This is a genomic window from Clostridium sp. (assembly GCF_050717545.1).
GTDB lineage: Bacteria > Bacillota > Clostridia > Clostridiales > Clostridiaceae > Clostridium_AD.
Window position 1 is genome coordinate 1 of the sequence record NZ_JBOITN010000046.1, and the last position, 57,671, is coordinate 57,671.

Here is a 57,671-nt window from a genome sequence, read left to right on the forward strand (position 1 = left end):
TTAAAATCACCTTTCTAATTACGCCCACCTCATTTCTTGTCATGAGGTTTTAGTATACTATATTTTTTGAAATTTGGGACATAATCAAATGTGGTATAGTAAGACATTATCATAAATCAATCATATTCTCCAAGTATAATGTTTTTTTCTTGTTGACTAAAATTAAAATACTCATATAAATAATCTTCATCTCTACCTATAACTTCGGTGATAGGTGGGATACATAATTTCATTAAATTATTTGGATAATACTCATAAGCGTCTTCTCCTAGTTTTTTTGCAAAAGTTTTAAAATAAAATTCATAGATTTTACTATTTAATATATAAAGTAAAAAATCGTATGTAAAAAAACTATCTTCCTTTAATATTAATGCATACACATCTGCGCTAAAATAACTTCCTATGTCAAGAGCAAATCTATTACTACTCGCCTTAAAAGGGAAAACTATCTTTTGTCCTTCAAATATGTTTTGCTTTCTGCCCCATTGAAGTTCATACCATTTCCTAATACCCTTTTGACATTCCCTCCTTTTTAATAATTTTTCCTTGTTATGTTCAATATAAGCCATTGCCCCTGGATACTCCTTTGAATCACAAATTAAATCTGAATATATTATGTAACTATCTTGCCTTAAAACTGAATTTTTTAATATGTAACTACTTTTTATCCATGGTTTAACTATATCTTTTTCAATCTTTTCACTTAAAAAGGTACTATTATTCACTACAAATGCTTTATCGCACCCAGTTATTACTCCCTGGTAACTGTTACATATACTACTTAGATTAGTAAACTTCTTCCGCTCTATTTTATTTATTATATTTCGTTTTTGATCATCTATTAAAATCCAACCTTTATCATCTAATATGCTTTTATCAATAAGAAAACTATTGAATTCATCCCCGATTTTTAAGAATACACTATCATAGAACCCTTTTTTATTTTTCCCGTTTATTGTAAATGGTTTTATAATTTCAATTTCACTGTTCTTAATATTATGATTTCTTATAAACATAATTACGGGATCTATCCCTACATTTTTAAATGGTCTTATGCCATAAAAATCAATTATTTTTTTTATGCAACATTTTTCTCTTAAAACCCTTCTCAAATCTTCTCCACTAGGTGACTCTAGAAAATATCTTGAAGTAATGAACGTCAGCATTCCTCCTTGTTCTAAATCTTCTAACGCTTTTTTAAAAAAGCAATATGATAAATCTCCTTTGTCCCTATAAACTTCTTTATATCTAATTTTTAAAAAAGCTGCATATTCATTATCTATAGATTTTTTACCCACATAAGGTGGATTACCTATAAAAACATCATATTTAAACTCATTTTCGTATAATAAAAAATCTTTATTTAAAATGTTATTATTTATACTACACTTACTTAAGTCATATAAATCTATAACAAGGATTTTTAGTGCTACAACATCAATATCAAACCCATATAAATTATGATTTATTATATGTTCATCAATGTTTTGACCAGTTAAATTTAATCCATTTATCTCATTTATTTTGCTTAAATTATTAATATACAAATTTCTAAGATACTTATAACAGCAAATCAATATATTACCAGTTCCACAAGCAGGATCTACAATTTTTATATACGGATTTTCTATTATGTGGTTTGTATTTATAGTATTCTTTATCATATAAGAGGTTATAACCTCTGGAGTATATACCGTGCCTTTTTCTTTATTATTTTTAATGTATTCATAGTAGACTTGACCAAAATTCCCTCCATGTGAGATTTGTACTTCATTTTTTAAATTTTCTAAAGCGATTGTTTTAAATATATCATCTATTGGACTTACTATAATATTATGCAAGTCACATATTCTTTGTTTTAACGAATTAACCATTTATTGTCTCCCACCTATGTTATTAAAATAACTCTTATTAACTTTATATTTTTAGTTTTAATTTTAATTTTTATAATAATAAGCCACTCTAAAAATAAAACTAGAGTAGCTTATTATTATAAGACCTATAAACATCCATTAACAATAAACAGTATTTTATCTCGCTTAATTCGTCCTTCCTTAATCAAACCCTCACATCGCAACTCAATCTTTTCTTTATAAGTTTTATCTTTAACACTAGAGAGATTTATTTTCACATTTAATATTGCGCTTTCAATTGATGCTTGAAGCATTAAAACTGATACGCCAGCATCAGAAATTACATTTTTGTTACCTAATTTAGCCGCTATATCAATACACTCATATATTTTATATGATTCTTCTGCAACAATTAAAGGGACCTCCAATGCTCTCCGATATCCTTCTTGAATTTTTTCATTTCTTATTTCTTTCTCATAACTACTCTCCTTAGGAAGTTTAAACGAGGACATTAAAAATAAAAAAGCCTCTTTATCTTTATTCATTAGTTCTAAAAAAATTTCTTGATTTTTAAGACATAATTCTAAGTTATTTTTAACAATTGTTTTTTCTTCATCGCCATATTCATTATATGCCTTCTTACCTACCGTTAAATTGAACACCATAGACCCCAATGCACTAGCTAAAGCTGCCCCCAATGCTGATACGCTTCCACCTCCAGGTACAGGTGAATTAGACCCTAGCTCATCTATAAAATGCCTAACAGTTTTTTTATCTAACATAATCTTATTCCCCTTTTTTATCTCTAATATTTGTTACTCTCTTGTTAATATGATTACTGATAGCAGTATGAGTATACTTCCAATTATAATCCTAACTGAAATAGGCTCCCCTAGAATCAATGTTCCTAGTATCAATACAACTATAGGCTCAATAGTACTAAAAATTGATGCCTTAGATGGTCCTATTATTCTAACCCCTTCTAAAAATGCCTTTAAAGCCACTACTGTGGATATAAATGCTAATAATAGTATTGACACAAGAGCATAAAATGAAATGTGGATGTTAAAATCACCAGTAACATTAGCTGTTACAAACATAACAACAGCAGATGCACATGAAATATAAAATGTTAATACATAACTGTTAATATTTCTAAATTCCTTATGAGACGCTCCTAACACATATAATGAATATAACAGCGTTGCTGCAGCTGCCAGTATTATTCCTTTTAAATTAAAACTCACACTTCCCGTATCAATTAAGATATAAATACCTATTAAAGAAATAAGTAACGAAATAATTTTTCTCTTATATATCTTTTCTTTATAAAACATAAACGCAAGCAAAGTAACAATAGACGGATATGTATAAAAAATCATGCTTGCCATCCCTATACTTATATAATTATAGGACATGAATAGACTAGATGTTGTAAGTGTAAACCCAAATACACCTATAATTAATACTAAAATAAATTGTTTTCTAGTTACCTTCATAGATATACCCTTAGATTTCAAATAATACAAGAGCATAATAGCTGCAAAGAAAAACCTAAGGAACAATGTGGTATATGTATTTGCGCCTCCTATATATGATAATTTTGCTAGAATTGGCATAATACCAAAAGCACAAGCAGATAAAATAATATATAAAATTCCTTTTGTTTTGTCCATATTCTCCTCCATGTTTTAATTTAAGGGGTTAAAAATAAATAAAGTTTTATTAGCTATTAAAATTGTACCATCTTTACGATAATTTTTCATCATTTAAATACAAATTTTATAAATATTTATACTATTATGGTTCATAACATACTATAAAAATAAAATACCACATTTACCTTTTTATCTCTAAATCAAAAGAAAAGGCCTATACCAGCAATCCGTTGGCATAGAACCTTCTAAAGTTATTTAAAATACAATTTATTTTATATTACCAGAATAAGCATTATCCCAAGTGTTAGAAAAAACAAACTCTTTTACATTTTTTTTATCGTAATGATCTTTACTTTCTGCGATTTCTCCAATTGGAGTTATGGCAACTACCTTATAATTTTGTGGAATTGATAACGTTTTTTTAATAATATTTTCATCAATTGCAGCAATCCAACAAGTTCCATATCCCTCGTTAGTAGCAGCTAGAACAAAATGCTCCATAGCTATTCCACTATCAACTAAATAATATTCTTTGTTTTCTACTTCTCCAGAGGCGTTTGGGTCTGCTACTATAACTGCTGTCATTGGTGAGTCTATTATTGACTGAGCTGCAGCATTATCCTTATTCATTATTGATTTAGAAATCTGTTCTAACTCATTTTTTTCATCAACTAGAATAAATTTATAACAAGTGTTATTCTTCCAAGATGGTGACATCATAGCTGCATTAATCATCCTAGCTAATTTTTCTGCATTTATTGGTGTATTCTTAAACTTTTTAATACTTTTCCTACCCTCGACCACATCATAAAATTCCATATTACACACTCCTTTTTTTTTAGTATGCCTAATTGTCATATCAATAATGCAGAATTTTTTTTAATTTAGATTTTATTAGTGTAAGGAGATATAAATTTATTTAATTTTTAATATTTGTGAATATATTTTAAAATACCCTTCCCAAAAATTTTCTATAGTAAATTTATCGGTAACAATATCATATAAATTTTCACCTTTATGTCCTATATCATCTTTATCTAAATATGCTTTTTTCATAGCTTCATAGATGCTTTCATTATTTTTACCATTTATTTTATAGCCACTATTATAATCCAATATATGTTCTAAGTCTCCAACCTCTGTATAAATTAAGGCTTTCTTTACAACCCCTGATTCTAAGACAGTAAGAGGAGGTGCTCCTCCCTCACTTAGAGAAGCTAAAATACTAACACTTGAAGCATTTATATAGTCTATTGGGTTACGTACATTTCCTGTCATAGTAACATTGTTTTCTATTTTTAATTCCCTTATTAATTTCTCTAGTTCAGGCCTACTCTCCCCCTCACCAACCAATAATAATTTTATATCATTAAATTCAAGCATTAGTTTGCTAAAAGCTACTATAACTTCCCTATGATTTTTTATAGGATGCAACCTTGCTACCATAACATATATAAATTCTTGATCTATAAATTTTAGTTTTTCTAGTATTTCATCTTTAGATGTAATAATACTTACTTTTTTTATATCTATACCATTATTTACAACAGACTTATTCCCTTTAATTTTCTGTCTATCTAATAAGTTTTTTAAATTATTTGATACACAAATGTAGTTATTAAAACTTTTTAGACCTTTAATACTCAGTTGAGTAAAAAAAATATACTTAAATTTATTATTAAGAAAATCATATCTAAAATCGCTATGAACTATTGCAATTGTAGGTACTTGAATCTTGTTCTTCAAAAATAAATGAATTAAAAATGGTTTTGCTCCGTGAAAATTCACTATATTTATGGAGTTGTTATTTATAAAATCAACAAGTTCCATATTATTAACCTTGTTACTAAACAGTTTAAAGTTAACATTCATATCCATAGCATTTAGGTATAGTGGTCCTTCTCCTAAACATCCAATTATATTTTCAAATTTTTTATTTAAGTTACTACATATGTTTAATACATGTTTTCCGCCACCCCCATTATCGTTGCCAGATATAATATGCAAAACTTTAATATTAATCTCCTCCTTATCATAACTAAACATTACTTACGTTTGTACTTGTCCTTTATTACCATTAAAATGAACTTAGGTATGGATGATAATCTTTTAATCCTAAATGGTTCCTTTGAAACCCTATATAACCATTCCAGCCCTATATTTATCATCCATTTAGGTGCCCTTTTTACATTACCAGCTATAATATCAAAACTTCCTCCCACACCCATAAATATTTTACAAGAAAGCCTATCCATATACTTTGAAATAAATATCTCTTGCCTTGGACATCCCATTGCAACAAATAAGACTTGTGGATTAGTTTTTTCTATATCTTTTAATATTTCTTCACAACTATCTAAATCAAAATACCCATCATGACTTCCTAATATATCCAATTTATGATATTTAGTTCGCAAGTTAATATTACACATGTCTACTGTTTCTTTTGTTGACCCTAACAAATATATTCCCTGATTTTCTTTTTCACATCTTTTTATTATCCTATCCATAACTTCTATACCAGCAATTTTTTGTCTCACCGGTTGTCTTACAATCTTAGAACATATAACCGTTCCAACTCCATCTGGAATAATAATAGAATTCTCACTTGTAAAATTATCAAGCAACATGTCATTTTTTAGTCCATTAAGGAGTACTTCTGGGTTTCCTGAAATAATATGTACTTTTTCAGACTTGTTTATTAGTTTGAATAATCCTTCTATAGTGTCATTAAAAATTTTATACTTGAAAATTTTTGTCATAATAAATTCCCTCCAAATAATTCACTTTTATAGCAAATTATATACTGCCAATTATTGATTATTTTATTGAAATTTTCAGCGTAATCATTATTTAACAATGCCTCTACAGTTGCTAGTTAAAGCCAAAAACACTTGTAACTTTAGGCATAAAAAATAAAAAAAGCCAGCATCAACCAGCTTTTTTCATTAAGGACCCTTGCCTTATAATTTTCGAAAAACTTATTTTATTTATTTTTCTTTGTTGTCACACTTTTTGTAAATTTCTCTAAACTTATCGTTGTCCTTAATTGTTAAAAGATATTTCATAAAGGCTTCTTTTAGATCATCTCTTTTAAGTGCAAATTCTACATTCGCCTCTAAGAATCCTTCTTTATCACCTACATCATATCTTCTACCTTTAAAATCATATGCGTACATATCTTCCTCTGATATCAAAGTTTTTAAAGCATCTGTAAGTTGAATTTCTCCACCATTACCAGGTTTTGTATTTTGCAAAATATCAAATATTTTAGGTGTTATAATATATCTTCCTAGTATTGCTATGTTTGATGGTGCTTCGGATGTCTTAGGTTTTTCAACAACATCTTTAACCTTGTAAACCCTATCACCCATTGATGTTGCATCAACTATACCATATTTAGAAACTTCACTTAATGGAACCTTTTGAACTCCTAAAATTGAAGTTTTATGTTCATCATAACAGTCTATAAGTTGTTTTAGACAAGGAACCTCACTATCTACAACATCATCACCTAGCATTACGGCAAAAGGTTCATTCCCAACAAAAGTTTTTGCGCAACTAATTGCATGGCCTAGGCCTTTAGGTTCTTTCTGCCTTATATAGTAAATGTTAGCTAAATTAGATATATCCCTAACCATTTCTAAGACATCATCCTTACCGTTTTGCTCAAGTTGATGTTCAAGTTCAATGGATTTATCAAAATGATCCTCAATCGCTCTTTTATTTCTTCCAGTTATAATTAATATTTCTTCAATTCCTGACGCAACAGCTTCCTCGATAATGTATTGTATTGTTGGTTTGTCAACAATAGGCAACATCTCTTTTGGTTGCGCCTTTGTAGCTGGTAAAAACCTAGTTCCAAGTCCTGCTGCTGGTATTATAGCTTTTTTTACTCTCATAATTCCTCTCCCATCAAATAATATGTATTTGTGTTAATCACTATCCAAAAATTTATTTAAAAATATTAAAGAAAAAATTTTTCCCTTTCTTTCTTTTAAGTTGTAAAATTTCCATAATGGGTTCATTATTAATAATATTAGTTTGATTTTCAGTAATCCAAATAAATGCCTCTTTATTTGAATGTTCAACAATTTGGAAAGCATCTTTTATCTTGGTTTTTCTACTTGTAATATTATGTGCATCACTACCCAAAATATGTATCATATTCATTTTTACAAATTCTAATGCTGTTTTCTTAACTTCTTTACCATAATCTCCTAGTAGGCTCCCAGCATTTATTTGCATAAGCACCCCTTGATTAATTAAATTAACAATTAAATCATGATCTTTCATAATTTTAAGATTTCTTTCTGGATGAGCTAAAATAGGTTTAACCCCCAGTAACATTAATTCATAAAATACATCTTCCGTATACATAGGGAATTGCCCCATTGGAAGCTCAATAAGTAAATACTCTGAGCCATTAATTCCCCAAATTCGTTTTTCTTTATATAGTTTTGGTAAATTAGGATGCATATAAATCTCAAGTCCAGATAAAATTTTAATATTGATATTTTCTTCTTTGGACGCTAAAACTAATTTGTCCAGTTTTTCAAAATATTTATCGCGGCTTATTTCAAATTCCTCAGTTATAAAATGAGGTGTAGCGCAAATGTATTCTGTGCCTTCGTTTTCTGCAATTCTAAGCATTTTAAGAGACATATTTATGCTTTTTGATCCATCATCAACACCATAAATTATATGGCTGTGAAAATCTATCATAATTTAACACCTTCTAAAATTCTAGTTTTCATTCCCATAATATCCCTTGTAATACTTGCCATGATATCCACTTACTGCTTCAGGTACTTTATTAAATACTATTCCAAGTATCTTTCCACCAACTTTTTCAATTAGGTTTTTCGCATCTACTAACGCATTTTTTTGAGCTTCCCCATAAGATGCAACAAATATTACACCATCCACAATAGTTGATAGAATTTGTGCATCTGTAACTGCAAGCACTGGTGGTGCATCAATAAGAATTAAATCATATTCCTTCTTTAAGTCTTCAATAAAATCTCTCATTTTTTTGCTTCCAAGTAACTCTGCTGGGTTTGGTGGAACTGGGCCACTAGTAAGCACAGAAAGATTATTAATATCTGTCTTAACCAAACAATCATCTTTGCTTACACCTTGAACCAATACATTTGTAAGTCCAGTAGAATTTGTAATTCCCATTTTTTTATGTACTGACGGCTTTCTTAAATCACAGTCTACAAGAATAACTTTCATGCCACTTTCTGCCATTGTTATAGCTAAATTTGACATAACCGTGCTTTTCCCTTCTCCAGAACCAGAGGACGTAACGGCTATTGATTTAACTACTTTATCTAGGGAGGAGAATTGAATATTAGTTCTTAATGTTCTAAAAGCTTCTGCTGTTCTAGATTTCGGATTTTTAAGCGTTATTAATTTTTTTAACATGATCTCACCTTCCTATTGTTTATCGTCAGTAAAGGGAATAATGCCTATAACTGGTATTCCAGTTAACTTTTCTATATCCTCTTGACTTTTTATAGTGTTATCTAAATACTCAAGTAAAAATGCTATTCCAAGTGAAACCATAAGTCCAATGAAAAATGCAATTGCCATATTTAACTTTGGATTAGGATTAGCTGGCGATATAGGTTCTAATGCCTCATCTAAAAGTTGTACATTATCTACTTTTTTAACATCATTACTTACGAATTTTAACGACTTAGCTACTTGATTTGCTATATCCATAGCCTCTTTAGGCTCTTTAGAAGTAACTGTTATTGTCAAAAATTCTGTGTCTCCTTTAGGTGCTACTGTTAGCATTTCTTGTAACTGGGCAGGATCTATATCAAGTTTAAGTGCCTTAATAACATGTTCAGAAACTTTTCTTGATTTAGCAAACTCTGTATAAGTTTTAACTAATTTTTGATACATAATCACATCATTATAATTGTCTTGTGATGCAGTAGAGTCGCTTTCTATTTTTCCAATTATTACTGATATATCTGATTTATAAGTAGGCGTAATAACAAAATAGCTTAAAACTCCACTAAGCACCGTTGCTCCTACGGTAATTAAAATTACTAATAACATTCTTTTTTTTATTATATTAAAATATTCAATTATTTCCATTATTTACCCTCCGCAAATTGATTTTCTAACTCTATTACAATTTCGTCATTTGGATCTATTTTTTTAGCCATATCTAAATGTATCCTCGCTTGCTCAATGTTATTAACATTTAAATAACACATAACGAGATTTGTACATATCTCTATGGATTTTGTAACTTCAAACGCCTTCCTAAAGTACTGAATAGCTACCTCATAATTTTCAAGGCAGGCATAATTAATGCCAAATTCATTTACCACTTCAATAAGATCCTTATCAATTGCTGCTGCTTCGTTTAAATAATATATAGCCTTCTCGTGGTTTTGTAATATCCTATAAGCTATAGCACTTTGGTAGTATATATCTGGGTTATCTCCTAATTGGTCCATTAAAGGCACTAGCAATTCAAGTGCTCCTTTTGGATTATTAGGTAATAGTTCTTTTGCCTTTTGAAAACTTGTTATAGTTTCCAAACTACTTTTAAGATCAATAACATCAGTTGTTTGCTCTCCACCCTTTGCTATATAATTTCTTATAGCCATTAATGCTAAATCATGTTTACCTTCATTATCGAAAATCAGTGCTTCATATAAATATGGACTACTATAATTCGTGATTTCCTTAGCCTTTTCTATAAGTCTTAACTCTTCATCCTTAAACATAATATTAGTAATTCGTAATTTATCAATTATAAGAAAGATTTTATCATAATTATCTATATTTTCTTCTATAATCAACAATCCTTTTAAAATAATAAATGCTTCTTCATAATTCTTTTTTTCGATTTCTTTAAATATCACACTTTTTATGAATCCTATTGAATTTGGAACAGTATTTATAATCTTTTTATACACATCATTATATTTGAAATCTTTATCCGCTCCTAAAACATATACCATTCCTTCTACAAATAAATTGACTGGTATATTATCGAAATCTTCTTTTTTCTTTACTTTCTGAATTAACTCATTTGTTCTAACTGGAAAATATACGTCCTCTAAAATTACAAAATCATTGATTTTGCTATTCTTTTTTATTTCTAAAAAAAGCAGAGCTGCTAATTTTTCAGAAAAATATGTTTTAATATCCATGTTTACTCTCCCTTGCTACATTTAAATATTTATGGTGTAATCTCTCTTATTAATAATAATATATTGAGTATAATTTGTAAACATATAAAATAATAGTAAAATTTTTATATCTAACTAATAACTTATGATTTTAATCTATTCGTGCCACATCTATTATTGACATAACATTTTCTTTAAGTTCAATTATTTTTTTCGATGCATTTCCCAAGCTATTCCCTTTAACAGACAAATATATTTTCATTTTTGGTTCTGTACCAGATGGTCTAACTACAAACCAAGAACCATCTTCTAATATAAACTTTAATACATTTGATTTTGGTAATTTAATTATTTTCTCATTTTTATTGATTAAATCCATCTCTAACCCAGATCTATAATCCATTTTTTTCACTATTTTGCTGTCTCCTATTGAGGCATTTACGCAGACCCTCAAATGTTCTAATATGTTACCTATTTTCTCTGCACCATCCTTGCCTGTAAGTTCTATAGAAACTAAATTTTCTAAGTAGTACCCATGTTCTTTATAAAGGTCCATCAATGCATCATACAAACTCATGCCTTTGTTTTTATAATATAGTGTCATTTCACAAATTAACATTGCTGCTATTACTGCGTCCTTATCACGAACAAAATCACCTGCTAAATAACCAAAACTTTCTTCAAATCCGAATATAAACTCTTTTTCACGCGAATTTTCAAACTCTTTTACTTTTTCGCCAATATATTTAAAACCTGTAAGCACGTCAATTACGTCAGTTTTATATTTTAACCCAATACTCTCTACCATATCAGTGGTAACAATTGTTTTTATTACTACACCATTTTCAGGCAACTTATTAGTAGCGCTTAATGATTTTAGTATATAATCACTTAATAATATTCCTGTCTGATTGCCCGACAAGACTTTATATTCTCCTTGTTGATCTTTAACTACTACTCCAATTCGATCACAGTCTGGATCCGTACCAAAAATAATATCTGGATTAATTTCTTTAGCCATTTCAAGTGCTAATTCAAAAACCTTTGGATCCTCTGGATTTGGATATGCTGCTGTTGGAAAATTGCCGTCTGGTTTTTCCTGCTTAGCTACTACAAAAACTTTTTCGTACCCTAGTTCCTTTAAAACTCTTCTCACTGGTTTGTTTCCAGATCCATGTATAGGAGTATAAATTATTTTTAAATTATTGGCATATTTATTTATAAGTTCTTTTCTCATGGTTAGGTTCTTAACCTTGTCCATATATGATTTATAAATATTTTCCCCTATAATTTTAAGCATTCCATTTGTTTTAGCACTATTAATATCCATAGTTTTAACCTTAGAAAAATCTTCTACATTATTTGCGCAAGTTATAATATCTTTTGCAACTTCATCAGTAACTTGTCCACCATCATCTCCATAAACCTTATATCCGTTGTACTGTTTAGGATTATGAGATGCAGTAATAACAATCCCTGACTTACTTTTTAATTGACGAACAGCATAAGATAAAATTGGTGTCGGTGTTAATTCTTCAAAAAGATTAACGTTAATACCATTTCCACAAAGAGTTTCTGCTGTAGCCCTGGCAAATTCAAATGACATATTTCTTGAATCATACGCTATAGTAACTGATATATTTTCCTTATATTTTGAGTTAAGGTAATCAGCAAGCCCTTGTGATGCTTTACCTATGGTATGTATATTCATCCTGTTTGTTCCTGCCCCAATTTCACCTCTTAGTCCGCCTGTACCAAATTGTAAGTCTTTATAAAATCTATCTTCAATTTCTTTTTCATCCACTAACTGCTCAAGTTCTTTCTTCAATTCTTTATTTATTGAATTCGAGTTAACCCAAGTTTTATACTTCTCTTTATACGTCATATACTCTCCCCCTTTTTGCTTTTCCTAAGTAGATAACAAATATTATCCACGTTGCTATTCCCCCTAATTTCTTTTTAGTCTATCATATTATACTATCAATTCATTACAAATAAAAGGCATTTTTGACAAATAGTCTGTTTTTACATAATTCCAATTGTTTTATTTTCTTCTAAAAAACCAATTACCTCGCTTATGCCAGCTTTATTTTGTATTGTTTTAAATATATAAATGATTACAATTGCATTTATTTATCTAATACTTTATAATTATAAATTGGTTGAATTAATATATTCTAAATAATAATTTAAGAAGATTAATATAAATTCTTTTGAAAGGAGTGTATAAATTGTATAGATTAAATCAAAATGAAACTCCATTATTTGATGCTCTCATGGAATATGTGGACAGAGAAACTATACCTTTTCACGTACCAGGCCATAAAAAAGGGTTAGGTGCCGATGAACAGTTCAGAAAATTCATGGGGGAAAACCCATTTAAAATTGATGTTACAGTTTTTAAACTTGTTGATAGTTTTCACCATCCAACGGGACCTATTAAAAAGGCACAGGAACTCGCAGCAGATGCTTATGGTGCTGATGCTTCATTTTTCTCAGTTCATGGAACTTCTGGTGCTATTCAAGCTATGATTATGTCTGTAGTTGGATCTGGCGATAAAATAATTGTCCCTAGAAATGTACATAAATCAATAACTGGTGGTATCATTTTATCAGGTGCAGTACCGATTTATATGCAACCAGAGCTAGATAAGAAAATAGGAGTTGCACATGGTGTTTCTCCAGAGACAGTTGAAGAAACATTAAAAAGGAATCCTGATGCAAAAGCTGTACTTATAATTAACCCTACATATTATGGAGTTTCAACTGATATAAAAAGAATTGCAGATATGGTACATGAATACGGTATTCCTTTAATAGTTGATGAAGCTCATGGCCCTCATCTTAAGTTTAATAGCAAACTTCCGATGTCAGCAATGGAAGCTGGTGCTGATATTTGTGCTCAGAGCACACATAAAATTATAGGTTCATTAACTCAAAGCTCTATGTTACATGTTAATTCTAGGTTTGTGAGCCCAGCTAGAGTTAAGCAGCTAATAAACCTAATGCACACAACCTCACCTTCGTATATACTAATGGCATCACTGGATTGTGCAAGAAGACAAATTGCATTAGATGGAACTCAGCTTTTAGAAAAAACTATTAATTTATGTGATTATGTACGAAATGAAGTAAATAAAATCCCTGGGTTTTATTGTTTTGGTGAAGAGATTTTAAACGGACTTGGAGCTTATGCTTTTGATCCAACTAAAATTACAATAACTTGTAGAGATTTAGGTATAACTGGTTATGATTTAGATATGATACTTTCTAATAAATATCATATACAAATGGAGTTATCAGATCTTTATAACATATTAGCAGTTGGTTCCTTTGGAGATACAGATGGTGCTATGGAATCATTACTTAAGGCCTTAGGTGAAATAAGCAATGATTATTATGGTAAAGGCACAAAGAAAACTGATTTCATTGATATGCCTAGTATTCCTGAGCAGGTTCAAATTCCTCGTGAGGCGTTCAACAGTATTAACACAGCTGTAGAAATTAAAAAGAGTGTTGGTATGATAAGCGGTGAATTCCTAATGGCTTACCCACCTGGCATTCCAGTGCTTTGCCCTGGTGAGAGAATAACTCAAGAAATTGTAGATTATGTTGAGAAATTAAAAAATACCGGATTGTATGTTCAAGGAACGGAAGACCCTGAAGTTGAATATATTAAAGTTGTTAGAGAAGAAGATGCTATGCATATAACTGTGGAATAAAAAGTAAAAAGAACTCCAAATTAGGAGTTCTTTTTACTTTTCACTAATATAATACTCTATTATCAATATCTTTTATAGATTTACAGCCAGTAAGTACCATTGCTGATTTTAATTCATTTTTTAAGAAATCAATATAAGATTTGACACCCTCCTTTTCGCCTCCAAATGATGCGCTTACAAATGGTCTCCCAACAAGTACAGCATCTGCACCTAGCGCTAGCATCTTAAGTATATCTGCTCCACTTCGAACTCCACCATCAGCTAAAATAATAATCTTTCCCTTAACTTCATCTGCAATTTTCTTAAGAACATCTGCTACTCCCGGAGTTTGGTCTAGAACTCTTCCTCCGTGATTTGACACTACAATTGCAGCTACCCCTGCTTCTACTGCAAGAACTGCTTCATCTGTTGTCATTATTCCTTTTAAAATAAATGGAAGCTTCGTTGAATTTACAATTTCTTTAATCTCTTCTACTGTTTTAGGCATAACAGGTTTACCAGCAAGGGCTAAAGTAAGAAGACCACAAGCATCTATATCCATCCCTATAGCAAAAACTCCAGCCTTTTCTGCAAGTTTAATTTTTTGTATAACATCTTCATTTTTCCAAGGCTTTATTATTGCAATACCATTTCCATCCTGTTTTTCAAGTTCAGAAAGATTAGTAGTTAAAAAAGAATCTACAGCAGTATCTCCTACCATTGGAAAAATCCCACCTTCTAAACATCCCCCAATAACCCAAGATATATATTCCTGTTCGCTAAATTTGCCACCCATATTTAAGGTAGTCCCAGATACAGGCGCTGCAAATACTGGCATATCCATTTTTCTACCAAACATCTCAAATGACATATCAGGATTTTTTGCATCATGTATAGTTCTCATATTGAGTTTATAAGCTTCTAATGATTTTATATTGATTTTAAATGCATCTCCAGTTCCTTTTCCACCCATTCCAGGTACTTCACCAGCACAAGCAACGCCATTACATATAGGACAAACTCTACAACTTTTATTTAAATTTCCTTTAGCATCTTTTAAAACATCTTTATATTTCATATTCCCCCCCTAAATTATAATTCTAGATCGTCTAAATTTTCTTCTGTAAAAACTCTGATACCACTTTCTAACAATAGCTGCGTTGTAACTCCATTGCCCTTTTTTTTAGTTCCATTAAAAGTACCGTCATAAATTAAAGAAATTCCACAAGAAGGACTTCCAGATTTTAAAATAGCAATTTTCGCTCCAGCAATTTCTGTTATTTTCAAAGTTTCATATGCACCTTTTAAAAAACATGGTGTTACATCGTCATTTTGCCTTGCTGCAAGGACTCTAGCATTGCCATGCAATACATCAAACCCATCACCATTCACTATCTCACTCGGCTCCCTTGGGGTCTCAAGTCCTCCTAGTTGTTCTGGACATACCGCAATAGCTTTCCCTTCTTTTAAAAGTTTGAGCACGCGAGCATCTAAATTATTACCACCATTGTACTTACAGTTTATACCACATAGGCATGCACTTACAATAATCATACCCTAACCATCCTTTTTAGTCTAATCTATTTAAGTTCTACTATTGTAACTCCAGAGCCACCTTCACCATAATTACCTAATCTATAGGTTTTAACATGGCCATGCCTCTTTAACATATCTGTAATAGTTTTTCTTAAGACTCCAGTGCCTTTACCGTGTATAATTGTACTTTCTTTAAGTCCTCCTAAATAAGCTTCATCAAGATATTTATCAACAGTAAACGTTGCTTCCTGCGAATCCATACCTCTTAAATCTACAGAACTTGACACATTTTTCAAATTAAGCTTAAGCTCTCTTCTAATTATCTTTGCCTTTTTCTTGTCCTCATCCGTAATTTTTGATCTGCGTAGATCATCTACTTTAACATTTATCTTCATAATACCTGCTTGAACTTGCACCTCACCTTTTTTATCTGGTTTAGAAATAACAATAACCTTTTGGTTAAGAGATGGTAAATATACCTCTTCACCTTCTTTTACATTCTTTAGCTTTTCTCCTAGTTCATCGCTGCCTTTTTCTACATGTTTTTCTATATCTTCAAGCTTATTTTTAATTTTCATTCTTTCTTCTTCAAGTTTTTGCCTTGCTTCTGACGAATATCCTAGTTTTTCTAGCTCTCGCATATTTTTAAGAATTACATCTGATTCTTCTTTAGCATCTTTTATAAGTCTTTTTGCTTCTCTTTGAGCTTCGTACATTGAATTTTCTCTGATGTTTTGTAGTTTATATAATTTGTCCTGATATTTTTCTTTAAGCGTACTTGCTTCAAGTTTAAGGCCTTCTGCCTCTCTTGCATCCCTCTGCGCCTTTATGCTTTTTTCTTGTAAACTTTGAACTAATTCCTCAAAGTCCAATGTCTCTTTAGAAATATTTTCTTTTGCGTTTTTGATAATATAATCAGGCAGACCTAGCCTCTTTGAAATTTCAAATGCATTTGATTTACCTGGGACTCCGATAATTAGTCTATATGTTGGGCTAAGAGTATCTACATTAAACTCTACCGAGGCATTTTCTACTCCTGTAGTTTTTAAAGCATAACCTTTTAATTCACTATAATGTGTAGTTCCAACTACCTTTGTTCCTCTCGCTCTTAAATTTTCAAGAATTGCAACAGCAAGGGCAGCTCCCTCTGTTGGATCTGTTCCAGCTCCTAATTCATCAAAAAGTGCTAAGGATTTTATATCTGCCTTTTCAATTATATTTACTATATTGGTCATGTGAGAAGAAAAAGTAGATAAGCTTTGCTCAATGCTTTGCTCGTCACCTATATCTGCAAAAACTTCATCAAAAAAGCTTACAATCGAACCCTCTCTAGCTGGAATTAAAAATCCACTCATAGCCATTAACTGAATTAATCCTACAGTTTTGAGTGTTACTGTTTTACCACCAGTATTGGGACCTGTAATTATTAGTGATGTAAATTCTTTTCCTAAATAAATATTACTAGGAACCACTTCCCTAGGATCTATTAAAGGATGCCTTGCCTCAATAATATCTATTATTCCATCTTCATTAACTCTTGGAATAATAGCATTAAGTTCTATTGCATATCCTGCTTTTGCAAAAATAAAATCTAACTCCCATACTATATTTGCATCATTTTGAACAATATTTATATTTTCATATATTTTATAGGATAACTCTGCTAAAATTCTTTCAATTTCAGCTTCTTCCTTAAGCATTATTTCCTTAATTTCATTATTTAAATTAACTAGGCTCATTGGCTCAATGAATAATGTTGCTCCAGATGAACTCTGGTCATGTACAAGCCCTGGAACACTACCTTTATGTTCTACCTTAACAGGAATTACATATCTATCTCCTCTTATGGTATAAAGGCTTTCTTGAAGATATTTAGCATTGGATCTAACGAGTGATATTACTTTTTCTTTTACAGAAGCATTTTTTTCTTTTAATGATTTCCTTAATCCATAAAGTAAACTACTAGCCCTATCAGAAATTTCATCATCACCTATTATTGCTATGAAAATTTCATCCTCTAAATTTTTAATTGGAACAATTCCCATACATATATCTTCTAAAACTCTAGATGCGAATTCATCGCGCGCTTCCCCAACATAATTCTTAAATAATCTAGCACACCTAAGCATTTGAGCTACCCTTAGAAGCCCCGTTGGCATAAGTGAGGCCCCTTTAGACGCCCTATTTATTGCACTTCTAACATCATATATACCTTCAAAAGGAGCACTCCCTTTTTTTGATAAAAGCAGTAATGCCTCATTAGTTTCTTGTAAATGCTGACGTACTTCATAGATATTAGTGTAAGGCTCTAAATTTTCTATAATATCCTTACCAGCAGTTGTTTTTGCATACTCTTTAATTTTATCTTTAATTTTATAATATTCTAAAACTTTTAATGATTTTATGTTCACAATTTCACCGTCTTTCCTTGATTAATAACATTACATGCCAAACTTTATTTATTCGACTCCTCTTTTATAGTGTCCTCTAGTATAGTTTTTAAATTCCCCATCCCATTTCCTTTCTATATAATTACGAAGGACGTGTATTGTTTCTCCATAATTTTCATGAATGAAATCTAATCTAAATAAGGAAATATTATTTTTCTTTATTTCATCTATATTAGGGATTAAATTGAGTGGGACATTATTGTAAATATAACTTCTACAATACTTATCAGTATCAACCTTAAATTCTTCACCTTTTCTATCCTTAAGTGTATAAGCTCCATTAACGCAATTTTCTATGCAGGCCCTATTATCACTTTTGTTACCAAAAACACTTCCAATAGCGCAATATTCACTAACCATAAGTTCATATCTACCATAAACCATAATTTGAAGTGGCAAAGAACTTTTAGATGCAATCTTTTTAATTTCCATTGAGTTAAGCTCTGCACTAATACAGGTTCCTGTTAAGAAATCCTTGTAAAATTCTACTGCATAACTATTAAAAATATTTAACTTATAATCTCCAATTACAGCAATTTTTTTATAGAATCTACTGATTATTCCTAAATTAGCTGTAATTATTCCTTTTATTTTACCTAAGTTATTATCAATAAATCCACAAATACTTTCGAACTCACTCTTAATAATATTCGGAACCTTAATATAAACATTCACATCATATTTTTCAAATTCTATGTTACATAGTCTCATAAAAGGATTTATAACAATATTATTAAACCCCATTTCAATAACTGCCCTCAATTGCTCCTCCCTAGTTACATATATAAGAGTTTCTGGAATAATGTTATCTTTATTCTCATTAGATTTTATATTTTCCTTTGCTACTATCAAACTAAGTCCTTTGTTATAATTAATTTGCTTTTTGTCATTATCTCTTTTAGATTTTCCTATTATATGATTTAAAACCAGGTCAATTAATTCTCTCCTAACTAAATTTAACGAGGCCATAGGAACAAAACCCTCATCAAAATTATCAAAAACCACTTCATTTATTTTAAAAGGAGTATCTCCAGTTTTAGATAAATTTTTGATTATACGCTCTCTTTCAATTGGTTTATTCAATGCTTCTTGAACCACATCTCCTTTAACATTAAAGTTCTTACCCAAATAACTTGTACTTATACTTAATTGCTTACCAATGCTAAATTCAATTGAAATATTTATTCCTATTTTCCTCTTATATTTATCGTTATAACTTTTAGAAAGCTCATCCATGAGCTTTGCATCCGATATCTTATATAAAAGATTCCCTGATTTAAATTTAGCTGGTTTTAATAACACTCTTTCTCCAGCCACTGCATTTTGGACCTCTATACCATCTTTTATAATTTTAGCAATAACAAACCCATCATCTAAAAACATTACCCCATCTTTTATTGATACATTCTCTAAAAGAGTCACTGATAAATCAGCATTTGCAGTGCCTACTAGTAGTCCAGAATTTTTAGGAACATTATACGCCATCATATCCTTGCCCTTATTACCATATAAATATGCCTTTGAAAAACCTTCTCTATTAAATAACTGTTTTAAAACCTTGGTATCCTTATCTAACTTTTGTATTTTATTATTACCATATATATTATCTAACTCTCTTCTATATATTTCGCAAGCGCCTGCAACATATTCTGCTCTTTTCATTCTTCCCTCTATTTTTATTGAAGACGTTCCACTTTGGACTATATCTTTTAAGTTGTCTAAAGTACAAATATCTTTAGGACTTAAGATGTATGCCTTATGTTCTTTTTTAGAAACATTATCTATAAGCGTATAAGGTAATCTACATGGTTGAGCACACCTACCTCTATTCCCACTTCTACCTCCAATTATACTACTCATAAGGCATTGCCCAGAATAACATATACATAAAGCTCCATGGATAAAAACTTCCGTCTCCAATTTTAATGTATTAGATATGTACTCAATTTCATTTAAGCTAAGCTCTCTTGAGAGAACTATCCTAGTAAATCCCATCTTTTTTAAAAACAAGGCAGCCTCGCCATTATGAATTGTCATCTGCGTTGATGCATGAATTTCAAATCCTGGAAAATTATTTCTTATTAAATATATTAATCCCGTATCTTGAAGTAATAACGCATCTACGCATGCGTTATATAAAAATCCTACATACTCCATAATTTCTTTTAATTCATTATCTTTAACTAGTGTGTTTAAAGTTACATATACTTTCACACCATAAATATGGCAATAGTCAACTGCCTTAGTAATATTTTCCTCATCAAAATTAAAAGCATAAGCTCTTGCTGAGAATTTGCTTCCTCCTATATAAACTGCATCTGCTCCCATTTGCACTGCTGCATATACGCTATCCATGCTTCCAGCTGGGGCTAGTAATTCAATCTTCTTCATTTGCATCTCTCCTAATAAGTCTTATAAATCTTATTATACATTAAAAAGTTAAATAAATTAAGAGATTAGAGAATTTTCGTACGTTTTGTACCCATAGACACAATTAAAAGAATGGAATATAATGAAAATTAGACTAGCTAGCTCCTATTTATTTTTATAAGTTGCCTAGTCTAAAAAAATTGCTAATGGAGATATGATTATGATAATAAAAAATAGCATCAGAAATATTGGAATAGTTGCCCACGTAGATGCCGGAAAAACAACTTTAACTGAGCAATTACTTTATCAAAGTGGTTCTAGCAGAATACTAGGTAGCGTAGATAAAGGGACAACTCATACCGATTCTTTAAATATGGAAAAGCAAAGAGGTATCTCAGTAAAAGCTGCTGAAACTGATCTCACTTATAAAGAAACTAATATCCATGTTATAGATACTCCTGGTCATATAGATTTCAGTTCTGAAGTCGAACGAAGCATAGGAGTTTTAGATGGAGCTATTGTAGTATTGTCCAGCGTTGAAGGTGTACAACCACAAACAGAGGTATATTTTAATGCTCTAAAAGAACTAAATACGCCTTCAATATTTTTTATAAATAAACTTGACCGTATTGGGGCATCTCCTTCTAAAACCATTAAAGATATGAAAAATATTCTTACAAGCAGACTTGTGCCATTACAGTTAGTAACTGAAAAAAATAACGAGTTTGTTGTAGATAATATCTTTAATAAGGAAAATTGCTTAAAAAATATAGTAGAAATTAAAGATGATTTACGCAAGCAATTACTTGAGGACATAATAGATGTACTTGGCAATAATAATGAAGAGATTCTAAATCAATTCTTCGATGGTACTTTGACCCTAGCAGTTGTAGAAAATGAAATAGCCCTGCAGGCTACTAGTGGCAAAGTTTACCCAGTTCTTTATGGCATTGCTCTAAAAGGTGAAGGAATTAAGGAGTTACTTGATGGAATAATAGAATACCTCCCTGGCCCTATAGATTTAGATAATTCAGAGCTTTCCGCCCTGGTATATAAAATTTCACATAATAAAACATTAGGTAAAATAGCTCATATAAAGATATTTAGTGGATCAATATCAACAAGAGATGATATTTTAAATGTAACTACTAACAAAAGCGAAAAAATTACTATGATAAAAAAAGTAATTAACCAAAAATCTGTTGATGTTAAATCAGCCAGGAGCAGTGATTTGGTAATGGTGAGCGGATTAAATTGTAGCACATATGACGTCCTTGGAAGCAAATCCCATATTCCTATCCTTAAAACTATTACAACTCCCCTTCTTACTCTAAGAATTTATGCAAAAATTGCTGAAGACTATATTGCTTTGGTTGAAGCTTTGACTATCCTACAAGAAGAAGATCCACTGCTTAATATGCAATGGGTAAAAGAAAAAAAAGAAATACATCTTAGAATTATGGGCAAAATTCAAATTGAATATATTGAAGCTATACTAATCGAAAGATTTAATTTAGAAGTTACCTTTGGAACTCCTTGTGTAATCTACAGAGAAACTCCTATATCAAGTGGATATGGTGAATCACGCTACACGATGCCCAAACCATGCTGGGCTATAGTTGAATTTTTAATTGAGCCCCTATCAAAAGGAAGTGGGCTAATCTATAAATCAAAGGTAAGAACAGAAAAAGTAAAGTTAAAGTACCAAAGAGAAATAGAAGACAATCTTGATACAATTTTAAGTCAAGGAATTTACGGCTGGCCAGTCACCGATTTAAAAATAACCCTTATAAAAGGTGAAGACCACGTTATGCATTCACGCTCAGGCGACTTTGCCACTTCAGCTGCCATGGGCATCATGCGCGGTCTAAACGAAATAGGCACATCTCTACTCGAGCCCATAATTAAGTTTAGAATTACAGTACCTGAAAATGTGGGTGGAAGAGTATTAAATGATATTATAAAAATGCGTGGAAGCTTTGAGACCCCTATTATACACAACGATACTTTTACAATCCAGGGGAAAATGCCAGTATCCACCTCACTTGAATACCCTAGTGACTTAGGTAAAATCGCTTCGGGCAAAGCAATAATGACAACAGGATTTTTGGGTTATGAGCCCTGTCTCTTGGAAATAGGTGCCACAAGAGACAGAATTGGTGTTAGTCCACTAGACAGAGCTAAATTTATACTCTCTGTGAGAAATGCATTGTAATATTTTTTCAGTCTATTTTCTGATATTTTTTTCTTTCTGTTTCATAAAGATTATTACATTTGGAGTCTATTACTACAACAGCTGGGAAGTCTACTACTGTAAGTTTACGAACAGCTTCCGGACCGAGCTCTTCATACGCAATAATTTCGCATTCCTTAATTGTATTGGCAATTAAGGCTCCCGCTCCTCCTATTGCAGCAAAATAGACAGCTCCGTTCTTTTTCATTGAGTCTATAACCGTTTTACTTCTAGCGCCTTTCCCAATCATTCCAGTAAGCCCTAGCTCAAGTAGTGGCACTGTCAAATCATCCATCCGATAACTAGTAGTTGGTCCTGCAGATCCTATGGTTCTCCCAGGTTTAGCTGGAGCAGGACCTACATAGTATATGATGGCATCTTTCACATCGAATGGTAAAATTTCTCCTTTATCAATTGAATCTATTAGCTTCTGATGTGCTGCATCTCTACCTGTATACATAGTTCCTGATATTAAAACACTATCTCCTGCTTTTAAAGCTTTAACCTTCTCATGTGATAATGGAGTGGATATATGTTTGATTTCCATCTTCTTGCCTCCCTATATAATTGTTACCTCATGTCTTGCAACATGACAGTTAATATTTACTGCCACAGGCAATCCAGCAATATGTGTTGCAAAAGCCTCCACATTAACGGCAAGGGCTGTTGTATTTCCTCCTAGTCCTTGAGGTCCTATACCTAGCGCATTAATTTTTTCGAGTAAGGATATTTCAATATCTCTTAAATGATCTTTTTCATTATGGCTACCAATATCTCTTGTTAATGCTTTTTTCGCAAGACACATTGCTTTATCGGATGTTCCTCCTATTCCAACGCCTACAACAATAGGTGGACATGGGTTTGGACCTGCAATAGAAATCGTTTCTACAACAAAATCAAGCACACCGGCTAATCCATCTGATGGCTTAAGCATTTTTAATCTACTCATATTTTCACTACCAAAACCTTTTGGAGCTAAAGTTATTTTGACTTTATTACCTTGTACAATATCATAGTAGATTATAGCTGGTGTATTATCTCCAGTGTTTTTTCGTAGCACAGGGTCATCAACAACAGATTTTCTTAAATACCCATCTTTATATCCCCGCCTAACTCCTTCATTTATAGCGCTAGTAATATTGCCTCCGATTAATTGTACCTCTTGACCTACTTCAACAAATACTACAGCCATACCTGTATCTTGGCAAATTGGCACTTGCTCCTGCGCCGCAATCTCAGCATTTTTTATTAAATTTGCTATAATTCCATTTCCTATAGGCGACGTCTCTTCTTTTTGAAATTTGTTAAAAGCATTTAACACATCTTCTCCAACATATATATTTGTCTTTATACTCATGTTCCTTATAGCATTTTCAATTTCTTTAACATCTACCTTACGCATAAACTCTTGACTCCTTCCATTTCATCAAAATCTATGATTGTAATTCCCAAATATATTCACCTGATTTATTAATATATCCAATTCTTTTCCCTATCTCGACCCTTGCAATTCCATCAATAAATTCATACGCTTCAACATAACTTGGCTCTATAACCATTTCGCCCTTTACATCTATGTAACCCCATTTTTCTCCTACTTGAGCAGCTATTAAGCCTTCACTCATAATATCTACATCATCAAATTTGGTAGGAACTATAATATTACCATTTTTATCGATGCAACCATATTTTTCGTCCTCACTAATTGCAGCTATTCCATTATAAAATCTATCTGCCCATTGAAACTTAGGTTTAATAACAAGTTCGCCATTGCTATTAATATACCCATATTTTTCTCTCACTTCAACTGGTGCTAAGCCCTCATTGAACTCTCCACAAACATTATATCTAAGTGGTATTATTGTTTCTCCCTTATTGTTTATGTATCCGTACTTTCCATTTAAGCAAATAGGTGCAACCCCCTCTTTAAACGGATGTGCATAATCGTAGTTTGCATCTATGATAACTTTTCCATATTTATCTATATAAGCTATTTTACCACCTACTTGTACTGCTGCAAGTCCCTCACTAAAATCACTTGCATCTAAATAATTTGGTTTCACAATCTCTGTACCTGCGTTATCTATGTAGCCCCACATATATCCACTCTTTATGGCTGCTCTGCCTTCTATAAAGAAATTAACCTCTTCATATTTAGGTTCCACTAAAACTTTTCCTGTCAAATCTATAAATCCTTTTTTTCCTTCTAATTTTATGGCTGCAAGACCCTCACTAAACTGCTGAACCTCTTCATATTTAGGCTCAATTACAAACTTTCCAACCTTATTTATAAAACCATACTTTTCATCTATTGAAACTATTGCGAGTTCTCCTTCAAACTCCTCTGCATAATTAAATTTACATTCTATGATTAAATTACCTTTCTTATCTATATATCCATATCTTTTTTTTGATTTTACAGGATATAGATTTATCTTATCGTTCATAGCTAAAACTTCCTTTCATATATATATTTATAAAATAATGCTCACCGGGCAATGATCTGATCCTACAACCTCATTTAAAATATCAGCTTCCTTTACCATGCTTATTAAATCCTCGGTTACAAAGAAATAATCAAGTCTCCACCCTACATTCTTTTCCCTAGCCTTAAATCTGTAACTCCACCAAGAATATTTTATTTCCTCGCCATGGATGTATCTAAATGTATCGACATAACCATAAGATATGAATTTATCCATCCAAGCTCTCTCAATAGGTAAAAATCCTGAATACTTTTCGTTTGCCTTTGGATTTTTAAGATCAATGGGATTATGTGCTGTATTGTAGTCACCACATATAATTAATTTCTTTCCCTTTTTTCTAAATACTTCACAATAAGCTAGTAATTCATCATAAAATTCCATTTTATAATTTAATCTATCTTCATCTTTTTGTCCATTAGGAAAATATATACTAAAAAGAATAAATTCTTCGTATTCAGCAATTAATATCCTACCTTCACTATCAAATTTTTCTATTCCAATGCCATAATTTACTGATAGTGGTTTTTGTTTAGTATATATCGCAACTCCACTATAGCCTTTCTTCTCGGCACATGAAAAGTATGAGTAATAACCTTCTATGTTCTTAAGCTGAGAAACTATTTGATTTTCTTGAATTTTCGTTTCTTGAATACATAAAATCTCTGGCTGCTCTCTAATGACCCATTCAATAAAGCCTTTGTTTTTTATAGCTCTTATTCCATTTACATTCCATGAATAAATTCTCACAAAAACGCCTTCCTTCCATAGTTATATTCTAAAAATAAATTACCTGTATATTAATATTTACTATTTTTCATCAACTATGTAAATCCCTAATAATAATATATCATATTATCGCACATTATAAAATTAATGTGCAATAATTCTTAAAAAAACTGGTAACATAATCTTAAAAATAATTTATTTGGATCATTTTTATATTTAAAACATGATATTACTCACCCTTATACTTAAATCGGAATACTTTATAATGAAAGGAGGCAATGACCATGAATTATAAAGAAAAATATAGTGGAACCAAAGAAGAGTTTTATTTTTTTTTAAAGGATGAAATTGTAAAGTTATTTAAAGATAAACTCAAAATAGAAGGTAACCTTATTACAATTCCAGACAATGAAGAATTACATTTTAAGATTAAAATTGATAGTGATGAGGATTACGGTGATCTTACAATTAAAGTTAAGTGGGGAGAAAACCCCGAGTAATTAGAATAAAACACCAACAGTATATTTAATCGTGAAAAATTGAGTTTTATAAATACTAAAATTCATATACCCTGAGGATATACTATAAAGTTTAGACTTATATTCACAAATATAATTTTATATAATTTTTCTTTTCCTCAATAATCATTAAATTTCCTCAGGGTTTTATATATATCTATAAATTTATTTTATATATATTTTTCACTATTTTAAATTTTTTGAAATCTTTTTCTACACAAATAACCTTGTTGTCTTTTTTACCAAAAAAGTTTATTACTTAGTCTTAAAGCCTGATACTCCTTTCATCAAAAAAATATGAGGTTATTCATAAATTGGTGAAAATTCATTATCTTCTTAAATCAAATGAAAGGCGATATATTGTGATTTCACAATATATCGCCTTTCATTTGATTTACATTTCACAAAAAAATATTTACAATGATAATTCTTCATTACTGCTAGCCTTAATATTCTTCTTTAACTGAACAGCAGGTTCACTTGGCAATTTAAATAAAGGTATAAATCTGTCAAGACCCGTTATCGTAAGTAATAATAATGAAACTACTGCTACCAAGGCCATAAAGTTGTATTTTATTATATCTATAGGTACAAATGTATGAAGAGGATAAACTGCTGACGCTATGCCTACATAAAAAACTACATATACATGCCATGGAATAAGTTGTGATCCAAATACTCCAAGTGCATCTGAGGAAGTTGCATTTCTTAAATGTAATGTATACATATCTTCTTTGCTACCAACTACGTTATCTTCAAGTAAATTTTTAATTATCGGACCAACTGTTACTATTTGTGCCATTTCATCTGCCAATGCAGCATTCCCAAGTATCGACAGTACCCCGTTATAAAACATAAGTTGACGTACATTTTGGGAAACTTTAGAAACCAATTTTGATAATGGTGCAAATGCATCCATTTTAGCCATTATACCTCCAAACGCACCAACCCACATCATCATAACAATAACCCATGATCCTGCATCTGAGAATCCTGTTTGCATTAATTCTAAGAATTCAGTTACCGATCCTATTGTACCTGCTAATAATCCAAGTATTAGGGATGTTATAATTCCAAGCCCTAAACATGCAAGTGTTGGAAATCCTTTAATTGCTACTCCAATTACGACTAACAATGGTATTATCATGTAAACTGGAACCCCTGTTTTAACTTGATTTAATAATTCAACAGCTGATGGTCTAGCTTTTTCTAGTGATGCCCAAACATTTTTTGGAATATTATTTATAGCCTCACCTGCATTACCAGCTATAGTTGGTAATCCCATTCCTGCACTTACAGCGTAGAAAATAATTGCAGTTATTAATAAACACATAAGAGACCATACTCCTTGATGTCTTATTCTATCAATAACTTGAACCTTATGAATACCTGAACTTACAACAGTTGTGTCAGAAATAAGTCCTATATTATCGCCAAAGCAAGCTCCACCAGCGATTGCTGCCGTAGTTAGCACAACGTCTCCTCCCAATATATGGTTTAACCATAGAAAAATTGGAGCGCAGGCTGCAAAGGTTCCCCATGAAGTACCGGTGGCAATCGAAAGCACTGCTGTTACTACTAACCCTGTAACGGCTATTGTTCTAGCTGTCACTCCAAGGGTTAACGAAAAATTAATTATAGCTGCACCAACACCTGTTGCCATGAAAGCCTCAGCCATTGCATAAGCTACCATCAATATAAAAAATACTAGTTGCATTTCTTTTACATTGTCCACAGCAGAAGTCACAATATCATTAAATTTAAATTTGCATACAAGTGCTGCTACCATAGCTGCATAAATAGTTGATATTGGTGCAGCAAGTAATGCATCCATTCCAGATATCATAAGTCCTGCCATTACAAATACTGGTGATACTTTAAATAGTCCAATCATGAATTTTTTTGATAAGTTCATGTATAGTTCCCCCATTCGGATTTTACGTTAACTATCATAAAGTTACATTTTTTTAACTTTATATAAACATTGTTAAGTATATTCAACATTATATCCTATATTTCGCAATGATTCAATAATATTTATTATGGTTTTGTATATAATAACATTATATAAATCACATACATTCTTATGGTATAATTAACTTATACTATTTATGTGATTTATCTAAAAAATAATAATACAAAATATTAAAATTAAGAGGTATAAAATGAACTTTTCAAAATTTACTAAAATTTTCGAATATATGTATATATTACATCGTAGAAATTTTGCTTTGTACTTTAAACGTATCAGTATGCCCTCATCCGAACCTTTAGAGACAAATTCTATCCATTGGGTAGGCCATGCCACTGTAGTTATTAATCTACTTGATAAAGTGATAGTAACTGATCCTGTAACTAGTATACATCTTGGTCAACTAAAAAGATTAGTTAAGCCATCCCTAAATTTGGCCTCTATTAATATTGATTACATCCTGCTATCGCATGGTCATATGGACCATCTGAATTACTCTACTCTATTTAAATTAAATAAAAACACTAAAGTTATTGCACCTAAAAATTTGAATATACCCCTGAAAATCTTAGGATTTAAAAACATAATTCTTTTAAATAATGATGAAACGTATAGTGATAATCACATAAAAATAAAGGCACTAAAGGCAAATCATGATGGTAGACGTTATCCATGGGGGGCTGAAGCTGCCAGTAACTCCTACATAATTGAAAATAGCTTTAAAAAGATATTTTTTGCAGGAGATACTGCTTATACTAATGTTTTTAAAAATTTAACAGCAGACGTGGCTATAATGCCTGTAGGTTGCTATAAACCTGATGAATATCAGGAAATGCATTGTTCACCTGAGCAGAGCTTTAAAATGTTTAAAATGACAAAAGCTAAATTCATGATTCCAATTCATTATAAAACCTATATTTTAGCTCAAGATGAAGATGAAGTTACCACAGACACCTTAAATAGAATAAATGATGGAAGCATAAAAATTATTGATATTGGCCAAACTGTAAAATTAGATGATTGTAAATAAAAAATAAAAAAGTATAGAAACATTTGTTATAAAACAATAACATTAAGCAAATAAATCTTTAATATCATTTCGGCTCATTTGAGATAGCAATAGTTCCGCTCCCGTTTCATCGTTAATAACACTTTGCGAAATTTCCTTTTTCTTTTCTTGGAGTTTAAATATCTTTTCTTCTATAGTTCCTCTTGCTATTAATTTTATAACCTCAACTGTTTTTTTCTGTCCAATTCTATGAGCTCTATCTGTAGCTTGAGCTTCCACAGCTGGGTTCCACCAAGGATCAAAATGTATTACCATATCTGCACCTGTAAGGTTTATACCTGTACCTCCTGCTTTTAATGAAATTAAAAACACCTGAGACTCACCTTCATTGAAAGTTTTCACCATTTCCACTCTTTTTTCAGACTTTGTTGACCCATCTAAATACATATAATTTATATCCTTATCCTCTAGTCTGCTAGAAATATTTTTTAGTACCCGTGTGAATTGAGAAAATATTAATATCCTATGCCCTTGCTGCAAACTATTTTCTAAAATTTCATCTAAAGCTTCCATCTTTCCACTACCTCCATCATAATTCTCGATAAAAGTAGAAGGGTCACAACATATCTGTCTTAACCTTGTTAATATTGATAAAACTTTAAATTTACTTTTATTAAAACCCTTTGATTCAATATCTTCTTCTAGTTCTCCTTTAGCATCCTTTAAGTATGCTAAATATACTTTCTTTTGTTGTTCCGTCATTTCTACTGAAATTCTATGTTCAATTTTAGACGGTAAATCCTTTGCAACCTCGATTTTTGTCCTTCTTAGTATAAATGGTTTTACATGATTATTTAGTTCTACAAGCGCTTTGGCATTCCCATTTTTTACAATTGGTGCTTCGTATTTTTTGGAAAAAACGTTATGATTTAACATGTATCCAGGCATTATAAAATCAAAAATTGACCAAAGCTCCGTAAGGGAATTTTCAATTGGTGTACCAGTAAGTGCAAATTTACATAGAGCATTTATAGTTTTTACAGCAAAAGCACTTTGGGAATTAAAATTTTTGATGAACTGTGCTTCATCTAGGAAGCAGTGTCTAAACTTAATTTTCTCGTAATCCTCAATATCTCGCCTGATAAGTGAATATGATGTAATAACTACATCGAAATCAACAATATTTTGTTTTTGCTCTTCTCTACTATTTTTGCTTCCTGATATTACTATACAATTTAGGGTTGGTGCAAACTTTTCTATTTCGTCCTTCCAATTGTATACAACTGATGTAGGACATACTACGAGAGTTGGTTGTTTGTTATCATTTTCTTCAACTTCTGATTGAATAAATGCTATAGCTTGAATTGTTTTACCAAGTCCCATCTCATCTGCAAGAATTCCACCAAATCCGCATTTTGCAAGAGTTTTTAACCACTTAAATCCAACTTTTTGATAATCTCTCATTATATTATCTAAAGCTTTAGGTACAACCGCTTTAATTTTTTTTGCACTGAATGTTGTATTTACTAAGTCTTTAAATTTTTTATTTGTATTCACAAAATCCATTTGTTCTCGTTTTAATTTTTCCTCTATGTATATGGCATTGTATTTAGAAAGTATAATTTTATCTTTCGAGATATCTTTATTCTTTATATTTAGATAATCTATCATTTGAGATACCTTTAATAGATTATTCGAATCTAATAATACAAAACTTCCATTTTTAAGCCTATGATACTTTCTTTTTTCTCTTAATGAGGTGAATATACTACTAAGTTCAGTATTATCTACCCCCTCAATACTAAAACTGAATTCTAATAAATCATCCTTGTTAAGTGTTATATTTGACTTATATCCTGAGCTGCCATGTACCTCGATTTTTTTAAAATCTTCTGAATAATATACCTCTGCCATTTGCTCGAGCTTTTCTAGTCCAGAAACCAAAAAATCTAGTAGTTTATCTTCATCTTGAATTTCAAAACCTTTATTTGTACTTATAAATCCAAATTCATGAAATTTATTTATTATATTCATTTCCGTGTCCATGTCTCTTATAAGTGCCCTACCTTCTTGTGCTTTATTTTCATTGCTATTAAAAGGATTTATTTCTATATCTCCATACTTAAATGTTATTAACACATCTACATTTTCAGATCTTTTTTCAAAATAAACTACTGCCTTAAGCTCTTTAATATAAAATTCATTCTCAAGGGATACATCTATATCTACTTTATTACTTATCCTACTTAAAGTTGGAATTACAAATGATGCTACATCATCTTTTTCTTCTTCATAGAATTCTATACATCTATTTTTTTCTTGTCTTAGTCTATTATAAAAAGGCAAATATGCATCCTTTTGATCTGTCGGCACCTCATATATTACACCCTCATAAAAAAAGAATTCACCATCACTACTAATAGCTGTAGGCATATGCTGTTTTTGCTTTAGTATAAATTGATTATCTTCTCTATTTATTTGGAATTCTAGTGGCATTGCTTCTTGAACAATATGAACATTAGTAAATATTTTGCCATCGATTGTAACGGTTAGCTCCCTATTATACAGACATCTAAATAATCTTTTAAGCATACTATCCGTAAAATAAGCTCTTTTGCCAGACAAAAACCTTATTGCATTTCCTCTATGTACATCTGCAGCTCCAGCCACAACTTGAAGTTCGCTGGCTTCCTTGAAAAGCTCTATGATGCTTAAATCTTCTTGTCTAAAAGAATGCAAATAGGGATTATATGTAAATTTTTTTCCGAATTCCATAGGTTCAAAACTTTTACTATAGCAATTAAAAAATTCTTTAATATTTTTAACTACATAAAGTTTATCTTCGCCAACTTTAAGACTCACAAAAGATTTCCTGTTATCACTATTAGGTTCATGCTCATATTTTATTTCTATGTTTAAGTATGATTTTGCTCTCGATGCAACAATTGTATTATTAGTTATTAACTTAATTAAATTACTAGTTTTAATCATTTTTTTTGCTTTAATAATTTCTTCTTTCTCATATAGAAACTTTAATAAAGTAGCTACTACATGTTTACACATATTTCTATACCTATAATAACCAAAACCAAACTTGTTACTACAATCGCAACTATAATTCATAAAAAAATCGATATTATCAAAACTCACATCTACTTTATACATAGTAAAATTTGATGATTCTACATTCGCTGTTATCTCTGTTTGAGTATAGTCCTCATGCTCTTTTATTTCTACATCTATATCTTTAACCTTATTATTCGAATAATACTCACTTCCACTTTTATAAGTAGCTTTATTAGTTCTTTCTCGTATAATCTCTTCATTTATATCAATCAAAAATTTCACCCCATCGAGTTTTATCTAGTTGTTATATCTTATAATTATTAACCTTTAATATCATTATATACTAAACTCACCAATTAAATTTTATTCTTTACGCACTCACGATAATATATAAAAAAAACAACCTTAGCATAATAATTTCAGCTAAGGTTGTCTATATTTACTTTAAAAATAATTCAAAAATATTTGGCTAGGATGGCAGGATTCGAACCTGCGAATGCCAGAGTCAGAGTCTAGTGCCTTACCACTTGGCTACACCCCAATAGAACAAATTAATGGTGACTCCTAGGGGAATTGAACCCCTGATTCCACCGTGAGAGGGTGGTGTCTTAACCTCTTGACCAAGGAGCCTTATTAGTGTTAGTCTTTTGCACTACGAGATATAGTATACCTCATAATGTAGTATAAGTCAAACGAATTATTATGATATAATTATTTTAGTGAATTATTTAAGGATAATATATGTAACATAACACCATTCATACATATATTATCCTTAAAGGGGTGTTATATATGAATGATTATAATACAAATAACATTAAATTTGCAGACATTGTTTTTGAAGGTGGTGGAGTTAAAGGTATCGGCCTTGTGGGAGCTTTAAAAGCATTTGAGCAAAACAGATATAGATGGAAAAGCATTTGCGGGAATTCCGCTGGTTCTATTGTAGCTGCACTTGTTGCTGTAGGATACAATGCTGATGAAATAAAAAAATTAATGTTAAAGCTAGACTACACAAAAATCGCTGATAAAAATCGTTGTAATATACCCTTATTATCGAATATTCGTAATTTACTTTTTAAAAAAGGAATTTTTAAAGGTGATTATATAAAAAGCTGGATCGATGAAGCCCTTTCAAACAAACTTAAGAAAACAAACGAAAAAAAAGTAACCTTTGGAGATTTGGTTGATTCTGATGAAAATGGCATCCTTTTAAACAATATAAAATATAAGAGAAAATACAAACTGCATATTATAGCTACAGATGTAAGTCGTGGTCAGATGATAATTCTACCTGAGGACATAGCAGATTACGGAATAAATCCTGATGAACTCGAGGTTAGTTTAGCAATTAGAATGAGCATATCCATTCCGTATTTCTTTCAACCAGTAAAATTAAATAATTTAAATACAAATAAAAAATCTCTAATTGTTGATGGCGGAGTACTAAGCAATTACCCAGTTTGGATTTTTGATGTAAATGCTATTCCTCGTTGGCCTACTATTGGGTTTAAGCTAGGTGGAAGTAAAGAAGTACGAGAACATAAAATCACAAATATATTAAATTTTACCAGTTCAATTATTGAAACAATGCTAGAAGCACAGGATGATATTCATATAAGAGAAATGGATTTTCTGCGAACTGTGAAAATTAATACTCTTGACATTAAAACTACAGATTTTAATATACAAAACAAAAAAATCATGGATTTATATTCCTCTGGCGAAACTTGTGCTATGAAATTCCTAGAAAACTGGGACGAAGTTTTTAAAAAGCAACGACTCCTCAGAGATAGTTTAGGTAATAAAAATAGAAGTTTTGATCCACTACTCAATGATTTTAAGAAAAAACACGTTCTAGGTGAATAATCACCTAGAACGTGTTTTTTTAAAATAGATATTGTTAACCACATATTAAGTTCTTTACATTTCCTTTTTAATACCTCTACTTAAAGTGTTTTCATAATCAATAAATTCATATACATCTTGATTAAATAAATCACTGAAGTTTTTAAGCTCTTCTAAACTTAAATCTTCTATGGCCGTATGTATGCTCTCGCAGTGAATAACAATGTTACCTATAACGCAATGAGCATCCCTAAATGCCATTCCATTTTTCACAAGATAATCCGCAGCTTCAGTAGCATTTAAAAAACCTTTTTTAACTGCGTTATGCATATTATCCTTTTTAACTTTTAAAGTTCCTAACATTTCGTTCATAACCTTTATGCAACTTAAAACTGTGTCAACTGCATCGAAAAAAGGTTCCTTATCTTCTTGCATATCTTTATTGTAAGCAAGTGGTATTCCTTTCATTGTAGTAAGAAGGCCCATTAAGTCTCCGTACACTCTTCCAGTCTTACCTCTTATTAATTCTGCTGCATCGGGATTTCGTTTCTGTGGCATTATGCTACTACCAGTGGAGAACTGATCACTAATTTCAATGAAATCAAATTCTTTTGTACTCCATAAAATAAATTCTTCACTTAGTCTACTAAAATGCATCATTATTATTGAAAATGCAGATAAAAGTTCCAATAAATAATCTCTGTCACTTACTCCATCCATAAAATTATCCACAGGTTTATTAAACCCTAATTCTTTAGTTGTAAAATTTCTATCCGTATCATAAGTTGTTCCGGCAAGTGCACAACATCCAAGAGGATTTTCATCCATAATCTCAATGGCACTAATAAGTCTTTTCTTATCGCGACGAAGCATATTATAATATGACATAATATGTTGCTTAAATGTTACAACCTGGGCTCTTTGCATATGTGTATATCCAGGCATAATGTATGCATTATCATTTCCTAATTTAATTATAGTATTTAAAATGTTATCAATATTATCAATAACCTCGCCAGCTTTATGTTTTGAATATAATCGCATATCTACTGCAACCTGGTCATTTCTACTTCTTGCTGTATGTAGTTTTTTACCTACATCACCTACTAGTTTTGTAAGTTGTATTTCCATAAAGCTATGAATATCTTCATAGTCACCTTCTATTTTAAGTTTACCTTCTTGAATATCAGATAAAATAGAATCTAAGCCATTAACTATAGTTATACTTTCATCATTTGTTATAATGTTGCATTTAGCAATCATTTTAACATGAGCAATGCTACCCATAATATCTTCATAATACAATCTTTTATCAAAGCTCAGAGAACTATTAAAGTCCTCCATAAGCTTACTTTCTTTGTCTTTAAATCTTCCGCCCCAAAGTTTCATATTAACACCTTCTTACCTTTTGTAATTTTTTTATTGAAAATTATTTAATTTTTTATATGCTTTAATTTTGCTTGGAAGTGAAAATAAGTTAATAAATCCTTCAGCATCCTTATGATCATATAATACACTTGCTCCAAAAGAAGAGATACTTTCATCGTATAAAGCATTAGGAGATTCTTTACTTGATACCATAATATTCCCTTTATAAAGTCTCAATGTAACAGATCCAGTTACAGTTTCTTGCGTCTTATCTACAAATGCATCAAGCGCTTCTCTCATAGTTGTAAACCAAAGTCCATCATAAACAAGTTCGCCATATTTTTGTGATATAGAGTATTTAAAGTGAAGAGTATCTTTATCTATTGTTATTTCTTCTAGTTCCTTATGAGCTGCATAAAGAACAGTACCACCTGGAGTTTCGTAAATTCCTCTTGATTTCATTCCCACAAGTCTATTCTCAACTAAATCTACAATTCCTATTCCATTTTCTCCACCAATTTTATTTAATACGGAAACAATATCTATTGGCTCAAGTTCAATACCGTCAACCTTGGTAGCAATTCCCTTTTCAAAATATATTTCTACAAAAGTAGGTTCATCTGGAGCTTTTTCTGGAGGTGTAACCATAAGATACATATCTCGTTTATGATCATTTTTAAAATCTTCAATATCTCCACCTTCATGACTTGCATGCCATAAATTTTGATCAACTGAATATATTTTTTCCTTTGTAACTGTTATTTCTATACCTCTAGCATTAGCATAATCTATAGCGTCTTCTCTTGATTTTATATCCCAAATTCTCCATGGAGCTATAATTTTTATAGACGGATCTATAGCTGCTATTGCAACTTCAAATCTTACTTGATCATTTCCTTTACCTGTGCATCCGTGGCATATATATTTTGCCCCTTCTTTATGTGCAATTTCCACAAGTTTTTTAGATATTAAAGGTCTTGCAAAAGCTGTACCTAATAAATATTTTCCTTCATATTCAGCATTCGCTTTAACACCTTTAAACACGTAATCTTTTATAAATTCAGCTGTTACATTCTCAATATATATTTTAGCTGCTCCTGAGCTTAAAGCCTTTTTCTCAATTGCCTTCATATCATCTTCTTGTCCAACATTAATGCACGCTGCTATAACATCCATATCATAGTTTTCCTTAAGCCAAGCTATTATTATAGACGTATCTAATCCTCCTGAATATGCTAAAACCACTTTTTCTTTCATTTTTATATCCCCTTTCGAATTTGTTTATCATATATTAAAATTATCTCTAAAGTATTTTATTTAAAAATTCTTTAGTTCGCTGCTCTTTTGGATTTGTAAAAAACTCTTTAGGATTTCCCTCTTCTACTATTTTTCCACCATCCATGAAAATTACTCTATCTGCTACGTCACGAGCAAATCCCATTTCATGAGTTACAACCACCATAGTCATACCTTCTTTTGCAAGGTTTTTCATAACTACTAGAACCTCCCCAACAAGCTCTGGATCTAAGGAAGATGTTGGTTCATCAAATAACATTATGTCAGGTCTCATAGCCAGTGACCTTGCTATAGCTACTCTTTGCTTTTGACCTCCTGATAACTTTGACGGGTAGTCATCAACCTTTTCACTTAGACCTACCTTCTCAATAATTATCTTAGCCCTTTTTAATACTTCTTCTCTATTTTCATGCTTAACTGTAATTGGAGCCTCAATAACATTTTGCATTACAGTCATATGATGAAACAGATTAAAATTTTGAAACACCATACCTACTTTTTCTATGGTATTTCTCATATGTTTTTTGTTTTTCGCGTCTAGTTTTTCTCCCTCAATGAAAACTTCTCCCACATTAGGAGCCTCAAGGTGATTTAAACATCTTAAAAATGTACTTTTCCCTGAACCAGAAGGTCCTATTATAACCAGTACTTCGCCTTTTTTAACTGTTACATTTAAACCTTCAAATACCGTTAAGCTTCCAAATCTTTTAGTTAAATTTTTAGTTTCTATCATATTCATCTTGAATCACCTCTGTTAATATACTGACAGTTTTTTCTCATAATATGAAAAAACTGTAGTGAAAATTGTTGTCATAAAAAGATACAAACATGCTGTTATAAAAAAAACTTCAAGCGGCCTAAAAGTTGAAGCATATAAAAGTTGCGCTTTTCTCATAACTTCTTCCATAGCAATAACGGACACTAAGGATGTATCCTTAAGCATTGTTATAAACTCATTACCCACTGATGGAATAATTATTTTGAAAGTTTGAGGTAGTACCACCCTTTTCATAGTATCAAAATAAGTAAACCCTAATGACCTGCAGGCTTCAAACTGACCTTTATCTACTGAAAGTATTCCGCCTCTTATTATTTCCGCCATGTAAGCACCTGAATTCAAACTGAGTCCTATTAATGCTGCCTGAAAAGGTGATAAATTAACACCTACATATGGTAACCCGTAATAAAAAACAAATAATTGAAGAAGCATTGGTGTTCCTCTAAATATCCAGGTATAAAATCCTGCTACACCGGCCATAAATTTATTTTTAGAAAGTTTCAGTAATGCTGTAACTATACCTATTACTGTTCCAAACACTACTGACAATACCGTTAATTCTATAGTCATTAAACTTCCTTCTAATAACACAGGAAAGACGTTCTTTATAACACTTATATCCATTCTTGTTCCTCCTAGCATTCCTCTGGGTGATCTAACAATTCTTAATTGTTTTATTCTTTATATGCGTCGAATCCAAACCATTCTAACGACATCTTAGATAAAGTTCCATCAGCTTTAAGTTCATCAACAGCCTTTTGTACTGCCTCATTTAACTCTTTATCATCCTTTTTAAATCCTATTCCAATTGGTTCCTCACTAATTTTTTCTGTTAACACTTCATATTCACCAGGCTTCTTAGCAACGTAATATCCACCAACTTGAGCATCCATAATTACTGCATCTACTCTTCCAATTGACAATTCCTGAAAAGCCTCTGTAATCTTATCATACCTTTTAACTTCTTTTAACCCTTTCATTGCAGTCGCTGCTTTATCTCCTGTAGACCCTAACTGACATGATACTATTTTGCCTTGTAGATCATCCAAACTTTTCACTTTTACATTTCCTTTTTTTATAGCCGCAACCTGACCACCCATTACATATGAATCAGAAAAATCTATAACCTTTTTTCTTTCATCTGTAATGCTCATAGCTGAGAGTATTATGTTAAATTTTGATGCTGTAAGAGCTAAAACTATTCCATTAAAATCAGTAGATATATATTCTGCTTTCACACCTAATTTTTTTGCTACTTCATTACCTAAATCTATATCAAACCCAACTAGCTCATTTTTTTCATCTCTAAATTCCATTGGAGGATAAGAATCATCTAGTCCTATAGTTAATTTACCAGCCTTTTGAACTGCCTCAAGCGAATTACCATTCTGTTTTTGTCCACACCCTACAAGTAATACCCCCGACATAGTAATAGTTAATATAATTGATATAAATTTTTTCAATTTAACCGCTCCCCCTTAATGATATAATAAGTTTATGAATATTTATACATTTATATGCATATCACATGTTTTTCTTTAATATTTTTCATCATATAATTGTTAGTCTTCATTACTGATTTAACTGGCTTTCTTTAATTTATTATATATTACTTCTTATAATAATGCAATGTTTTTTTATTAATGGGTATTTATTTTATACAATGTTTATGCATGTATCGACCAAATTCATATCAAACTAATTAAATTAACTTATTTATACTAGTTAAAAAATAAAAGGATGTCCCTAGCTCACATTGGGCTAGGGACATCTTCCTAATAGTTTATTGTTTTTTAATTATCATTCTGCAATATTAAATACTTCTAAATTTTCACCGTCAATATTTTTTTTCATAATATCAACTAATGCTTTGGCAGTATCTAGTGATGTTATAATTCCGAGTGAACTCTCAATAGCTGTTCTTCTTATTCTAAAACCATCTGTTTTTGAATCATTTCCTTTTGTAGGAGTATTTATTACTAAATCAACTTTTCTACTCTTTATTACGTCAATGATATTAGGATGACCCTCTGTAATTTTTTTAACATCTATTGCTTCAATACCATTTTCCCGTAATAATTTTGCTGTACCCTCTGTTGCTATAAATTTATAATTAAGTTCACTAAACGATTTAGCTATATATAAAAACTCTTGATAGTCTTGAGAATTAATTGTTGCCAAGATAACGCCTTTTTCTTTTTTAACATTCATTCCTGATGCAATAAATCCTTTATATAAAGCTTCTTCAAAGTTTCTTCCTATTCCTAAAACCTCCCCAGTAGACCTCATTTCAGGTCCAAGGCATACTTCAACCTCAGGAAGTTTTTGTGTTGAAAACACTGGTACCTTAACTGACACTAATTTTGGTTCCTTATAAATTCCAGTTCCATACCCTAAATCTGTTAGTTTTTCTCCTAACATAACTCTAGTTGCAAGTTCTACTATAGGAACATTACTAACTTTACTAATATATGGGACTGTCCTACTAGCTCTTGGATTAACCTCAATTATGTACAATTCGTTTTTATATTCTATAAACTGAATATTAACCATGCCTATTACTTCTAGTCCTAGTGCTATCTTTTTCGTGTATTCTAATATTTTTTCTTTTATAGAACTTGAAATGTTTTGACTTGGATATATTGTAATACTATCTCCTGAGTGAACACCAGCTCTTTCTAGATGCTCCATAATACCTGGTATTAATATTTCCTCACCGTCACAAATAGCATCAACTTCTATTTCTCTTCCTAATAAATATCTATCTATTAAAACAGGATTCTTCTTATCTTTTTTAAATGCATTGTTTAAATAATGTTTTAATTCGTTTTCTTCATAAGTTATTTCCATTCCTTGCCCACCTAATACATAAGATGGTCTAACCAATACAGGATATCCTATATTCTCGGCTTCTTTTAGTCCCTCTTTTAAATCCCATACAGCCTTTCCTTTAGGTCTGTTTATATTTAATTTTTCAAGGAGTGCCTCGAATTTTTCTCTATCTTCTGCTGCATCTATATTCTCAGGTTTAGTTCCATATATAGATATGTTTTTTTCGCTTAAAAATTTAGCAAGTTTAATAGCAGTTTGACCTCCAAATTGAAGTATTACTCCATCTGGTTTTTCTTTTTCAACAATATTAAATACTTCTTCCTCTGTTAGTGGTTCAAAATATAATTTGTCTGAAATATTAAAGTCTGTACTTACAGTTTCAGGATTATTATTAACTATTATAGTTTCAATCCCTAGCTTTTTAAGAGCAATTACACTATGAACAGATGCATAATCAAACTCAATTCCTTGCCCTATCCTTATAGGGCCTGAACCTATTACCATAACCTTTTTCCTATTACTTACCTCAACTTCATCATATTCATCATAAGTTGAGAAGTAGTATGGCGATAAGGCTTCAAATTCTCCTCCACATGTATCTACCATCTTATACACAGGCTTAATGTTAAAAGTATTTCTAAGTTCATAAATTTCATTTGGACTTACCCCTAATAAATCTGCAATTCCTTTATCCGAAAATCCCTTTTTCTTAAGTATTAGTAACCAGTCTTTATTCATATCTGCAAGTGAAGATACTTTAATCTTTTCCTCTTGATATACAATCCACTTGATTTTGTTTACAAAGAAATTATCTATTCCTGTAATTTCCGAAACCATTTCAACCCTATAATCACGTCTTAGCATTTCTGCTAAATAAAATATCCTCTCATCATCAGGTTCCATTACTCTCTTCTTTAATTCTTTCAAACTTTTTTGTGCTAACCCATTATATTGTAATGAGTACTGACCAATTTCTAGTGATCTAATTCCTTTTAAGAGTGCAGCTTCAAAGTTGCTTCCAATTGACATTATTTCTCCTGTAGCCATCATTTTTGTCCCTAAAACCCTATTTGCCCTATCAAACTTATCAAAAGGCCATCTAGGAATTTTAACAACTACATAATCTAGTGAAGGTTCAAAGCAAGCATATGTTTTTTGAGTAACTGCGTTTTTTATTTCATCGAGCGAATATCCTAGTGCTATTTTTGAAGCTACTTTTGCAATTGGGTATCCTGTAGCTTTTGATGCCAGTGCTGATGATCTACTTACTCTTGGATTAATTTCAATAACTGCATACTCAAAGCTTTTAGGATTTAGAGCAAGTTGTACATTACAACCACCCTCTATGCCAACACTGTTTATAATGTCTATTGAGGCACTTCTAAGCATTTGATATTCTTTATCTGAAAGAGTTTGGCTTGGTGCTACAACAATACTGTCTCCTGTATGTATTCCAACAGGATCTACATTTTCCATATTACATATTGTAATGCAATTACCATTACTATCTCTCATAACTTCATATTCTATTTCTTTCCATCCTTTAATTGACTTTTCTAATAGCACCTGCCCTATAGAGCTTAATTGTAACCCAAGTTCTAGAATTTCTATTAATGCCTCCTGCGTCTCCGCAATTCCACCTCCGCTTCCCCCCATAGTATATGCAGGCCTTACAATTACAGGATAGCCTATCTCACTTGCAAAACTTACTCCTCCTGCTATATCAGTTGCAATTGTGCTTTCAACAACTGGTTGTTTAATTTCCAGCATAAGATTTCTAAAAAGTTCTCTATCTTCTCCTTTTTTAATAGCTTCTATAGAAGTTCCTATTACTCTCACATTATATTTATCTAAAATACCATTATCAGATAACTCCACAGCTAAATTAAGTCCCGTTTGCCCACCCATACCGGCAAGTAAACTGTCTGGTTTTTCCTTTTTAATAACCTTTTCCAAAAACTCTATTGTCAATGGTTCTATATAAACTTTGTCAGCAACCTCTTTATCTGTCATTATCGTTGCTGGATTACTATTTACAAGTACTACTTCTACGCCTTCCTCTTTTAATGCTTGACAAGCTTGAGTACCAGAATAATCAAATTCAGCAGCCTGACCTATTATTATTGGACCTGAACCAATTACTAGTACCTTTCTAATGCTATTATCTAATGGCATATGAATACCCCCTGTATAATTTCTTGTTATATTCTATTTGTACATCCTCAGCTCTAAATTATATACATTATTATTATTTGGAACATATAAAAATGAGGATTATTTATTATTTAATTATTCTCTATTTTACTGAAAGAAACTTATCAAAAATCACATCTATATCTTTAGGACCTGGGCAAGCTTCAGGATGAAATTGCACAGTAAATATTGGAAGATTTTTATGTCTCATTCCTTCAATTGTTCCATCATTAACACTAACATGTGTTATTTCCATATCTTTTGGAAGTTTACTTACAAAATATCCGTGATTTTGTGATGTAATATAAACCTTATTTTCTTCTAGATCTTTAACAGGATGGTTGCAACCTCTATGCCCAAATTTAAGTTTTTGAGTTTCACCACCAAGGGCTAATGCTAAAAGTTGATGCCCAAGGCAAATTCCCACAATCGGTTTTTTACCTACAAGCTCTTTAAGTGTCGTTATTACCTCTTGTAAATCATTCGGATCTCCTGGTCCATTTGATAAAAATATCAAATCCGGATTAACATTTAATATTTCTTCTGACTTAGCGTTTGCAGGAAAAACTGTTAATTTGCAATTTCTTATTGAAAACGAACGAATTATATTCTCCTTTATTCCAAAATCCATAATAGCTACATGTTTCCCAGTACCTTCGATAGTATAGCTTTCTTCCGGAGTAACTTTCATAACTGCATCTTTGTTATTAAAGCCCGCTAGCTTTTTCTCTATCTGAGTCTGAGTGAGTTCTTTTGTTGCGATAATTCCTTTCATACTACCATTTTCCCTAAGTATTTTGGTGAGCGCTCTTGTATCTATTCCTTCCAGGCCTATTATTTTATTTTGTTTTAAATATCCTTCAAGGCCCATTTCACATCTAAAGTTATTAGGATAGTCACATTTTTCTCTAACAATAAACCCTTTAACTTTAGGAGACTTTGACTCAACATCCTCTAAGTTAATTCCGTAATTTCCAATAAGTGGGTATGTCATTGTTACTATTTGACCATAATAAGAAGGGTCCGTTAATATTTCTTCATAACCTGTCATACCCGTATTAAATACCACTTCTCCAACACTTTCCTCTAGATACCCAAATAGATTGCCTTCAAATATTATTCCATTCTCTAAAATTAACTTGCCATTCATATTAAATCCTCCTTAGATTAAATCATCTCCTGCGGAGCTGAAACATCTTCATAGAAGATGCATTAACGACTTCAGAAGGGGGTTTATACTCCCCCCTTATAAAAGTGGGAGACTTCCCTTCTGAAATGTCGTTAAACAACCCTGTAAATTCCCCTAATATATTAATAAAGATAACAAAGTGATTATCAAAATAATCAGTCTATTATCCTTGTTAATATGTTCATAACATTTATTAATGCAATAAAAAATATACCTACAGTTTTAATGTCTAAATTAATAACTGTATTACATTTAATAGTATTAAATTCTAAATTGACAAAACAAAAATCACGTACCATAATTATCTCTACTCCTTCCTAGCCTCACAGGACTAACTTAAAAGTGTAATGTTTTTATTTATATTTTTTTTATTTCCTTTATTCTAAGTTAAATTTTTAGATTTGTCAATGTATAATTATACATTGTTATAAACTTTCGTTGCATAAATATACACGATTATAATTTATGCAATATATTCTTATATTTTTCATTCAATATTTTTAATTATAATTGGTCTAAACTAACTTACTAATTATGTTTAATAGTCACCCTAACTTGTTAAATCATCTCCTGCGGAACTCCAATATTAACGACTTTCATTCTGAAATGTCGTTAAGTCGGACTGCGTGTAATATACGATACCCAGTGCTCCAGGACCAACATGAGTTCCAATTACAGGTCCAATTGGAGCTATATCTATTTTTTTACCTATACATTCTTCAACTGTTTTAGCAAAAGCCAGAGCTCCCTCCACATCACTTATGTGATGAACCATCACTTCTCCTAGTCCATGGTTAGTTATATCTTCAACAAATTTATTAGTCATAATTTGCAATGCTCGTTTTTTAGTCCTTACTTTTTTAAACAATGCTGTTTTACCATCTGTCACAGTAAGGATAGGCTTAATTTGCAAAATATTCCCAAGCAAAGCGCTTGCTCCACCTATTCTGCCACCCTTTTTTAGATATTCTAAAGTATTTGGTATAAACAGAAACCTACTTCTTTTTATATTATCTCGCGCTATACCCACCACTTCATCCATTGGCTTACCTTGTTTTGCTGCCCTTGCTGCAGTTATTGCCGCATATCCAAGTTGCATACAATTAGCTCTTGAGTCTATAATTTCAATTAATGCATTAGGAAATTTTTCTAGTATCATATCTTTTGCAAGGCATGCATTTGAATAAGTTCCACTCATATCCGACGAAATAAAAATACCTACCACTTCATTATTATCACGTACATGTTTTTCCATGTTGTTATACATTTCCGCAAGTGGTGGTTGCGATGAAGTGGGAATAGTCAAGCTTTCATCTAATTTTTTGTAGAAACTTTCATTTTCTATGTTAGTTTCTCTATATTCCTCATCTTTAAACGTAACACTTAATGAAACTATAGAAATATCATACTCTTTCCTTAGTTCTTCCCTTATATATGAGGTGCTATCAGTTACTATTTTTACAGACATTATCTATCCCTCACTTATCAATTATTAATAATTAAATATATTATACTACAGTATAGCGCTTAACAATACCCTCTATTCTTTTGAAATACTCTTATTATTATTATTATTAGACTCATTCCGAACGTTAAAATTTATATTTCCAGCATAAAAAACATCGCATAAACTGTAATTAATTTCATATAACATTAAATTACTTTAAATTTCTACAAATAATACTTAAGTACCTCTCCATATGGTATACTCATAGTGTATAAAAGTAGGTGATATAAATATTCAAGTAAACTTTGTCAAGTCAAAAAAATAGCTAGGCACTACATAACCAATATAAACTTAAGGGAGGTGCTGCATAAAATATGGGTCAAGTGCTAATATTCCTGCCTATATTTGAGAGCAGAAAAATATGAATAAAGATAACAAATTAAGTAAAGATGAACTATTAAGTAAAGAAAATAATAAGAATAGTGAACTTATAGATAAATTATACTCAAATAAACAAAAATCAGAAAAAGAAGTCCTTAAAAACAAAAGTAATGAAGTAACTAAGTTAGAAAACAATGAGGAAAGCGAAAAATATACGAAAGAAATGCATGAACTTGCAGACAAAAACGAGTTTAAAAACAATGTAGTTGTTTTAGGCCTTGGACTAGTTGTAGTATCTGTAATTATTTTTTCTATTTTAATGAACACCTCATTTATGAACCCTAAAAAAGCTGTAGTCGTAAGCAAACCAGTTACAAAAACTACTCCAAAAAACGAACCCGCTAAAACTAAAGTTGTTCAGACAATTGTAACTTCAACTAAAATTTTTAAATATTTAGATGTTGAAGCAAATAGAACAACCTTACTAAAAAAAGCAGTTGAATTGAATGGTGGAAGTCAAACTGGTCTTACTGTACATCTTTTATCAGAGATTTTAAGAACTAATGATATTGCTATCGCTACTAATACAACCACTGTTGAAAAATTGATGAACTCATTAACTTCAATGAACTGGAAAAAGAACACCGATGCCACTAAATTACAAAAAGGCGATATATGTTTCACTACAGATATGCCAGGAAAGACTGGTGTACCTTCGCATGCATATGTATTTATGGGTTGGGTAAAAGAAGGCAAAACAGATTATGCCTATATAGTTGATGGACAAGTAGAAGAATTTAATAATATACTTCATAAACGAAATCTAACTATTACAACTACAACAAAAGACAAATTTAGCTTTTTTCTTAAAAATTAAAAATAATACCTCAGGATATGCTGGGGTATTATTTTTTTACAGTTTATATTGCTAACCCTCCTTTTCAAAAATTAATGTTTATGTTTTATAATTCCTATAGCTGTGCCGATAATATATGTATCTTCACTATCTACTACAATTGGCTGATATTTTTCATTTTCTGGCATAAGTAATATTTTATCAGTACCTATAGAAAGCCTTTTTAAAGTAGCATTTCCACCTATGTCAACAGCCACTATATCCTTATTATTTGCCGACTGTTCCTGCCGTATTACTACATAATCTCCATCATTAATGTTGGCTCCAATCATACTTTCACCTTTAACTTTTAAAATAAAAGGTTTTTTTACTCCCTTTAACCAATATCTTGGAATGTAAAACTTACCTTCTATTTCAGAATTAATAAGTATAGGTTCACCTGCCGCTATATCACTGTATACAGGCAATTCTAACAATTCCTCATTTATGTACTCAAGTTCACCATTTTGATCATCTACTATAATATCTGATATTCTACTATAATCTCTCATAAATTCATATTGCCTATTATGTCTTATATCACAATACTTAAAGTTTTCTAATGAATTAATATCTATATTTTCACGTGCAATATCATCATATTTTATTAAATACTTATCCTGTATTATATAATTATTTTTGAAGGTATAAGATTTTGCTTTTTCACCTATTGGTTTAGCATTAACTCTTTTTCCTTTTATCATCCATGAATTTGTTTTGTGATCCCCGTCCATATCCACAAAAAACGTCATACTAGAATACGACTTTTGGTTAAATAAAGAATTAATAAAATCTAACTGAACCTTAGTTAAATCATTTCCTTTATCAATTATAATGTGAGAATATTTGCCTTCTGTTATGGACTCTGCCATATGCAGTGCATATATATTAACATCCTCATTATCAACTAGCCCCTTTTTTATAAGTTGCTTATTATAAATAACCATTAGTTCAAATATTGCTTTTCTTGCTGTAGAATTTTTAAGAATTCTTTGGGGTCCTTTTCCTTTATCGCACTTCCTTCCAGTTCTATTTATTTGTAAATAGAGTTCCTGTTTTAAATAATTACAACTTTTTATCCACTTTATCTCTTCTATAAAAAATTGAATATATTCGGTACATAATATTCTTAACCTTGGATAATTTATTTTAATCTGCAATATACACTCTCTCATGATATTATTTTTAATATCATCATCTATAATTACTAATGTTTTTAATTTATGTGTATTTTTATAACCCAAATAATACCTATATAAAATATTTTCTAATGTAACCACATGAAATTTTCTTTCTTGACTAGAAAACAAGCTCAAATATTCAAGCCTTGTTTCCTCTTTTGCTATATTATATATATTTTTTATATAATTAATATCTTCACCTTCATATGCAAGCATTAATACTTTGTCTTCTTCATATAAGCAGTATTGATTTTTAAGATAAAGACTTCTGTAAATAGCTGCTGTTGTTTTACCTGATCCCTTCATGCCTCTTATTAAACTGTATCGTGATGGCCTATCACAAATCATCTTTTGTTGTTCTAAACTTAATTTCATTTAATTACCTCCACTATGGACATACTAATAGTATACAATAACATCAACCTCAAAGTAAAATTTTTATAAAAATTTATATAAAATTACCAACGTGACAATCTTTAATTTATGAATATCTATATACATTTACTGAGCATACTAAAAATATATCAATTTATAACTTATCTAAATAAAATGTAATAGAGGTGATTAATGTGAAAGGAAAAATATTTAGTATTATTATTTCTTCAACTCTTTTCGTTAGTTGTTTTGCAAATGTTTCTTATGGTAAAGAATTAAAAAGTGTAATTAGTGGCAATGAAACCCATAATAGATTAAGCACTAAAGAATATAATTGGTATTTCCAACCTAGAAACGATAACACTCCACCTGACGGTCCTAAAGAAACCAGTCAACTTATGTCAAAGTATGATTGTTATCATATAGGAGATACATCAAAAAAAGTATTGTATCTAACTTTTGATGAGGGTTACGAGGCCGGATATACTGCACCAATACTCGATGTTTTAAAAAAACATAATGTAAAGGCAGCATTCTTTGTAGTTAAACCCTATATTACTTCAAGCCCTGACCTAATTAAAAGAATGGTAGATGAAGGTCACTTAGTATGTAATCATAGCAATCACCATCCTTCAATGGCTTCTATACAAGATGAAGTAAAATTTAATAAAGAATTGTCTGATGTAGAGGATGCATTTGAAAATGTTACTCATAAAAAGATAGCTAAGTATTTTAGACCTCCAATGGGTAAATATAGTGAATTATCATTAAACTACACCAAGAATTACGGATATAAAACAATATTTTGGAGTTTTGCTTATATGGATTGGATTACAAATAATCAGCCTTCTCATGATGTTGCAATGAAAAAAATTATGCAAAGAACCCATAACGGTGGAATTATGTTGCTGCATGCAGTCTCAAAAACCAATGCAGAAATATTAGATGATGTAATTACACAATGGAAAAGCCAAGGGTACGTGCTAAAAAGTTTAGATGACCTGCCTTCTTTGCATTGATAATTAAAATATTTTTATTTATTCTAAAAGATTCTATCTAAGATTTAATAGAATCTTTTAGATTAAATTTTGTAAATTAGATATAGATATCAAATTACAATATAAAATCAGATATTTTTATATAACATCTCAACATGTGGTATATTATCTTCTAAATACACATCACTAACTTTTACAAACTTAATATTTAAATAAAATTCTAATAAATACTCTTGTGCAGAAATTTTAACCTTTTTTTCATTTAAATTATTTTTAATAAATTCTATTGCGTACCCCATCATTTGTTTTGCCAATCCTTTGCCACGGTGTTCTTTATCAACTAACAACCTTCCAATAGATATTTCATCATAAGAAACACCTTTTTTTAATATCCTTAAATAAAGAATAATTTGCTCATTTTCTTTTGCAAATAAATGATATGAGTTTTTGTCTTTACCATCGCAATCTTCATAAATACATTGTTGCTCTACAACAAAAACTTTACTTCTTAGCATTAAGATTTCATACATTTCTTCGACACTTAGCTCATCAAATTTTTTTATTTCAAAGTTCATACTTTTATTCCCCTTTTATTAATTTATACACATGTATTATTATTTTAAAATATTTTCCATTTTTGGTATTATTCATAAACTAATTTCAAAATCTTTATTAACCCAATTACTAATAAATGTACTGGATAAAACGCATAAAAACCATATCTAAGGTCTTTCCCCTTATTGCCGTTATACTTAAATATAAAAATTAATGAGGATAACGATAGTCCCTGAATAAACCAAGTTAAATCTATTGCAACGTCCTTAAATTCGTACAAATAAACTAAAATTTGTGACGCACTAAATACTATGTATACAATAGTTTGAGATATAACTATTTTAATTTTACTATCTCTAAAAACATAAAATGCTAAAATCATAACAACTCCATAGATTCCGTAATCTGTAAATAAAGATTCAGCGAATAAACCTAAACCCAACACAGCTAATATTTTAAAAGATGTTGACTTTGCCTTATCCCATATACGTATTGCAAGAAGCCCAATTGCTAAGGTGAAAAATACATTTAAATGTGGAATTGGACTCCCCATAAAAAACTTTAGAAAATCAGAAAAACTGTGTACATTGGATTGCTCATTAAACGCTAATGAAAATGGTATTTGTGATATGACTCCAAATATCAACAATCTGTAGAAATATTTTGAAAATGAGTTTGTTTTCGAATATCCCATGGCAATTAAATAAGCAAATATAGGAAATGATACTCTTCCTACCATTCTTAGGATTAAAACTTCTGGAAATAACGCTGCTCCCATATGATCAATTAACATTAATATACATGCAATAATTTTTAACATACTAGTTGTTATGAAAATCACCTCTAATAACTATTATATTCATCTAACTCGATTTTTAAATTATACCATTTGTTTCATATATTTGTGCTATTATGTTTTTCAATTTAATATTAATTCTTATTTTCACCGTTTTCCACGTTTACTTGATTATTTTCAATATTTTCAAGTCAATCAATAATTATACCTGTAAAAAGTTACTCTATAAATATTAATAAGGGTATATATCTGCACGTACAGACATATACCCTTCTAATTAGTATCAATTCTATCTGATACCATTCATTTTCCCTTTTAGCGCCTTAACTCGTCCGTTCACATAATTTGTTAATTCGCGTATGTTACCTTTTATTTCATTTGGAGCACTTGTAACCATTGTAATTATATCTAATTTGTTACCTTTAATTTCTTTCGCAACTTCATAAGCAAGACATTTATTTTTCATTTTCCAGTAGGTAGTGTTAAATTGGTCTGCCTGACGTTTATTATAATATCCTTTTTCAATTCCAAACTGAAATAAATCCGCTGCTGATTCTAATTCCTCTAAATCTTGAACTTCTATTGTTTCGTTAACTAAATCTTGAAATGCTTTCATTATAGCTCTCCTTTTTAACAAGTAATATTTTTATTATATATTGTAATTGCGAATAAAATACCGACTAGTACTTGTTTTATAAATCCACCATTAATCAAATCTTTCTCACAACTTTTATATTTTAACACATATTCAAGAATATTTAAATTATATTTATACACAATTTTATAACTCTATAGTTATTCTGTCAAATTAAGTGGTATATTATAACTAAAAACATAATATTAATATATTTAATTTTCTATTTTAAATATGAAAATGAGGCAAATAATCAAATTATCCACCTCACTTATCATTTTATAAAGTCAATCTTAATATTAAGTATATACTTTAACGACTTACTATTTGTTTGCTTTTTCTACTCTAATAGTTTTACCTTTTATTGTCCCATTTTTAAGGGCTTCTAATACTACCTTGCCCTTTCCATTCATAATATCTACATGTGAAAACTTATCTTGAATATCTATAATTCCTATATCATCACCGATAACGCCCTCAATATTGCAAATAGTTCCTACAATATCCACAGTCCTTATTTTTTTCTTTTTACCTGCACTGATATATATCTTCATTATGTCATTACTAAAATTAGATGCCTTAGTTTTTTTAATTTCAGGCTTAGCATCATGCTTTTTATAAAAAGCCTCCCTGAATGGCTCAGACTCTTCCTTTGTTGGGATTGTCCCTTTAGGTATCTGAGTGCCTATATATTCCTCTATAGCTTGTAGAAATTTATTTTCATGGTGAGTTACAAAAGTTATAGCCATACCTTGTTTTCCTGCTCGTCCTGTCCTGCCTATTCTATGTACGTAATTACCTTTTTCAAGTGGCAAATCATAATTTATAATATGTGTTATATTTTCAACATCTATTCCTCTAGCAGCAACATCTGTTGCCACTAAAAATCTAAACTCGCCCTTTTTAAATCTTTCCATGGCATCCAATCTATCATTTTGAAGCATCCCCCCATGTATCTTAATACATGAATAATGACGATTTTTCATTTGAACAGTTATCGAATCCACATTTTCCTTAGTTCTACAAAATACAATACAAGAATCTGGATTTTCAATATATAAGATTCTCTTAAGCAAACTGATTTTTTTATCTTCTTCTACCTCATAACATACTTGATCAATTTTATCAACAGTTAACTTCTGTGGATTTATTTCTATTTTAACAGGCTCTACCATGTATTGCTTACAAATTGCTTCAATAGATTCAGGAATTGTAGCTGAAAATAACATAGTAACCCTGTTTTTTGGAACGGCCTTTATAACCTCTTCTACTTGTTCTATGAATCCCATACTAAGCATTTCATCTGCTTCATCTAAAATTAAATATTTTACCTTATCTAATTTAATAGAACCTCTTTCGATATGATCTAATGTTCTTCCAGGAGTACCTACTATTACATGTACTCTTTGTTTAAGTTGTTTTTTTTGCATCGCTATAGGTTGTTTACCAAAAACAGCTATCGCTCTAATTTTTTTATATCTACCAATATTTGTTATATCTTGACTAACTTGGAGTGCTAGTTCTCTTGTTGGAGTGAGTACCAATGCTTGTGGCTCTGTTTCCTCTATATTGGCACTCTCACAAAGTGGTATCGCAAATGCAGCTGTTTTTCCACTACCTGTTTGTGATTTAACTATGAGGTCTTTACCACTTAGTGCTATAGGTATTACGCGTGCTTGAACCTCTGACGGGTTTTTATACCCTAAATTATTAATTGCTTTTAATATTTCTTCACTAATATTAAATTCTTCAAATTTGATTTTACTCATTTTAACTTCCCCTCTTTGTTTCATATATAATTTTAAGTATATACTAAATAAATTTTTAATTCATAAGTTTATAGTATACCATGTTTAAACTTATAAATCCCATCATAATTTCCAATATACAATATATTACAATCAGTTTATTTGATTCTTAAAGAAATTTCAGAAAGAAAATCTCCCACTTCACAAACTCTAAGTCATTATTAGACTTCGAGTATTGTTATACATAAAAATGTAAGATCACTTTATAATTTTTTAAATTCTAATGTAATTTTAATGTTTTGATAATAAATCTTTAATTATTCTATTTTATAATAAAAGTATAGAAATTAACTACTAAGCTAATTAATAAAAGATTTATAGTTATTGTTAATTAGCAATTTCTAACTACCATATTATAAAAAGGGAGGAATTACAATGTCAATAAATTTAGAACAAATTGATGAATTAAGAAAAAGAGCTAATGTAAACTACGAGGATGCTAAAAATGCCTTAGAGCAAAGTTCAGGGAACCTTATCGATGCTTTAGTATATCTAGAAAAAGAAAACAAAATTAAGCCAGATCAAAATCCTTGTACTGAAAGTATATTATTTAAAAAGGTGAAGAAAATTATAAAAAAGGGAAACGAAACCAAATTAATAATCAAGAAAGGAGACGTAGTTGTCTTAAATATTTGTGTAACTATGGCAATTGCAATTGCAATAATAGCTCCACCACTTGCAATTGTAGTATTAATATTTGCTTTGGTAACTAAACATAAGTTAAGAATTAAAAAACTCAATGATGAAGATTCAGATGTAAACAAAATTTTCGACAAGATGTCTGATGCTGTTACTAACGTTACAACAAAAATTACTAAAGAAATGAAAACTAATTAGAACTTTTACTATAATAACCTACATTGATAGAATGTAGGTTATTTGTTTTATAATATAAATAATTAAATTATAACAATTTAAAATATGAAGCAAATTACCTGTAATTATATATAAAATAATATATAATAATACTATTACTATTAATTTACACAACAAATGTAAATAATAATAAAACAAGATATTTTATTATTATATATTTTGGAGGTATATTTATCTATGAGTCGACAAAAAATTTTGATAATTGAAGATGAAATAAAAATAGCACGCTTTCTTGAGCTTGAACTAAAGTATGAGGGATATATCGTGCAGCAATGTCATGATGGGCGCACTGGACTAGATGTAGCTACAAATGAACTATTTGATCTCATACTTCTTGATATTATGTTGCCTTCATTAAACGGTCTTGAGGTTTTAAGAAGAATAAGGCAAGTGTCAGCGATCCCTATTATAATGCTTACTGCTAAAGATGAAGTTATGGATAAAGTTATGGGTCTTGACATCGGTGCGAATGACTATATGACTAAACCTTTTGCAATTGAAGAATTACTTGCAAGAATAAGAACAGCCTTAAAGAATGTAACAGTGTCCAAAGAAAGTTTAAACATAATATCTATTAGAGAACTGAATATAGACTTAGATCAAAGAATGGTTTCATATAAAAATAACGCAATTGAATTGACTAAAACAGAATTTGATCTACTTAATTTTCTAATGGAAAATAAAAATATTGTTCTTACAAGAAATAAAATTATAGACACCGTATGGGGATATGAGTACATGGGAGACACTAACGTTGTAGATGTATATATTAGATATTTAAGAAGTAAAATAGATGATAAATTTAACGTAAAATTTATTCATACTGTGCGAGGGGTGGGATATCTTTTAAAAGATGAATAAAATAAAATTTATCTTCAGCCTTATATTACAATGCTTTCAATTCATCATTAAATTAACAAAGCTAATACTTTGGTTTATACCAAGATTATTAAAGAACATAACTTACAGAATACATAAACGGTTAAGATTTTCAATAAGTTTTAAGATGACTGCAGTTTATACTCTCATTTTTTCATTAACATTGCTACTTCTTAGCGCTTGCTTAGTTATAGGGTTTAGGTTCTATCTATTAGGTGAGGTAAGGGGTGAGCTTAATAAATACAACGCGGTAGCTGTTAATTATGCTAATTTAAACAAAGATATTGAAGGAATAAATGTTGATATTTTTTCTAATATTAAAAATGTAACCTTCAGCGTTTTTGATGAAAAAGAAACTCTTTTATCTACAACCAAAAAATATAAAAAAGATTTATATTTAGTAAAAAATCCGCCAGTATACCCAATTTATGATAGTTTAAATCAACAATTTGTTTTTACTAACACCAAAGTAGCTCTTAATAATAAAATTATTCTTCTTCAATTTTCTAAAAATATTAATAAGGAAAATGAATATTGGGGTGTTTTTACTTTTATTATTTTCATAATAAATATATTTTCTTTAATCATTACATTAAGCATTGGTTCTAAAACAAGTAAAAAAATGCTTTTACCAATTAAAAACATGACAAAAACCACAAAAGCTATTTCAATTAACGCCTTGGAAACAAGGTTAGATGTTAGCAATTCTCATGATGAACTAAAGCAACTAGCTGAAACCTTTAATGCCATGCTTGATCGTATCCAAAATTCTTATGAAATACAAAATCAATTTGTATCAGACGCTTCTCATGAACTAAGAACTCCTATAGCCGTTATAAAAGGTTATACAAATATGTTGGATCGTTGGGGAAAAGATGACAAAGCGGTACTCGATGAATCTATAATTGCCATTAAAGGGGAATCTGAAAATATGCATCAATTAGTTGAAAAACTTCTCTTCCTTGCAAGAAGTGACAATAATTCTCAAAACATTTACAAGGAAGAGTTTTATATCAATGAATTAATAAACGAAATAATAAAAGAAACAAAACTAATTGACTCTAATCACGAAATTTCAACTAATAACAATGTAAAAATAACTATTTTTGCAGATAAAAAACTAATAAAACAATCCTTGCGAATTTTCATTGATAATAGCATAAAGTATACTCAAATTGGTGGAAATATTACAATCAACAGTTATATTAAAAAAAATAATTTAATTATTGATATTATAGATACAGGAATGGGTATACCTAAAGAAGATCTTCCTCATATTTTTAATAGATTTTATAGATGTGATAAGTCAAGAACAAAAGAAAGCGGCGGAACAGGCCTTGGACTATCTATCGCGAAATGGATTATAGGAAAACATAATGGTTCTATTACAGTAATAAGTAAACCTGAAATTGGAACTACAATAAACGTTGGACTTCCACTAAATAATAAATAAGCCCCTTATATTTATTTTTTAACCTTATTCATTGAAAACCCTCAAACACTGTAAATATTTTCTCAATTTTATGCATAATGTTTTACATACACTGTAGTTATGTGATATGATTAAATTTGGGTTTATTATTAAATCTGTTCAGGTGTTATATTTATTTAATAAGAAAGTTTTAAGAGTCTTTCAAAATATTATTTTATTTTTATAATTAATTTAATTATTGATAGTCAGCGGATATAAAACTTCACTTACTAAAGTATCTTATAATTTACAGAATGAATTTTGATATGACAAGAAACAATTAAAAAATATCAGTTAATAGAGATGTTTTAATTTATATTCAAGGATATAACCATATAATAAGAGGAGTGATATTATGCAAATAAGATTAGGGTACGTTGCTACAGCTTTAAAGTCAGTAAAAATAACTTCAGCAAGTACAGTAACTTTTTCTACATATACTAAACAATCGACGGCTAGAGATAAACTTGAAAAGCTACAAAAGGTAGCAGTATCAAACGTAAATGATCTACATAAGATTCTAGAATATACTGTAAATAACAATGTCCACTTTTACAGAATAACTTCTGCTTTAATCCCATTAGCAACTCATCCTGAAGTTACAGACTGGGAATTTAGAAGAATTTTAAAAATGGATTTTGAATGGCTTGGAAATTTCATTAACAATAATAATTTAAGGGTAGATACTCATCCTGATGAATCTAATGTAATAAACAGTTCTAAGGAAGAAGTAATAAAAACTACCACAAAGAATCTTCAATTTCATGCTAATCTTTTTAATGATATTAGTTATCCTTTAGGTAGAATGGTATTACATATTGGAGGTAAAGAAGGCGGAAAACTTGCTGCTACAGAAAGATTCTTTAAGAATTTTAATAACTTACCAAAAGAAATAACAGATTTATTAATATTTGAAAATGATGATAAAAGTTTTACTACCAAAGAAGTATTAAATATATGTAAAGAAATAAATGCACCCATGGTACTAGATGTACATCACCATAACTGTAACAACGGTGGCGATGAACTAGAGCCAATGTTAGAAGAAATATTCTCCACTTGGAAAGATCAACCACTACCACCAAAAGTACATTTTTCAAGTCCAAAAACGGGAGAAAAAGATAAAAAGC

At 30.3% G+C, this 57,671-nt stretch carries 47 protein-coding genes and 2 tRNA genes (1 of these 49 running past the window's edge); 11 read left to right on the forward strand and 38 right to left on the reverse strand.

Translation table 11 applies throughout. The features are described 5' to 3' along the window. Positions 1-116 precede the first annotated feature (116 nt). The 12 genes from ACREVX_RS16730 to ACREVX_RS16785 all read right to left on the reverse strand — a co-directional run bounded on the left by ACREVX_RS16730 (position 117) and on the right by ACREVX_RS16785 (position 12,559). Positions 117-1,874 carry an Eco57I restriction-modification methylase domain-containing protein gene (locus ACREVX_RS16730; RefSeq protein ID WP_431545356.1) on the reverse strand — a complete coding sequence of 586 codons (1,758 nt, stop codon included), beginning with the start codon at positions 1,872-1,874 and terminating at the stop codon, positions 117-119. Positions 1,875-1,999: 125 nt separating this feature from the next. Then, positions 2,000-2,635: a cyclodeaminase/cyclohydrolase family protein gene (locus ACREVX_RS16735; RefSeq protein ID WP_431545357.1), complete on the reverse strand. Its 636-nt coding sequence runs from the start codon at positions 2,633-2,635 to the stop codon at positions 2,000-2,002. Positions 2,636-2,668: 33 nt separating this feature from the next. Continuing rightward, a complete protein-coding gene (locus tag ACREVX_RS16740) occupies positions 2,669-3,529 on the reverse strand; it encodes a DMT family transporter (protein ID WP_431545358.1) in 861 nt (286 codons plus the stop codon). 249 nt (positions 3,530-3,778) lie between these two features. Next, complete coding sequence (locus tag ACREVX_RS16745; protein WP_431545359.1) at positions 3,779-4,330, reverse strand: nitroreductase family protein; 552 nt, start codon at positions 4,328-4,330, stop codon at positions 3,779-3,781. 96 nt (positions 4,331-4,426) lie between these two features. Next, positions 4,427-5,557 (reverse strand): glycosyltransferase, encoded by a 1,131-nt coding sequence (locus ACREVX_RS16750; RefSeq protein ID WP_431545360.1) that lies wholly within the window; start codon positions 5,555-5,557, stop codon positions 4,427-4,429. Beyond that, positions 5,557-6,276, reverse strand: a complete 720-nt coding sequence (locus ACREVX_RS16755) for a WecB/TagA/CpsF family glycosyltransferase (RefSeq protein ID WP_431545406.1) — start codon at positions 6,274-6,276, stop codon at positions 5,557-5,559. Before ACREVX_RS16755 ends, ACREVX_RS16750 begins: the two co-directional genes overlap by 1 nt. Before the next feature lie 225 nt (positions 6,277-6,501). Continuing rightward, positions 6,502-7,413, reverse strand: a complete 912-nt coding sequence (gene galU, locus ACREVX_RS16760; protein ID WP_431545361.1) for a UTP--glucose-1-phosphate uridylyltransferase GalU — start codon at positions 7,411-7,413, stop codon at positions 6,502-6,504. A 52-nt stretch (positions 7,414-7,465) separates the two neighbouring features. Continuing rightward, positions 7,466-8,236, reverse strand: a complete 771-nt coding sequence (locus ACREVX_RS16765) for a tyrosine-protein phosphatase (protein WP_431545362.1) — start codon at positions 8,234-8,236, stop codon at positions 7,466-7,468. 21 nt (positions 8,237-8,257) lie between these two features. Beyond that, complete coding sequence (locus tag ACREVX_RS16770) at positions 8,258-8,941, reverse strand: CpsD/CapB family tyrosine-protein kinase (protein ID WP_431545363.1); 684 nt, start codon at positions 8,939-8,941, stop codon at positions 8,258-8,260. Between the two features lie 12 nt (positions 8,942-8,953). Then, positions 8,954-9,625, reverse strand: a complete 672-nt coding sequence (locus ACREVX_RS16775) for a YveK family protein (RefSeq protein WP_431545364.1) — start codon at positions 9,623-9,625, stop codon at positions 8,954-8,956. Further along, positions 9,625-10,695: a tetratricopeptide repeat protein gene (locus tag ACREVX_RS16780; RefSeq protein WP_431545365.1), complete on the reverse strand. Its 1,071-nt coding sequence runs from the start codon at positions 10,693-10,695 to the stop codon at positions 9,625-9,627. Before ACREVX_RS16780 ends, ACREVX_RS16775 begins: the two co-directional genes overlap by 1 nt. Before the next feature lie 130 nt (positions 10,696-10,825). Continuing rightward, positions 10,826-12,559 carry a phospho-sugar mutase gene (locus ACREVX_RS16785; protein ID WP_431545366.1) on the reverse strand — a complete coding sequence of 578 codons (1,734 nt, stop codon included), beginning with the start codon at positions 12,557-12,559 and terminating at the stop codon, positions 10,826-10,828. 346 nt (positions 12,560-12,905) lie between these two features. Here ACREVX_RS16785 and ACREVX_RS16790 point away from each other — a divergent pair, with 346 nt between their 5' ends. Beyond that, positions 12,906-14,396 (forward strand): aminotransferase class I/II-fold pyridoxal phosphate-dependent enzyme, encoded by a 1,491-nt coding sequence (locus ACREVX_RS16790; protein WP_431545367.1) that lies wholly within the window; start codon positions 12,906-12,908, stop codon positions 14,394-14,396. 43 nt (positions 14,397-14,439) lie between these two features. On the opposite strand, the gene ACREVX_RS16795 is transcribed toward ACREVX_RS16790, so the two are convergent. Genes ACREVX_RS16795 through ACREVX_RS16810 form a run of 4 tightly spaced genes read right to left on the reverse strand, consistent with a single transcriptional unit; the run spans position 14,440 to position 20,752 of the window. Beyond that, positions 14,440-15,453: an alpha-hydroxy-acid oxidizing protein gene (locus ACREVX_RS16795; RefSeq protein ID WP_431545368.1), complete on the reverse strand. Its 1,014-nt coding sequence runs from the start codon at positions 15,451-15,453 to the stop codon at positions 14,440-14,442. Positions 15,454-15,467: 14 nt separating this feature from the next. Then, on the reverse strand, positions 15,468-15,929 hold the full coding sequence (locus ACREVX_RS16800) for a 2-thiouracil desulfurase family protein (RefSeq protein WP_431545369.1): 462 nt from the start codon (positions 15,927-15,929) through the stop codon (positions 15,468-15,470). Between the two features lie 26 nt (positions 15,930-15,955). Beyond that, on the reverse strand, positions 15,956-18,322 hold the full coding sequence (locus ACREVX_RS16805; protein WP_431545370.1) for an endonuclease MutS2: 2,367 nt from the start codon (positions 18,320-18,322) through the stop codon (positions 15,956-15,958). Positions 18,323-18,370: 48 nt separating this feature from the next. Then, on the reverse strand, positions 18,371-20,752 hold the full coding sequence (locus tag ACREVX_RS16810; RefSeq protein ID WP_431545371.1) for a U32 family peptidase: 2,382 nt from the start codon (positions 20,750-20,752) through the stop codon (positions 18,371-18,373). A gap of 199 nt (positions 20,753-20,951) precedes the next feature. Here ACREVX_RS16810 and ACREVX_RS16815 point away from each other — a divergent pair, with 199 nt between their 5' ends. Then, complete coding sequence (locus ACREVX_RS16815) at positions 20,952-22,946, forward strand: GTP-binding protein (RefSeq protein ID WP_431545372.1); 1,995 nt, start codon at positions 20,952-20,954, stop codon at positions 22,944-22,946. Positions 22,947-22,953: 7 nt separating this feature from the next. Here ACREVX_RS16815 and ACREVX_RS16820 read toward each other — a convergent pair whose 3' ends face one another. The 4 genes from ACREVX_RS16820 to ACREVX_RS16835 are packed head-to-tail and all read right to left on the reverse strand — an operon-like array spanning position 22,954 to position 26,197. Continuing rightward, entirely contained in the window at positions 22,954-23,511 is a 558-nt protein-coding gene (locus tag ACREVX_RS16820) for a Fe-S-containing hydro-lyase (RefSeq protein WP_431545373.1), read from the reverse strand. Positions 23,512-23,523: 12 nt separating this feature from the next. Then, complete coding sequence (locus ACREVX_RS16825) at positions 23,524-24,366, reverse strand: fumarate hydratase (RefSeq protein WP_431545374.1); 843 nt, start codon at positions 24,364-24,366, stop codon at positions 23,524-23,526. 31 nt (positions 24,367-24,397) lie between these two features. Then, positions 24,398-25,411, reverse strand: coding sequence for a WG repeat-containing protein (locus ACREVX_RS16830; protein WP_431545375.1), 1,014 nt, complete (start codon positions 25,409-25,411; stop codon positions 24,398-24,400). A gap of 27 nt (positions 25,412-25,438) precedes the next feature. Continuing rightward, entirely contained in the window at positions 25,439-26,197 is a 759-nt protein-coding gene (locus ACREVX_RS16835) for an exodeoxyribonuclease III (RefSeq protein WP_431545376.1), read from the reverse strand. 263 nt (positions 26,198-26,460) lie between these two features. On the opposite strand from ACREVX_RS16835, the gene ACREVX_RS16840 reads away from it, so the two are divergent. Next, positions 26,461-26,676: a hypothetical protein gene (locus tag ACREVX_RS16840; RefSeq protein WP_431545377.1), complete on the forward strand. Its 216-nt coding sequence runs from the start codon at positions 26,461-26,463 to the stop codon at positions 26,674-26,676. Positions 26,677-27,109: 433 nt separating this feature from the next. Here ACREVX_RS16840 and ACREVX_RS16845 read toward each other — a convergent pair whose 3' ends face one another. Next, on the reverse strand, positions 27,110-28,609 hold the full coding sequence (locus ACREVX_RS16845; RefSeq protein WP_431545378.1) for a Na+/H+ antiporter NhaC family protein: 1,500 nt from the start codon (positions 28,607-28,609) through the stop codon (positions 27,110-27,112). A gap of 250 nt (positions 28,610-28,859) precedes the next feature. On the opposite strand from ACREVX_RS16845, the gene ACREVX_RS16850 reads away from it, so the two are divergent. Beyond that, complete coding sequence (locus ACREVX_RS16850) at positions 28,860-29,696, forward strand: MBL fold metallo-hydrolase (protein WP_431545379.1); 837 nt, start codon at positions 28,860-28,862, stop codon at positions 29,694-29,696. A 42-nt stretch (positions 29,697-29,738) separates the two neighbouring features. Here ACREVX_RS16850 and ACREVX_RS16855 read toward each other — a convergent pair whose 3' ends face one another. The 3 genes from ACREVX_RS16855 to ACREVX_RS16865 all read right to left on the reverse strand — a co-directional run bounded on the left by ACREVX_RS16855 (position 29,739) and on the right by ACREVX_RS16865 (position 33,371). After that, positions 29,739-33,011 carry an SNF2 helicase associated domain-containing protein gene (locus ACREVX_RS16855; protein ID WP_431545407.1) on the reverse strand — a complete coding sequence of 1,091 codons (3,273 nt, stop codon included), beginning with the start codon at positions 33,009-33,011 and terminating at the stop codon, positions 29,739-29,741. A gap of 196 nt (positions 33,012-33,207) precedes the next feature. Next, a tRNA-Gln gene (locus ACREVX_RS16860) sits at positions 33,208-33,282 on the reverse strand. 14 nt (positions 33,283-33,296) lie between these two features. Next, a tRNA-Glu gene (locus tag ACREVX_RS16865) sits at positions 33,297-33,371 on the reverse strand. Positions 33,372-33,533: 162 nt separating this feature from the next. Between ACREVX_RS16865 and ACREVX_RS16870 the strand changes: the two genes are divergently transcribed. Next, a complete protein-coding gene (locus ACREVX_RS16870; RefSeq protein ID WP_431545380.1) occupies positions 33,534-34,610 on the forward strand; it encodes a patatin-like phospholipase family protein in 1,077 nt (358 codons plus the stop codon). Between the two features lie 54 nt (positions 34,611-34,664). Here ACREVX_RS16870 and argH read toward each other — a convergent pair whose 3' ends face one another. The 9 genes from argH to ACREVX_RS16915 form a co-directional block, all read right to left on the reverse strand. After that, complete coding sequence (gene argH / locus ACREVX_RS16875; protein ID WP_431545381.1) at positions 34,665-35,978, reverse strand: argininosuccinate lyase; 1,314 nt, start codon at positions 35,976-35,978, stop codon at positions 34,665-34,667. A gap of 30 nt (positions 35,979-36,008) precedes the next feature. After that, the gene (locus tag ACREVX_RS16880; protein WP_431545382.1) at positions 36,009-37,214 is read right to left on the reverse strand and encodes an argininosuccinate synthase; all 1,206 of its coding nucleotides are present in this window, start codon (positions 37,212-37,214) and stop codon (positions 36,009-36,011) included. 46 nt (positions 37,215-37,260) lie between these two features. Beyond that, on the reverse strand, positions 37,261-37,992 hold the full coding sequence (locus tag ACREVX_RS16885) for an amino acid ABC transporter ATP-binding protein (protein WP_431545383.1): 732 nt from the start codon (positions 37,990-37,992) through the stop codon (positions 37,261-37,263). 15 nt (positions 37,993-38,007) lie between these two features. Further along, on the reverse strand, positions 38,008-38,655 hold the full coding sequence (locus ACREVX_RS16890; protein WP_431545384.1) for an amino acid ABC transporter permease: 648 nt from the start codon (positions 38,653-38,655) through the stop codon (positions 38,008-38,010). Between the two features lie 50 nt (positions 38,656-38,705). Further along, the gene (locus ACREVX_RS16895; RefSeq protein WP_431545385.1) at positions 38,706-39,494 is read right to left on the reverse strand and encodes an ABC transporter substrate-binding protein; all 789 of its coding nucleotides are present in this window, start codon (positions 39,492-39,494) and stop codon (positions 38,706-38,708) included. 337 nt (positions 39,495-39,831) lie between these two features. Further along, positions 39,832-43,038, reverse strand: a complete 3,207-nt coding sequence (carB, locus tag ACREVX_RS16900) for a carbamoyl-phosphate synthase large subunit (RefSeq protein WP_431545386.1) — start codon at positions 43,036-43,038, stop codon at positions 39,832-39,834. A gap of 121 nt (positions 43,039-43,159) precedes the next feature. Next, complete coding sequence (locus ACREVX_RS16905) at positions 43,160-44,206, reverse strand: carbamoyl phosphate synthase small subunit (protein WP_431545387.1); 1,047 nt, start codon at positions 44,204-44,206, stop codon at positions 43,160-43,162. Positions 44,207-44,400: 194 nt separating this feature from the next. Next, complete coding sequence (locus ACREVX_RS16910) at positions 44,401-44,544, reverse strand: hypothetical protein (protein WP_431545389.1); 144 nt, start codon at positions 44,542-44,544, stop codon at positions 44,401-44,403. Positions 44,545-44,831: 287 nt separating this feature from the next. After that, positions 44,832-45,713, reverse strand: a complete 882-nt coding sequence (locus tag ACREVX_RS16915; RefSeq protein ID WP_431545390.1) for a DegV family protein — start codon at positions 45,711-45,713, stop codon at positions 44,832-44,834. Positions 45,714-46,113: 400 nt separating this feature from the next. On the opposite strand from ACREVX_RS16915, the gene ACREVX_RS16920 reads away from it, so the two are divergent. Next, positions 46,114-46,950 carry a hypothetical protein gene (locus tag ACREVX_RS16920; RefSeq protein WP_431545391.1) on the forward strand — a complete coding sequence of 279 codons (837 nt, stop codon included), beginning with the start codon at positions 46,114-46,116 and terminating at the stop codon, positions 46,948-46,950. A gap of 71 nt (positions 46,951-47,021) precedes the next feature. Here ACREVX_RS16920 and ACREVX_RS16925 read toward each other — a convergent pair whose 3' ends face one another. Beyond that, the gene (locus ACREVX_RS16925; RefSeq protein ID WP_431545392.1) at positions 47,022-48,524 is read right to left on the reverse strand and encodes a S24 family peptidase; all 1,503 of its coding nucleotides are present in this window, start codon (positions 48,522-48,524) and stop codon (positions 47,022-47,024) included. Positions 48,525-48,718: 194 nt separating this feature from the next. On the opposite strand from ACREVX_RS16925, the gene pdaA reads away from it, so the two are divergent. Further along, positions 48,719-49,543, forward strand: a complete 825-nt coding sequence (gene pdaA, locus ACREVX_RS16930; protein WP_431545393.1) for a delta-lactam-biosynthetic de-N-acetylase — start codon at positions 48,719-48,721, stop codon at positions 49,541-49,543. A 107-nt stretch (positions 49,544-49,650) separates the two neighbouring features. Here the strand turns inward: pdaA and ACREVX_RS16935 are convergent, their stop codons facing one another. From ACREVX_RS16935 to ACREVX_RS16950, 4 genes are all read right to left on the reverse strand, one after another. Then, positions 49,651-50,097 (reverse strand): GNAT family N-acetyltransferase, encoded by a 447-nt coding sequence (locus ACREVX_RS16935; protein WP_431545394.1) that lies wholly within the window; start codon positions 50,095-50,097, stop codon positions 49,651-49,653. 68 nt (positions 50,098-50,165) lie between these two features. After that, complete coding sequence (locus ACREVX_RS16940) at positions 50,166-50,897, reverse strand: TraX family protein (RefSeq protein ID WP_431545396.1); 732 nt, start codon at positions 50,895-50,897, stop codon at positions 50,166-50,168. A 265-nt stretch (positions 50,898-51,162) separates the two neighbouring features. Beyond that, positions 51,163-51,489, reverse strand: coding sequence for a hypothetical protein (locus ACREVX_RS16945; RefSeq protein WP_431545397.1), 327 nt, complete (start codon positions 51,487-51,489; stop codon positions 51,163-51,165). Between the two features lie 341 nt (positions 51,490-51,830). Then, positions 51,831-53,276, reverse strand: a complete 1,446-nt coding sequence (locus ACREVX_RS16950) for a DEAD/DEAH box helicase (protein ID WP_431545398.1) — start codon at positions 53,274-53,276, stop codon at positions 51,831-51,833. Between the two features lie 414 nt (positions 53,277-53,690). Between ACREVX_RS16950 and ACREVX_RS16955 the strand changes: the two genes are divergently transcribed. The 4 genes from ACREVX_RS16955 to uvsE form a co-directional block, all read left to right on the forward strand. Next, the gene (locus tag ACREVX_RS16955) at positions 53,691-54,152 is read left to right on the forward strand and encodes a DUF4342 domain-containing protein (protein WP_431545399.1); all 462 of its coding nucleotides are present in this window, start codon (positions 53,691-53,693) and stop codon (positions 54,150-54,152) included. Between the two features lie 216 nt (positions 54,153-54,368). After that, entirely contained in the window at positions 54,369-55,052 is a 684-nt protein-coding gene (locus tag ACREVX_RS16960) for a response regulator transcription factor (protein ID WP_431545400.1), read from the forward strand. Then, positions 55,045-56,523 (forward strand): HAMP domain-containing sensor histidine kinase, encoded by a 1,479-nt coding sequence (locus ACREVX_RS16965; protein ID WP_431545401.1) that lies wholly within the window; start codon positions 55,045-55,047, stop codon positions 56,521-56,523. The genes ACREVX_RS16960 and ACREVX_RS16965 overlap by 8 nt, the downstream gene beginning before the upstream one ends. Positions 56,524-56,896: 373 nt before the next feature. Beyond that, on the forward strand, positions 56,897-57,671 hold the 5' portion of the coding sequence (gene uvsE / locus ACREVX_RS16970; protein ID WP_431545402.1) for a UV DNA damage repair endonuclease UvsE. The gene runs 188 nt beyond the window's last position; 775 of the gene's 963 nt are visible here — the first part of the coding sequence; it begins with the start codon at positions 56,897-56,899; the stop codon falls past the right edge of the window.

Coding starts and splice junctions, on each gene's coding strand:
- ACREVX_RS16730 (WP_431545356.1), bottom strand. CDS start 1,874: ATGGTTAATTCGTTAAAACAAAGAATATGTGACTTGCATAATATTATA.
- ACREVX_RS16735 (WP_431545357.1), bottom strand. CDS start 2,635: ATGTTAGATAAAAAAACTGTTAGGCATTTTATAGATGAGCTAGGGTCT.
- ACREVX_RS16740 (WP_431545358.1), bottom strand. CDS start 3,529: ATGGACAAAACAAAAGGAATTTTATATATTATTTTATCTGCTTGTGCT.
- ACREVX_RS16745 (WP_431545359.1), bottom strand. CDS start 4,330: ATGGAATTTTATGATGTGGTCGAGGGTAGGAAAAGTATTAAAAAGTTT.
- ACREVX_RS16750 (WP_431545360.1), bottom strand. CDS start 5,557: ATGTTTAGTTATGATAAGGAGGAGATTAATATTAAAGTTTTGCATATT.
- galU (WP_431545361.1), bottom strand. CDS start 7,413: ATGAGAGTAAAAAAAGCTATAATACCAGCAGCAGGACTTGGAACTAGG.
- ACREVX_RS16765 (WP_431545362.1), bottom strand. CDS start 8,236: ATGATAGATTTTCACAGCCATATAATTTATGGTGTTGATGATGGATCA.
- ACREVX_RS16770 (WP_431545363.1), bottom strand. CDS start 8,941: ATGTTAAAAAAATTAATAACGCTTAAAAATCCGAAATCTAGAACAGCA.
- ACREVX_RS16775 (WP_431545364.1), bottom strand. CDS start 9,625: ATGGAAATAATTGAATATTTTAATATAATAAAAAAAAGAATGTTATTA.
- ACREVX_RS16780 (WP_431545365.1), bottom strand. CDS start 10,695: ATGGATATTAAAACATATTTTTCTGAAAAATTAGCAGCTCTGCTTTTT.
- ACREVX_RS16785 (WP_431545366.1), bottom strand. CDS start 12,559: ATGACGTATAAAGAGAAGTATAAAACTTGGGTTAACTCGAATTCAATA.
- ACREVX_RS16795 (WP_431545368.1), bottom strand. CDS start 15,453: ATGAAATATAAAGATGTTTTAAAAGATGCTAAAGGAAATTTAAATAAA.
- ACREVX_RS16800 (WP_431545369.1), bottom strand. CDS start 15,929: ATGATTATTGTAAGTGCATGCCTATGTGGTATAAACTGTAAGTACAAT.
- ACREVX_RS16810 (WP_431545371.1), bottom strand. CDS start 20,752: ATGAAGAAGATTGAATTACTAGCCCCAGCTGGAAGCATGGATAGCGTA.
- ACREVX_RS16815 (WP_431545372.1), top strand. CDS start 20,952: ATGATAATAAAAAATAGCATCAGAAATATTGGAATAGTTGCCCACGTA.
- ACREVX_RS16820 (WP_431545373.1), bottom strand. CDS start 23,511: ATGGAAATCAAACATATATCCACTCCATTATCACATGAGAAGGTTAAA.
- ACREVX_RS16825 (WP_431545374.1), bottom strand. CDS start 24,366: ATGCGTAAGGTAGATGTTAAAGAAATTGAAAATGCTATAAGGAACATG.
- ACREVX_RS16830 (WP_431545375.1), bottom strand. CDS start 25,411: ATGAACGATAAGATAAATCTATATCCTGTAAAATCAAAAAAAAGATAT.
- ACREVX_RS16840 (WP_431545377.1), top strand. CDS start 26,461: ATGAATTATAAAGAAAAATATAGTGGAACCAAAGAAGAGTTTTATTTT.
- ACREVX_RS16845 (WP_431545378.1), bottom strand. CDS start 28,609: ATGAACTTATCAAAAAAATTCATGATTGGACTATTTAAAGTATCACCA.
- ACREVX_RS16850 (WP_431545379.1), top strand. CDS start 28,860: ATGAACTTTTCAAAATTTACTAAAATTTTCGAATATATGTATATATTA.
- ACREVX_RS16870 (WP_431545380.1), top strand. CDS start 33,534: ATGAATGATTATAATACAAATAACATTAAATTTGCAGACATTGTTTTT.
- argH (WP_431545381.1), bottom strand. CDS start 35,978: ATGAAACTTTGGGGCGGAAGATTTAAAGACAAAGAAAGTAAGCTTATG.
- ACREVX_RS16880 (WP_431545382.1), bottom strand. CDS start 37,214: ATGAAAGAAAAAGTGGTTTTAGCATATTCAGGAGGATTAGATACGTCT.
- ACREVX_RS16885 (WP_431545383.1), bottom strand. CDS start 37,992: ATGAATATGATAGAAACTAAAAATTTAACTAAAAGATTTGGAAGCTTA.
- ACREVX_RS16890 (WP_431545384.1), bottom strand. CDS start 38,655: ATGGATATAAGTGTTATAAAGAACGTCTTTCCTGTGTTATTAGAAGGA.
- carB (WP_431545386.1), bottom strand. CDS start 43,038: ATGCCATTAGATAATAGCATTAGAAAGGTACTAGTAATTGGTTCAGGT.
- ACREVX_RS16905 (WP_431545387.1), bottom strand. CDS start 44,206: ATGAATGGCAAGTTAATTTTAGAGAATGGAATAATATTTGAAGGCAAT.
- ACREVX_RS16910 (WP_431545389.1), bottom strand. CDS start 44,544: ATGGTACGTGATTTTTGTTTTGTCAATTTAGAATTTAATACTATTAAA.
- ACREVX_RS16915 (WP_431545390.1), bottom strand. CDS start 45,713: ATGTCTGTAAAAATAGTAACTGATAGCACCTCATATATAAGGGAAGAA.
- ACREVX_RS16920 (WP_431545391.1), top strand. CDS start 46,114: ATGAATAAAGATAACAAATTAAGTAAAGATGAACTATTAAGTAAAGAA.
- ACREVX_RS16925 (WP_431545392.1), bottom strand. CDS start 48,524: ATGAAATTAAGTTTAGAACAACAAAAGATGATTTGTGATAGGCCATCA.
- ACREVX_RS16935 (WP_431545394.1), bottom strand. CDS start 50,097: ATGAACTTTGAAATAAAAAAATTTGATGAGCTAAGTGTCGAAGAAATG.
- ACREVX_RS16940 (WP_431545396.1), bottom strand. CDS start 50,897: ATGTTAAAAATTATTGCATGTATATTAATGTTAATTGATCATATGGGA.
- ACREVX_RS16945 (WP_431545397.1), bottom strand. CDS start 51,489: ATGAAAGCATTTCAAGATTTAGTTAACGAAACAATAGAAGTTCAAGAT.
- ACREVX_RS16950 (WP_431545398.1), bottom strand. CDS start 53,276: ATGAGTAAAATCAAATTTGAAGAATTTAATATTAGTGAAGAAATATTA.
- ACREVX_RS16955 (WP_431545399.1), top strand. CDS start 53,691: ATGTCAATAAATTTAGAACAAATTGATGAATTAAGAAAAAGAGCTAAT.
- ACREVX_RS16960 (WP_431545400.1), top strand. CDS start 54,369: ATGAGTCGACAAAAAATTTTGATAATTGAAGATGAAATAAAAATAGCA.
- ACREVX_RS16965 (WP_431545401.1), top strand. CDS start 55,045: ATGAATAAAATAAAATTTATCTTCAGCCTTATATTACAATGCTTTCAA.